Below are 54,868 nucleotides of genomic sequence, written 5' to 3'. Positions count from 1 at the left end.
ACGATCCCGACCAAGCGCTCGGAGATCTTCTCCACCGCGGACGACAACCAGCCGTCGGTGCAGATCCAGGTGTTCCAGGGTGAGCGCGAGATCGCCGCGCACAACAAGAAGCTCGGCATGTTCGAGCTGACCGGCCTCCCGCCCGCTCCGCGTGGCGTGCCGCAGATCGAGGTCACGTTCGACATCGACGCTAACGGCATCGTGCACGTGACCGCGAAGGACCTCGGCACGAACAAGGAGCAGTCGATGACCATCACCGGTGGCTCCGCGCTGCCGAAGGAGGACATCGACCGCATGGTCAAGGACGCCGAGGCGCACGCCGAGGAGGACAAGAAGCGCCGCGAGGAGGCCGAGACCCGCAACCAGGCCGAGACGCTGGTCTACCAGACCGAGAAGTTCGTCAAGGACAACGACGACAAGCTGCCCGAGGAGCTCAAGGGCAAGGTCAAGACCGCGATCGACGAGGCCAACGAGTCGCTCAAGGGCACCGACACGGCCAAGATCCGCGAGTCGATCGAGAAGCTGAACTCGGCCTCGCAGGAGCTGGCCACCGCCCTGTACGCCAACACCGGCGCACAGGCCCAGGGCAACCCTGGCGACGCGGGCACCGGCGCCGCGGGCGACGCGGGCACCGGTTCGTCGGCCAAGGCCGACGACGTCGTTGACGCCGAGATCGTCGATGAGGACGACAAGAAGTGACCGAACGCTACGACGAAACCGACCGACAGGAGTACCAGGAGCCAGTGGTCGTGCGGGATCGCCGGAAGATCGACCCGGAGACCGGTGAGCTTCGGCAGCCGGTGACCGAGCAGCCGCCGGAGGCGCCCGCCGAGCCGGGCGCCGCCGGCCCCGCTGCGGGTGAGGCGACCGTCGACGACGCTGTCGCGCCCGTGTCGGACCTCGAGAAGCAGCTCGAGGAACGCACGGCGGACCTCCAGCGGGTGCAGGCCGAGTACGCCAACTACCGCAGGCGGGTCGACCGCGACCGCGAGGCCGTGGTCGCCAGCGGCAAGGCGTCGCTCGTCAACGACCTGCTGCCGCTGCTCGACGATCTGGAGCGGGCCGAGCAGCACGGCGACCTCACGGGTGCGTTCAAGGCGGTGGCCGACAAACTCGTCGGCGCGCTGGAGCGGGCCGGGCTCGAGTCGTTCGGCAAGGAGGGCGAGCCCTTCGACCCGAGCGTGCACGAGGCCGTGCAGCACGACACCTCGCCCGACGTGACCGAGCCGACGGTGACGATGGTGCTGCGCCGTGGCTACCGGTTCTCCGACCGGGTGCTGCGGGCGGCGCTCGTCGGCGTCACCGACCACGAGCCGGGCGGCGCCCCCTCGGCAGAGCCGATCGACCCGCCGGTCGGCGGCGAGCTGCCCGTCGACGTCGATGAGAACGCACGCTGACCACGACCAGGAGGAAGGAGGAGACGCCGTATGAGCGCGCGCGAGTGGATCGGTAAGGACTTCTACCGTGAGCTCGGCGTCTCCTCCGACGCCTCTCAGGACGAGATCAAGAAGGCGTACCGGAAGCTGGCCAGGGAGAACCACCCCGACGCCAACCCCGGCAACACCGAGGCCGAGACGAAGTTCAAGGCGGTCTCGGAGGCGTACGGGGTGCTCTCCGACACGGCGAAGCGCAAGGAGTACGACGAGGCCAGGAGGCTGTTCGGCTCCGGAGGTCCCGGCGGCTTCGGCTTCCCGGGCGGGGGCGGCACCGGTACCGGCGGCTTCGACATCAACGACCTCTTCGGCCAGTCCGCGGCAGGCGGCGGCGGGTTCGGGGGGCTCGGCGACATGCTGGGCAACCTGTTCGGCCGCCGCGGCGGCGGTGGTGCCACGGCCGCTCGCGGGCAGCGTGGCGCCGACGTGGAGACCGATGTCCGGATCGACTTCGCCGAGGCGGTCAAGGGCGCGACCCTGCCGTTGCGGTTGTCGAGCCCCGCGACGTGCGGCACCTGTGGCGGCAACGGCGCCCGGCCGGGCACCAGGCCGAGGACGTGCCCGACGTGTGCGGGCTCGGGCCTGGTGAGCAGGAGCCAGGGCGCGTTCGCCTTCTCCGAGCCGTGCCGCGACTGCCGCGGCCGCGGCACGCTGATCGACGACCCGTGCCCCGAGTGCGCCGGTGAGGGCATCAGCACCAGGACCAGGACGCTGACCGTGCGGATCCCCGCGGGGGTCGACGACAACCAGCGGATCCGCCTCGCGGGCCAGGGCGAGCCGGGCAGGGGCGGTGCCTCGGCCGGTGACCTGTACGTGCGCGTGCACGTCAACCCGCACCCGGTGTTCGGCCGGTCGGGCAACGACCTGACGATCACGATGCCGGTGGAGTTCTCCGAACTCGTGCTCGGCACCACGCTCACCGTGCCCACGCTGGAGTCGAAGGTCTCGGTCAAGGTGCCGGCCGGCACCGCGAGCGGCCGCGTGCTCCGCGTGCGCGGCAAGGGCATCGCCAAGCGGGACGGCACCCAGGGCGACCTGCTGGTCACCCTTCAGGTCGTGATCCCGGGCAAGCTCGACGGCAAGGCGAAGGCCGCGCTGGAGTCCTACGCCGAGGCGGTCGCGAAGCACGATCCGCGACCGGAGATCACCGCGCTGTTGCGAGACAGGGGGGCATGATGTTCGGTTCCGGTTTCCCGGGCGGGCTGCCGCACGGCGCCGACGAGGACACGCCGGTCTTCGTCATCTCGGTCGCCGCGCAGCTGTCCGGGCTGCACGCGCAGACGTTGCGCTCGTACGACCGGCTGGGGCTCGTGAGCCCCGGCCGGACGTCCGGCGGCGGCAGGCGCTACTCCATGCGGGACATCGCGCTGCTGCGTGAGGTGCAGCGGCTGTCCCAGGAGGAGGGCGTCAACCTCGCCGGGATCAAGCGCATCATCGAGCTGGAGAACCAGGTCGAGGCGCTGCAGCACCGGGTACGGGAACTGACCGAGGAACTGGCGACCGCCTACGCCGCGGCCGAGCAGGCCGCGGCCGCCGTCCACGCTTCCTATCGCAAGGACCTGGTGCCGGTTCGCACCCAGAACGCGCTCGTGGTGTGGAAACCCCGCCGCCGAGGCTGACCCACGCACCCATCCGCCACCCACCCATCCAGCCAGCCAGCTGCAGTGAAGGCCACCTTGCCTGCGTTGAACGCAGTGATGGTGGCCTTCACTGCAGTTGGTTCGAAAAAGTTCGCGGGTTCGTGTCGAGAAGCCGCAAACGGCTCCGTCCTCGGGGTGAACGTGACCAGAATGGGTCACCAGCACCGAGGAGAGACATCATGGCGAAGTACCTGCTGCTGAAGCACTACCGCGGCGCCCCGGCAGCCGTCAACGACGTTCCCATGGAGAAGTGGACGCCGGAGGAGATCTCGGCGCACATCCAGTACATGCGCGACTTCGCGACCCGGCTGGAGCAGACCGGCGAGTTCGTCGACGGCCAGGCGCTCGCCCCTGAGGGGACGTTCGTGCGGTACGACGGCGAGGGGCGCCCGCCCGTCACCGACGGGCCGTTCGCCGAGACCAAGGACCTCATCGCCGGCTGGATGGTGATCGACGTCGACAGCTACGAGCGTGCCGTCGAACTGGCCGGAGAGCTGTCGGCGGCCCCCGGCGCCGGCGGGAAGCCGATCCACGAGTGGCTCGAACTGCGCCCGTTTCTGACCGAGCCGCCCACCGTCACGGAGTGACGTCCGAGATGGACGAGGCCCTGCTCAGGAGCCTCACCCCGAACGTGCTCGGGATCCTCGTCCGCCGTGGAGCCGACTTCGCGGCGGCCGAGGATGCCGTGCAGGACGCCCTGGTGGAGGCGCTTCGCGCCTGGCCCGCCGAACCTCCCCGCGATCCCAAGGGCTGGCTGGTCACCGTGGCCTGGCGCAAGTTCCTCGACGCGACCAGGTCGGACACCGCTCGCCGCAGGCGCGAGGATCTCGTCGACGAGGAACCGGCGCCGGGCCCCGCGCAGTCGGTGGACGACACACTCCAGCTGTACTTCCTGTGCGCCCACCCGTCGCTGACGCCGTCGTCCGCTGTCGCGCTGACGCTGCGGGCGGTCGGTGGGCTGACGACCCGCCAGATCGCGCAGGCGTACCTGGTGCCCGAGGCGACGATGGCGCAGCGCATCAGCCGGGCCAAGCGCACCGTGAGCACCGCGCGCTTCGACCAGCCCGGCGACGTCGCCACCGTGCTGCGCGTTCTGTACCTGGTCTTCAACGAGGGCTACTCCGGGGACCTCGACCTGGCCGCCGAGGCCATCCGGCTCACCCGGCAGCTCGCCGCGGCGATCGACCACCCCGAGGTGGCGGGACTGCTCGCGCTCATGCTGCTCCACCACGCGCGACGGGCGAGCAGGACCGCGCCCGACGGAAGCCTGGTGCCGCTCGCCGAGCAGGACCGGGGCCGGTGGGACACCGCGTTGATCGCCGAGGGGGTCGAGATCCTGCAGGCGGCGCTGGCCCGCGACCGGCTCGGCGAGTTCCAGGCACAGGCCGCCATCGCGGCGCTCCACGCCGACGCGCAGACCGCCGAGGAGACCGACTGGGTGCAGATCGTCGAGTGGTACGACGAGCTCGTGCGCCTCACCGACAGTCCGGTCGTACGGCTCAACCGGGCGGTGGCCGTCGGCGAGGCCGACGGGCCGAGGGCCGGGCTCGCGGCGCTCGCGGAACTGGACGATTCGCTGCCCCGCCACACGGCGGTGGCGGCGTACCTCCACGAGCGCGACGGCGATGTGGAGAAGGCGGCCCTGCTGTACGCCGAGGCGGCCAGGAAGGCACTCAACCTCGCCGAGCGCGACTACCTGACCCGGCAGGCCGCCCGGCTCAACGCCCGCCCGTGACCGGTCGCTTCAGGTGCTCGGCGAAGAAGGCCAGCACTCGCCGCCACGCGTCCTCGCTCGACTCGTGGTGATAGCCGAAGCCGGTGACCTTGGCGAGCAGGTTGAGCGGGCCGAGCGGCAGCTGGTTGGCGAAGCTGTGCCCGGCGGCCGGGTACTCCTTGACGTCGTGCGGGATGTCGCGCGCGGTGAGCTCGGCCTTGAGTACCGCCGCCTTGCCCTTCAGCGACGGGTCCCGCTTGCCGAAGCTCGCCACGATCGGGCACGCGCCGTCGAGCACGGAGAGGTCCTTGGGCAGCTGGCCGTAGTACGGGGCGGAGGCGCCGAAGCCGCTGCTCGCGGCGGCGAGCGCGAAGCCACCGCCCATGCAGAAGCCGACGATGCCCACCTCGCCCGTGCAGTCCTCGCGGTCTGCCAGAGTCCGCCTGGCCGCGTCGAGGTCGTCGAACGCCTGCCCTTTCGCGGCCATGAGCGCGGAGAACACCGATCTGACGCAGCGGAGGCCGCCGCGCGAGTACAGGTCGGGCGCGAGTGCGGCGAAGCCCGCGGTCGCGAAGCGGTCGGCGATGCGGCGCGTGTCGCGGCCGAGCCCCAGCGCGTCGTGCACCACGACGACGCCCGGCCACGGCGGCGGCCCGGAGATCTCCCGCTGCGGCAGGGCGAGATAGCCCCTGACGGCGCCGTCGGCGACCGGGATCGACGTCTCCATCAGTCGATGGTGAACGGGTCGTAGCGGATCTGGTCGAGCGCCGTGCCCGCGACGAGCATCCGCGACACGGTGGCCCTGATCATCGCGGGCGAGCCGGACACGAGCACGTCGTGGTTCGGCCAGGCCCCGTGCCTGGTCACGGCGTCGGCGAGGGTGCCGTGCTCGAAGCCGGGCAGGCCCTCGGCGTGCTCCACCACGGGGCACACGGTCAGCCACGGGTTGGTGGAGGCCATCGCCCGCAGCTGTTCGAGGTCGTAGAGGTCCTCGTGGGTGGCGCCGCCGTAGAACAGCGTGACCTTCGGGTTGGTGCCCCACTGGGCGAGGTCGTCGAGCACGGCCCGCAGTGGGGCGAGGCCGGTGCCGCCCGCGATCATCAGCACGTCACGGCCGGACTCGCGGTTGACGGCGAGCCTGCCCATCGGCGGTCCGATGCGCCAGGTGTCGCCGCTCTGCGTGTGGCTGACGATCGCTCGGGAAACCCAGCCGCCCTCGACCGCGCGCACGTGGAACTCCAGCGAGCCGTCGGGGCGCGGCGCGTTGGCGGGTGAAAGGTAGCGCCAGAGCCGTGGCCGCTGCGGTACCTCGATGCTCAGGTACTGGCCGGCCTGGTACGGCACGTGCTGCTCGGGCTCGACGCGGATCAGAGCGAGGTCCCAGCTGAGCCTGCGGTGCTCGGCGACCGTGCCGATCCACGACGGCGGGTGCTCGCTGGCCGCGGCGGCGTCCTGCATGGAGCGGGCGATGATCGTGTACGCCTCCGCCCACGCGCGCTCGACCTGCGGCGTCCACGCTTCACCGAGGTGACGCTTGAGCGCGGCGAGCAGCGCGGTGCCCACGGCCTCGTAGTGCGTGGGGATGACGCCGAACTTGCGGTGGTCGCGGCCGAGCTGGCGCAGGAACGGTGCCAGGTCGTCGGGGCGATCGACCATCTGCACGATGTGCACCAGCGCGCGCACGAGCCTGCCGCGCTGCGCCTCCATGTTGATCGGGAAGAAGTCACGCGTCGCGGGGGCGAGCGTGAAGAGCATGCCGTAGAAGAACTGCGAGATCTCGGGGGTGTAGGGCTCGGCCTGGCGCCAGGTGTCCCGGATCAGTTCGACCATGGCGGTCACCGCGGGTGGTGGAGTTCTGGCCGGTGCCACCCGCGGTATTGGACTGATCGCGTCGGCTGTCATTCGTCTGCCCCAGTGGGTCCGCGTCGAGCGGGCTGATTGATACGCACAGTAATGAAAAGGCGGTCGCGATTATTCACGAACGGGTGACGGTGGATGGTGCGACTGCCCCAGCAGGTCAGTGACCCACGTCCAGTGCGGAGGCTCCATGAATAATCCACCTTTCTGAGCAAGCGCCGACCCAACATTAGGTTCCCGTGCAGCCGGGCGGTAGTCGCTGTGCGAGTTGTCCCCCTGTGGTTGCTCCGGATGGGTGGTACTAGAGTCCGCTTAGTGCCCTATTTCACCTGATACACGGTTTCGCGACGCCGCCGGCCGAGTAGAATTTGTATAGAGCAAGTAACTTACTGTGACCAGGTGAGGCCATGAACCCCTCGGACGAGGTCTGTGTCGATCTCATGCGGCAGATCCGCACGTCGTCTCAGTTGCACCAGGCGTGGGTCATGCAGCTCTGGCAGACCGGCGACGGCCCGCACCCCGCTGCCGTCATGCTCCTCTCGGAGATCGACCGGCATGGTGAACTGCGGCTCTCCGAGCTGGCGAAGCTGCGGATGGTCGACATCTCGGTGGTCAGCAGGCAGATCGGCCAGCTCGCGTCCTTCGGTCTGGTCGAGCGTCGGCCGTCGCCGGAGGACGGCAGGGTCACGCTCGTCACGGTCTCGGACAAGGGGCACCAGCACCTGGAGCGCTGGCGGCAGCTGCACGTCGACTTCGTGCGCAACGCACTCGCCGACTGGGACGAAGCGGAACTCGAGGACCTCGCCGGCAGGCTGCGGGCCGTGAACGACGATCTGCGCGCGATGGTCGGCGCGCAGGCTCCGAACCAGGAACGGCCCGCCACCCGGGGCAAGACCGGGTAGCGGGCCGTCGGCCAGGGCGGTGCTCAGCGGATCAGCTGCGCACCTTCTCGATCTTCTTCACCTCGCCGGAGCGCAGCTTGCCCGCGAAGTCGGCGACCTCACGCTTGACCACCGGCACCAGCAGGTACAGGCCGATGATGTTGAACAGCGCGAGCAGGAACAGCACGGCATCGGCGAAGCTGAGCACGCTGCCCAGCGTCAGCACGCAGCCCGCGATCGTGAGCAGGCAGAAGATCGCCTGGTAGACGCGCTCCGCGGTCCGCGACTTGCCGAACAGGAACGCCCACGCCTTCTGGCCGTAGTAGCCCCAGGTGATGATCGTCGACAGGGCGAAGAGCACCACCGCGATCGTCAGCACGTACGGGAACCACGGCAGCACCGTCTCGAACGACTCCGACGTCACGGTCACACCGTCCGGCGTCTCGCCGCCCGCGGCCACGGTCGCCTTCGCGTCGTTCCAGAACTGCGTGTTGGCGATGACGACGGTCAGCGCGGTCATCGTGCAGACGATCACCGTGTCGATGAACGGCTCCAGCAGCGCGACGTACCCCTCGGTGATCGGGTTCTTCGTCTTCACCGCCGAATGCGCGATGGGGGCGGAGCCCAGGCCTGCCTCGTTGGAGAACGCGGAACGCTGGAAGCCGACGATCAGTGCGCCGATGGCACCACCCGCGACACCCTCGCCCGTGAACGCGCCCGAGATGATCTCGCCGAACGCCGACGGAACGTCGCTGATGTTGACGCCGATGACGATGAGGCACGCGGAGATGTAGATGATCGCCATCGCGGGCACGAGGCGGCTGGTCACGGCGCCGATCGACTTGATGCCGCCGATGATCACCGCGCCGACGACGATCGCGAGCACGACGCCGAAGACGAACGCGGCGCCGTCGCTGGCGAGGAACCCGTCGTCGCCGCCGGTGACGTCGCGCAGCTGCGCGAAGGTCTGGTTGGCCTGGAACATGTTGCCGCCCGCGAAGGCGAAGAACAGCAGCATGATGGCCGCGAGCACGGCGAGCACCTTGCCGAGGCCGATGCCGAAGCCGTTGCGGAACCGGTCGGCGAGACCCTTGCGCAGGTAGTGCATGGGGCCGCCGGAGACCGTGCCGTCCTCGTGCACCTCGCGGTACTTCACGCCCAGGGTGCATTCGACGAACTTGGTGCACATGGCGAGCAGGCCGGCGACGATCATCCAGAACGTCGCGCCCGCACCGCCGATGGTCACGGCCACACCGACACCGGCGATGTTGCCGAGCCCGACCGTTCCCGACAGCGCGGAGGCCAGCGCCTGGAAGTGGTTGATCTCGCCCGGTTCGTCCGGGTTGGTGTACTTGCCCCTGACGAGCTCGGTGGCGAGCTTGAACCTGCGGAACTGGATGAAGCCGAAGTAGCAGGTGAAGATGGCCGCGGCGAGGATGAGCCACGCGACGATCCACGGGAACGAGATGCTGCCGATCGTCAGCTCGGCGAACACGAAGTTGGACAGGCCGTCCGAGATGGGAGTGAAGACTTCGTTGATCCACTCCTCGATCGAGGCAAGGGTGCCTCCCTCGGCGGCGAGGACATGGGTCTCGGGCGGTGAGCTCGTGGCCGGCGGCCCAAATGTGATGACAGACATGGTCCGGTAGTTCATCCCAATGGGTTGGTAAATGGCAAGCCACGGGCCACAGTCGTTACTTTGGGAAACATCGGGTTGAGCGGAACAGACTCAACTTTCCTGACGTTGTGCATAGCGACGGCCTCTGCGGGAGGCTTGGTGCAGGCAGCTTTCGACCAGAGGTGAGGGGATGGACTCTTTCAACCCGACCACGAAGACTCAGCAGGCGATCTCGTCCGCGGCACAGGCCGCCACGATGGCGGGCAACCCGGAGATCTCGCCCGCGCACCTGCTCGGTGCCCTGCTGTCCCAGGGTGACGGCCTTGCCGGGCCGCTGCTGACCGCGGTCGGGGCCGACGCGGACGTGGTGCACAAGGAGCTGGAGCCGATCATCGCCGGCCTGCCGTCGGCGACCGGCGCGACCGTGTCGACGCCGCAGTTCGACGGGCACGCCGTCAAGTCGCTGACGCACGCGCAGAAGCTGGCCACCGAGCTCGGGGACGAGTACGTCTCCACCGAGCACGTCCTCGTCGGTCTCGCGGCCGAGGGCGGTCCCGTCGCAGGGCTGCTCAAGCGGCACGGGGCGACGCCGGACGCGCTGCGCGAGGCGTTCACCAAGGTCCGCGGCTCCGCCCGCGTGACCAACCCGGACCCCGAGGGCACATACAAGGCGCTGGAGAAGTACGGCCTCGACCTCACCGCCGCGGCGCGGGCGGGCGAGCTGGACCCGGTGATCGGGCGCGACACCGAGATCCGCCGGGTCGTGCAGGTGCTGTCGCGCCGCACCAAGAACAACCCGGTGCTGATCGGTGAGCCCGGCGTCGGCAAGACCGCCATCGTCGAGGGCCTCGCCCAGCGCATCGTCGCGGGCGACGTGCCCGAGTCGCTGCGCGGCAAGCGCGTCGTGTCGCTCGACCTCGGCTCGATGGTCGCCGGTTCGAAGTACCGCGGCGAGTTCGAGGAGCGGCTGAAGGCCGTGCTCAAGGAGATCAAGGAGTCCAACGGCCAGGTCGTCACGTTCATCGACGAGCTGCACACCATCGTCGGTGCGGGCGGCACCGGCGAAGGCGGAGCCATGGACGCGGGCAACATGATCAAGCCGATGCTCGCGCGCGGCGAGCTGCGCATGGTCGGCGCCACCACGCTCGACGAGTACCGCAAGCACATCGAGAAGGACGCCGCGCTGGAGCGCCGCTTCCAGCAGGTGCTCGTCGGCGAGCCGTCGGTGGAGGACGCCATCGGCATCCTGCGGGGTCTCAAGGAGCGCTACGAGGTGCACCACGGTGTGCGCATCACCGACGCGGCGCTGGTGGCGGCCGCGACGCTGTCCGACCGCTACATCACCGCGCGCTTCCTGCCCGACAAGGCCATCGACCTCGTCGACGAGGCCGCGTCGCGGCTGCGCATGGAGATCGACTCCCGGCCCGTCGAGATCGACGAGGTCGAGCGCGCCGTGCGCCGCATGGAGATCGAGGAGATGGCGCTCGAGAAGGAGGATGACGCCGCCTCCCGGGAGCGCCTGACCGCACTGCGCGCCGAGCTGGCCGAGAAGCGCGAGGAGCTGTCGGCGCTGACCGCGCGCTGGCAGAACGAGAAGGGCTCGATCGAGAAGGTCCGCGAGCTCAAGGAGCAGCTGGAGCAGTTGCGTGGCGAGGCCGACCGCGCCGAGCGCGACGCTGACCTCGGGCGTGCCGCCGAGCTGCGCTACGGCCGCATCCCCGCACTCGAGAAGGAGCTGGCCGAGGCCACCGCGGTCACGGAGTCTCCCCAGGCCAAGGCGGACGTGATGCTCAAGGAGGAGGTCGGAGCTGACGACGTCGCCGACGTCGTGAGCGCGTGGACGGGTATCCCGGCGGGCCGCCTGCTGGAGGGCGAGACCGGCAAACTGCTGCGCATGGAGCAGGAGCTGACCAACCGGGTCGTCGGCCAGTCCGACGCCGTGAAGGTGGTCTCCGACGCGGTGCGCAGGGCCAGGGCGGGGGTCGCCGACCCCGACCGGCCGACGGGCTCGTTCCTGTTCCTCGGCCCGACCGGTGTCGGCAAGACGGAGCTGGCGAAGGCGCTCGCCGAGTTCCTCTTCGACGACGAGCGGGCGATGCTGCGCATCGACATGAGCGAGTACAGCGAGAAGCACAGCGTCGCGCGGCTGGTCGGCGCCCCGCCCGGCTACGTGGGCTATGACCAGGGTGGTCAGCTCACCGAGTCGGTGCGCAGGCGGCCGTACTCGGTGGTGCTGCTCGACGAGGTGGAGAAGGCCCACCCCGACGTGTTCGACGTGCTGCTGCAGGTGCTCGACGACGGCAGGCTTACCGACGGCCAGGGCCGCACGGTCGACTTCCGCAACACGATCCTGGTGCTGACGTCGAACCTCGGCTCGCAGGCGATCGCGGACGCGACGCTGGACGAGCGGCAGCGCACCGACGCCGTGCTGTCGGTGGTGCAGCGGCACTTCAAGCCGGAGTTCTTGAACCGGCTCGACGACATCGTGGTGTTCCACGCGCTCGACACCGAGCAGCTGGCGTCCATTGTGGACATCCAGGTGCGGCGGCTGGCGCAGCGGCTCTCGCAGCGCAGGCTCACGCTCGACGTCTCGCCCGCCGCCCGCGAGTGGCTCGCGCTCAACGGCTACGACCCCATCTACGGCGCGCGGCCGCTGCGGCGGCTCGTGCAGTCGGCGATCGGCGACGAGCTGGCCCGCAAGCTGCTGGCCGGTGACATCCGGGACGGCGACACCGTGAAGGTCGACGTGCCGGAACTCGACGCCGGCAACGGCTCCCTGTTGGTGACCCGGGCCGACTGAGCCCAAACGAGTACCCGCGACACGGCCCGCTGATCTTGGTCGGCGGGCCGTGAGGGATACCCTGGTCGCCGTGGGTATTCCAGCGTGGATCTGGTTCGTCATCGCGGCCGTCGCCGCGGTGGCCGGGCTCGCACTGCTCACCGCCGACAAGGCCAGGGAGAGCTCCCGCAATCGTGAGCGGGCGCGCTGGGCCGAGCTGCGCGGCTGGCAGTACGTCGAGGAGGACGAACGCCTCCCGCAGCAGTGGGCAGGCGGTGCCATCGGGTACTTCGGGGCCGAGGCGGCGGTCAACGTCGTCGCGGGCTCCACGTTCACCTCCGACGGCAGGCGCCCGGTGTTCGTCTTCGACATCGAGGCCGACGGGCTGATCCCCGCCGTGATCGTCGCCGTGCGCTGCAACCGGATCCACCCGGTGCTGCTGGAGCTGTGGCTCGCGAGCGTGCCGTTCCAGCGCGCCGAGATGCCGGAGCTGCTCGGCCCGGTCGGCCAGCGCTACGCGTTCGCCGACGAGGTGAACACGGCCCGCGCGATGATCACGCAGGAGCTGGTGGACGCCGCCGACGCGCTGGGCGGCGACGTCGGCGTGGCGTGGCTGGAGAACGAGTGGGTGCTCGCGAGCGTGGCGCCCAACGTCGGCCCGTCCCGGCTGGAGCGGCTGCTGCGCGACCTCGGCGAGATCGCCGACATCGTCGACCCTTTCGATGAGGAGGCGCTGCAGGCGCAGGCGCAGCGGGAGCAGGCGCCGCCGCCTTCGGCCGCGCAGCCCACGACCACCACCGAGGAGCGGGCGCGCCAGCAGGGCTTCTAGTCAGAGATCGAGCGTGCCCGAAAGGCGCTCGTCGGTGAACTCCCCGAAGCCGGACAGGTCGCCGAGGTCGAGCGTGCCGGTGAACCGGCCGTCGTCCCGCACCGACAGCTCCCGGTAGGTCACGGGGAACTCGCGGGTCCTCGCCACGGCGTAGCCCTCCGCGTACGACTCGGGGTCGAGGGCGCGACCGTTCGCCGGCGGCACGGTCGGTTCGTCACCGTCGGAGTTCTCGGGGTCGGTCGCCGCGAGGAAGCCTCGGACGAACGACAGGTAGTCGATGGCGCCGTCCTCCATCTGGAGCTCATCCTCGTCTGGGTGAGTGCGTACCCCTAATGGCGTCCCGAAGATACTTCCTGTGCTCTCCGTGATCCCACCAGGGCGGTACTTTGGGGCGCATGGCTACAGCTTTGATCACGGGCGCTACGGTCGGTATCGGCGCCGCGTTCGCCCGCAGGCTCGCCGCCGAGCGCTACGACCTCGTGCTCGTCGCCCGGAGCGAACCGAAGCTGCGCGCCAGGGCGAAGGAGCTCGCTTCCGCGCACGGCATCACCGCGGATGTGCTGCCCGCGGATCTGGCCACCGCCGAGGGCCGCGAGGCCGTGGAGCAGTGCCTGCGCGAGCAGCCCGTCGACCTGCTCGTCAACAACGCGGGCCTCGGCCTGGCGGGCGAGTTCTGGACCGCGTCGGCCGACGAGCTGCAGCACCAGCTCGACGTCAACGTCACCGCCGTGCTGCGCCTGACGAGGGCCGCCCTGCCCACGATGCTGGAACGCGGCAGCGGCGACGTGATCAACGTCTCCAGCGTCGCCGGTTTCTTCTCCGGCAGGGGCTCCACCTACACCGCCAGCAAGAGCTGGGTGACGTCGTTCTCCGACGGGCTCGCCTCGGCGCTGCACGGCTCCGGGGTGCGGGTGCTGGCACTGTGCCCGGGGTTCACCGAGACCGAGTTCCACGACCGCGCTGGCCTGGAGAAGACCGGGCCCAAGGCGTTCTGGCTGAGCGCCGACCGCGTGGTCGCCGACGCGCTCACCGACCTGCGCAAGGGCAAGGTCGTCTCCATCCCGAGCCCGCAGTACAAGGTCATCGCCACCGTGGGAAGGTTCCTGCCGCGCGGGCTCGTGCGCAGGCTCGGCGGCCGGTTCGCGGGTCGCGACCGGACCTGAGCGAAGCGCGTGTGTAAAACTGCGGGTCGTGGCGAACCCCTCGACTGACGAAGCGGCGAAGATCGAACTGGCCAGGCTGGTCACCGAACTGTGCGTGGTGCGCGGCAAGGTGACGCTCTCCTCCGGCAAGGAGGCCGACTACTACGTCGACCTGCGCCGGGCGACCCTGCATCACGCCGCCGCTCCGCTCATCGGCCGCCTGCTGCGCAGGCTCACCGCCGACTGGGACTACGTGGCCGTCGGCGGGCTCACCCTCGGTGCCGACCCGGTCGCCACGGCGATGCTGCACTCGGCCGCGGCCGACGGGATGGTGCTCGACGCGTTCGTGGTGCGCAAGGCCGTCAAGGAACACGGCATGCAGCGCCGCATCGAGGGGATGGAGGTCGCCGGGCAGCGGGTGCTCGCCGTCGAGGACACCTCCACCACCGGCGGCAGCGTGCTCACCGCGGTGGAGGCGCTGGGCGAGGCGGGAGCCACGGTGGTCGGCGTGGCCACGGTGGTCGATCGCGGCACGGGTGCCAAGGAGGCCATCGAGAAGGAGGGCCTGCCGTACCGGTACCTGCTCGATCTCGACGACCTCGGCCTCGCCTGATCAACGGCCGGTTACCCCGGCGAAAGTCGTTTCTCAGGCTTGCTAACGAGAACGACATCACCGTGTCACCCTGCTGAGTGCGCTGGTCGATCAAGCTCTGCTTCGCCTCGTGGCGAAGGGAGCTTGAATGGCATCCAACGTGACACGTCGAACCCTGCTCAGATCCATCGGCGTCGCGGGCGGGGCCGGGGTGATGTTCGAGTCGATGCGGGCGCTCGGCCTGATGGCCTCGCCCCAGGCGCTCGCCGTCCCCGGCTTCCGCCCGCCCCGCACCGGCGATCTCGACGGCCGCAAGCGCGGCAAGAAGGTGGTGGTGCTCGGCGCGGGCGTCGCCGGTCTCGCCGCCGCGTACGAACTGGGCAAGGCCGGGTACCGGTGCACGGTGCTCGAAGCCAAGGACCGCGTCGGCGGTCGTAACTGGACGGTCAGGGCCGGCACCACGGAGACCGATCTCGACGGGCACACCCAGACCGCCCGCTTCAGCCGGGACCCGAACATCTACCTCAACGCGGGACCGGCGCGACTGCCCCAGTCGCACATCACCCTCGACTACTGCCGCGAGCTGGGCGTCCCGCTGGAGACGTTCCTCAACGCCAACGCCAACGCGCTCATCTACAACGAGCGGACCGGCGTCGCGCCTCAGCAGTACCGCACCGCCAAGGCCGACATGTACGGCTACGTCTCAGAACTGCTGGCCAAGGCCGTCGACCAGGGTTCGCTCGACGCGAGCCTGACCGCCTCCGACAAGGACGCGCTGCTGACGTTCCTCTCCGGCTTCGGCGCGATCGGCAACAAGGCCGCCGGGTACGCCTACACCGGTACGAGCAGGCGCGGGTACTCCGTCGAGCCGGGTGCCGCCGACCAGGCAGGCACGGTGCTCGGCCCGCCGCCCCCGCTCCCCGCCGTGCTCGCCAGCCAGGTCGGCCGGTACTTCTCGTTCGAGTTCGGCTACGACCAGGCCATGACCATGCTCCAGCCCGTCGGCGGCATGGACGCCATCCCCAGGGCGCTCTATGACGCGGTGGGCAGGGACAAGGTCCGCCTCGGCGCCCGCGTCACCGGCGTCACCGACACCGACCGCGGCGTCGAGGTGACCTACACCGACCGGCGCGGCAAGGAGGTGCTCCTCACCGCGGACTTCTGCGTCGCCACACTGCCGCCGCACCTGATGGCGAAGGTCCCCACCAACCTCGACCCGGCCGTCACCGCGGCGCTGCGCTACCCCACCGTCACGTCGGCGGGCAAGATCGGCCTCGAGTACCGGAGCCGCTGGTGGGAGACCGACGAGCGGATCTACGGCGGCATCACCGAGACCGACATGGACCTCCAGCACATCTGGTACCCGTCGGCCGGTTTCCACGGCGAACGCGGGGTCGTGGTCGGCTACTACAACACGGGCGGCAGCGCGAACACCTACGGCGCCCTCGCCCCCTCGGCGCGAACGGAGCGGGCACTCGCGCAGGGCGTGAAGATCCACGGCGAGAAGTACCGCTCGGAGCTCGCGTCGGCGTTCTCCGTCGCGTGGCAGCGGACGCCGTTCCTCGAGGGCGCCTGGGTCGGCTGGCCCTCGCGCACGAGCGGGCAGTACGCGCTGCTCAACAAACCCGCCGGGCACGTCTACTTCGCGGGCGACTGGCTCAGCTACTTCATCGCGTGGCAGGCGGGTGCGTTCGACTCCGCCCGCCACGCCGTCACCGGCATCCACCAGCGCGTCATGGCGGAAGGGTAGGCACATGAGCAGGTTCTCCCGGCGCAGACTCGGCGCCGTCGCGGGCGGAACGGCGGTCGCGGCCGGACTCGGCGCCGGCACGGCCTCGGCGGGCGGCCACCGCGGCAAAGGCCCTCGCCCCACCGAGGTGCGCTTCAACATGCCAGGCGGCAACAACCCTTCGATCGCGAACGGCGTCGCCGTGGGCGGCGCGGTCGCGGTCTACACCAGCAGCGGCCTCGGCCCGGCCGCCGCGAACCCTTCGGCACCAGCGGGATCGCCCGAACAGTACGTCGACCTCTCGCTGTTTCCCGGCGGCACGTTGCCCGCCGGCGTCACGATCACCGAGGCGCAGGCGTGGAACACGCTCAAGCGCATCGTGGACAACCTCACGGCGATGGGCGCGAGGCCGCAGGACGTGATCACCATGAAGTGCTACCTCAAACGCACTCCAGGGGCGAGCGACGCCGACTACGCGGGCTGGAACCGGGCGTACCGGCATTTCTTCGCCAATGTGGACCTCGGCACCGGCAAGCCGATCCCGATGCCGATCGGCACCACCGCACCCGTGCGGCCCTCTGTGGTCAACCCGGCTCGGCCAGCCCGCGCGACCACCGAGGTGGCCGGGCTCGCGGTACCCGGATGGCTGATCGAGGTGGAGGTCCAGGCCACTTACTGACCGCGCCCGAGTGGACAGCGGCCCGTTACGAAGTCTCGGCTTCGTAACGGGCCGTTTGCGATTTCCGACAGATCATTTTGAAGACGACGGATGAGGTGATTGGGAGTACCGTTGTCAGTGATCAGGGGGTTGTTACCGGGGTAGGTGGGGCGATGCTGGGGTTGCTGACCGTTCTCACGACAGCAGTCCATTTCCTCGCGTTGATTTATATCGGACTCGGCGGATTTCTCGCGTGGATCTGGCCGAAGTCGATCTTCGTGCACATCTTCTTCGCGCTGTGGGGAATCGCCGTCAACGTCCTGCCGCTGCCCTGCCCGCTGACCGTTGCCGAGGACTACCTGCGCGAGCAACGGGGCCTCGGACCGTTGCCCGGCGGCTTCAACGAGTACTACCTCTACGACACCATCGTCCCGCGCGAGATCCTGCCGGTGATCGGCATCCTCGCGCTGCTGCTCGTGATCGGGTCCTACGTCGGCGCGTACGTGCTGTGGCGGCACCGCCAGCAGCAGACGGGCGGCGTCCCGGGGCGTCCGGTGAGGCTCGGCTGAGCAGGGCGACAATGGAGGCGTGATCGAGGAGTCGGAGGCCACCGGTCCGACCGAGTGGGTCGGGAGGCACGAGGTCGGCGTCGGCCCGTGGCAGGGGCCGTGGCCCGACGACGACCGGTACGACCCGGACCTGCTGGAACACGGCGACCGGCGCAACGTCGTCGACCCCTACCGGTACTGGCGGCGGGAGGCGATCGTGGCCGACGTCGACGCCCGCCGGTTCCCCTTCCACGTCGCGATCGAGAACTTCCAGCACGACCACAACATCGGCACCGTCGTGCGCACCGCCAACGCGTTCGCGGCCGCGGCCGTGCACATCGTGGGAAAGCGGCGGTGGAACCGGCGCGGCGCGATGGTGACCGACCGCTACCAGCACCTGCACCACCACGCGGGCGTCGCCGAGCTGACCGCGTTCGCCGCCGAGCACGGGCTCGCCGTCGTGGCCGTGGACAACACCCCCGGGGCGCGGCCGGTCGAGACGGCCGAGCTGCCGCGCGAGTGCGTGCTGCTGTTCGGCCAGGAAGGGCCGGGCCTCTCGCCGGAGGCGCAGGAGACCGCCGACCTGGTGGTGTCCATCGCGCAGTTCGGCACCACGCGCTCGATCAACGCGGGCGTCGCCGCCGGGATCGTCATGCACACGTGGATACGGCAGCACGCCGATCTGTCGAAGGCCTGGTAGCGCGCCTCGGCAACAACAGTGGGGTCGCGAGCAGGAGCACGCCGGCGATCGCGAGTGCGGCGCGTGTGCTCGTCACCGCGGCCAGCAGGCCCCAGAGCGCGGTGAGCGCGGCGACCGTGGCGTTGCTCGTGATCGTCCACGCCGACACCGTGCGGGCCACGCGATCGGCCGGGGTGTGGTCCAGCCGTAGGGTCGCGAACAGCGGGTTGAACACCCCGATGCACGTGATCATCACCAGCTGGAGCGTCAGCACGAGCGCGAGGCCCCCGAGCCCGGGGCCCACGAACGCGAGGCCGATGGGCCAGCACACGCGCAGTGTCCCCGCGGCGAGCAGAACGCGGCGCCGCCCGAACCGCTCGACCAGGCGCGGGGCCAGGCGCGAGCCGGCGAGCCCGCCGAGGCAGGGACCCGCGAGCGCGAGCGCGTACTGCCACGGCGGGAAACCCAGCTCCCCCAACATGAGCACGGCCAGCAATGGCGAGGTCGCCAGCAGCAGGCCGTTGAAGAGCACCGTGTGGCAGAACAGCGGGCGCAGCACGGGATGCCGGAAGATGTGCCGCCACCCCGCCAGCACCTCGCCGGCCCTCGGGCCGGACGCCGGGCGCTGGGGGCGGGCGGCCCGTCCGATCGCCCGGATCCCCGCCGCCGAGAGCAGGTAGCTGACCGCGTCGACCACCACGGTGGTGATCGGGCCGAACAGCCCGATCGAGGCGCCGCCGAGCGGAGGGCCGAGTGCGGTCGCGGTCCACGTCGTCGCCTCGAACCGCCCGTTCGCGACGAGCAGGTCCTCCGGCGGCAGCAGGGTCTTGAGGTAGGCGCCGCTCGCGGCCCGGAACGCGATGTCGGCCGTGGCGACCACCACGGAGACCACCACCAGCTGGGCGAAGGTGAGCACACCGAACGCGAAGGCGCCGACGACGCTCGACAGCGCCGCGAACCGGATCAGGTCCGCCGTCATCAGCACCGATCGCTGGCGGCGGAACTCCACGACCGGGCCGAGCGGCACCGCGAACACCGCACCGGCCGCCAGGCCCGCCGCCGCCAGCAGCGACACCTCCAGCGGCCCCGCGTCCAGCACCAGCACGGCGATCAGTGGGAACGCGTCGAACGCGAACCGCGTGCCGAACGTGCTCACCGCGTAGGCGGTCCACAGGAAACGGAACTGCCTGCCCAGTGATCCGCCAGCCACGCCCGTCAGCTAAGCGGGCGCCCGCGGGAAAAGCGAACAACCACACCGGCGGCGAGGTACAACCGCGCGTTGTGCGACTAGGGTCGGTCGGCGTGGATCTCGACGCGGTGCGCACGTTCGTCGCGGTCGCGGACGCCGGCCAGTTCCAGGAGGCCGCCGTCGAGCTGTCGATCACCCAGCAGGCCGTCTCCAAACGCGTCGCCGCGCTGGAGAAGGACCTCGGCGTGCGGCTGTTCGACCGCACCGCGCGCGGGGCGCGGCTCACCGTGGACGGGCAGGCGTTCCTGCCGCACGCCCGCGGTCTGCTCCACGCCGAGGAGCGGGCCGTCGCCTCGGTCAGGGCGGGTCGCCGCGCATTGCGCGTCGACGTGGTCGGCAGGCGGGTCGCGCCCGCCGGGCTGCTGCACGACTTCCACCGCGCGCACCCCGATGTCGCGCTCGACGTGGTGACCATGCCCCACGGCGACGCGGCGATCGCCGCCGTCGGCGCGGGCACCCTCGACGCGGCCTTCCGTGCCGTCACCGCCGCGCCACGCCGGTTGCCCGCCGGGATCGAGGCCACGCGGGTCTTCGACGAGCCGCTGGTGGCCGTCCTCGGACCCGCCCACGCGCTCGCCGGTGCCCGCGCGCTGAGGCCCGCCGACCTCGCCGGGTACCGGATCTGGATGCCCGGCAACGCCAACGGCACCGAATGGGCCGCCTACTACGAGGAGCTGGGCGCCGCGTTCGGGATCACCATCGACCCGTCGGGCCCGGATTTCGGCATCGAGCCGCTGCTCGACGCCGTCGCCGGCTCCGCCGAGCTCGTGACCTTCGTCGGCGAGCGGACCCCGTTGCAGTGGCCGGACCACTACGACCTTCGCCGCATCACCCTGCGCGACCCGACGCCGGTCTACCCGCATTCGCTGGTCTACCGGGCCGACAATCCGCACCCCGCCCTCGCCGCGCTGCGCGCGCACCTCGGCACAGCGCGGCACCGGGCGGGAACGTGGACGCCGAGCTGGGCCGGTCAGTCCACGCCCAGGTCGGCCAGCTCCTCGGCAGGGTGAGGCAGGACCGCCGCCGCCGGTTCCGAGGGAGCCTCCACGGTGCGCGGCGCGGGGTTGCGGTTGACCAGGAGCCGGAACACGTCCGGGCGGGAGTAGTGGCCCACCGGGTCCGCCGCGGACTTCGCGATCGCGATCAGGGTGGGGTCGAGGTCGGCGTAGAGGATGCCCTCCTCGGTTTCCGGGAGCGGTTCGGCCAGCGGGGTGCCCTCGGGGCCGAAGATCCGCGCGAAGCCGCCACCGAGCCGCAGCAGCTGCCGCTTGGCCTCGGTGTCGCAGAAGACCTCGTGGGCGGCCTCGCCGACCACCGAGCACGCCGCGAGCACGAACGCCTGACCCTCGACGGCGTACGTCAGGCTGGCCGCCGTGTTGACCTCCGGCCCGAGCGCGGTCGCCGCCCCGCGGTACACCGAGAAGCTCGGCCACGACGCCACGTGGATCTCCTCGCCGAGGCTGTACATCGCGTACTTGGTGAGCGGCTGGAAGTGCTCCCAGCAGTTCAGCCCGCCGAGTTTTCCGAGCGGGGTGTCGTGCACCTGCACGTCGCTGCCGTCGCCCTCGCCGTAGACCGAGCGCTCGACGTGGGTCGGCTTGAGCTTGCGGCGCACCGAGATCAGCTCCCCGGTGTCGCCGATGAACGCCTGCGCCATGTACAGGCTGCCGCCCGCCCTCTCACTGAAGCCGAGCACCACGTGCACGCCGTTGTCCGCCGCCGCTTGGCGGAGCCGCCGCATTTCGGCACCGTCGCGGGTCATCGAGTTGGCGGCGTACCTCGGCACGAACGCCATGCCCGCGGCGGGCGAGTCGAGCCAGATCCACCACGGGTATCCGGGAACGAACGTCTCGCCGAACGCCACGAGCTTCGCCCCGCCCCCCGCGGCCTCACCGATGAGCGCGACCGCCTTCTCGACGCTTCCGGCCAGGTCCAGCCACACCGGCTCCGCCTGCACCGCCGCGACCCGCACCACGCTTTCCATGACGTCTCCTCGAACCGAGTGGGATCAGTTGGAGGGCATCATGCGGCGGCCGCGGTCGCGCCGGACTGACCGCGTGTGCCGCTGTCACTGACCGCGTGTGCCGTCTCGGCACTCACGGGGCGTCATGCCGAACTCGGCGCGGAACGCGCGGTGGAAGCCGGACTCGCTGTCGTAGCCGCACAGGGTGGCGACGGTCGCGACCGGCCGGTCCTGGTGCTCCAGCAGCATCGCCCTGGCGCGGTCGAGCCGGGTGCGCCGGATCAGCGCGGCGATGCCGCCGTCCGGTGTGAAGACGCGGTAGAGGGTGCGCCGGGAGACCCGGCAGGCCGCGGCGACGAGGTCGACGTCGAGCGCCGGATCGGCGATGTTGCGCCGGATGAACGCCAGCGCCCGTTCCCGCACCAGTGCCTGTGCGGGGTCGGCCCGCGGTTCGACCCGCGCCGCGAAGGACGCAGCCGCCGACAGCAGGCCGAGTGCGTGCGGCAGCAACGGGATCGTGGTGTGCGGGCTTGCCTTCGCCGCGTCGGCCAGCGACGTGAAGAACGCCGGGACCACCTGCCCCGGCCCTCCGCTGCCGAGAGTGCGCGCGGTCAGCGTCCTGGTGTCGCGCACCGCGAGGTCCCGTTTGGGCACCTGGACCACGAGCTGGCGGAACCGCTCGTCGAAGTGCAGCGTGTAGGGCCGCGTGCTGTCGTAGAACGCCATGTCGCCCGGACGCAGCTCGGCTCGGCGCTCGTCCTGCTCGACCCTCCCGCGACCCTGCAGCTGGATGCTCGCCAGCAGGTACTCGTCGGCACCGCGGGCGATCAGGCTCCGCGTGCGCCGCACCACCTGTCCCGCGGCGGCCACAGTGGACAGTTCAAGGCGGCCGACCGGCACGTGCTCGATGCGTCCCGCGAACGCGCCCTCGGTGACGGGGGCGGCGTTGAGCTGGACGAACGTCTCGCAGATCAGCTCCCGCCAGTAGGCGAACGCCTCCTCGGCGGGCACCGCCGCCGTGCTCAGCTCCACCCGGGCCTGCCGGTCCATCCCGGGATTGTCACCCCGGCCGCCGTTCCTGTCGAGCCCCCGCTACGCGGGCACCACCTCGACCGGGATCCCGTTCAGCACGGCCGTTCCCGAGAGCGCGTCGAGCAGCAGCTCATCGGCGAGCACGTTGGAGTTGGCGCCCGCGTGTGCCCTCGCGACGGCCGCACGCACGCCCTCGACGTCGTGACCCCAGCCGTGCGGGATGCTCACCACGCCCGGCCGCACCTCGTCGGTGACCTCCACCGGCACCTCGATCGTCCCCGTGCGCGCGGTGACCTTCGCCTGCCCGCCGTCGCGAAGGCCGAGCCTGCCCGCGTCGTCGGGATGCACCTGCACGGTGCACCGGTTCTTCCCGCGCACCAGCGGTTCCAGGTTGTGCATCCACGAGTTGTTGGAGCTCAGCTGCCGCCTGCCGATGAGCACGAGCCGCCCGTTCGGCGGCCGGGTCAGCTCTGCGGCGAGCCTCGGCACGTCGCCCGTGATCGCCTCAGGGGCCAGCTCGATCCGCCCGCTCGGAGTGCTGAGCACCTCCGGGATCCGGGGCCGCAGGGGCCCGAGGTCCACGCCGTGTGGTGCCGCTTCGAGATCGGCCAGCGTCAGATCGTACGGGCCCGCGCGCAGCATCAGGTCCATGATCCGCTCGGGTCCGGTTCGCTCGCCCGCGACGGCGACGTCGAGCCCCGAGCGGCGGGCCACGTCGGCCGCGACGAACGCGTCGAGCGCCGCGACGTCGGCGTTGGGGCCCTGACCCGTCACGATCCCCGTGAGCCGCAGCAGCGTCTCCCATTCCTGCGGCACGGGCGAGGACAGTGCCGCCGGGGTCCAGTTGGCGACGTTGCGCACCGCGAGCTGGTACAGCGCGGTGTCGTAATGCGCCCGTTCCAGCGGTGTCGGCCCCGGCAGGATCACGTCGGCGTGCCGCGTGGTCTCGTTGAGGTAGATGTCGAGCGAGAGCATGAAGTCCAGCTGTGGCAACGCGTTCGCGAGCCTGCCCGCGTTCGGGGTGCTCAGGCAAGGGTTGCCCGCGATGGTCACGAGCGCGCGGACCTGGCCGTCGCCCGGTGTCTCGATCTCGTCGGCGAGCGTGGCGACGGGAACCTCGCCGAAGACCTCGGGCAGCCCGCGCACGCGGGTGCGCCAGCGGCCCGCCGTGAACGGGCGCTGCGCCCCGCTGCTGTTGAGCTGTCCCGCCGCCGCGAGCGGGAACATCGCGCCGCCCTCGGCATCGAGGTTGCCCGTCAGCACGTTCAGCACGTCCACGAGCCAGCTCGTGAGCGTCCCGAACGCCTGGGTCGTGGTGCCGATGCGGCCGTACACCACGGCGCGTTCGGCGGCGGCCAGTTCCCGTGCCATGCGGCGGATCTCGGCCGCGGCCACACCCGTCACCGGCGCCACGGCCTCGGGCGCGAACGGCTCCGCGAGCGTGCGCACCTCGGCGGCCCCGTTGACGTGGTCGGCGAGCCTGCCCAGGCTCACCAGGTCCTCGGCGAACAGGGTGTGGACCAGCGCGAAGAGCAGCAGCGCGTCGGTGCCGGGCCGGATCGCGTGGTGCTCGTCGGCGACCTCGGCCGTGCGGGTGCGGCGCGGATCCACCACCACGACCTTGCCGCCGCGCTGCCGGATCGCGCGCAGCCTGCCCCTGACGTCCGCCGCGGTCATCAGGCTTCCGTTGGACACCAACGGGTTCGCGCCGAGCATCAGCAGGTGGCCGGTGCGGTCGAGGTCGGGAACGGGGATCGTGAAGCCGCCGCCGAAGAGATAGCCGGAGGAGTAGTGCTTCGGCAGCTGGTCCACACTGCCGGCCGTGTAGAAGTTCCTGGTGCCGAGCGCCTTGAAGAAGGCCCGGCCGTAGAGGGCGACGGCGAGGTTGTGCGCCGCCGGGTTGCCCACGTACACGGCGACGGAGTCGCGGCCGTGCTCCGCCGCCACGGCGGGCAGGCGCGCGTCGATCTCGGCGAACGCCTCGTCCCACGAGACCTCGGTGAACGAGCCGCCGCGCTTCACCAGCGGCGTACGCAGCCGGTCGGGGTCGTTGTGCAGAGCGCCCAGCGAGGCACCCTTCGGACAGACGTAGCCGCGAGAGAAGACGTCCTCGGAATCACCTCGCACCGAGGTCACGCCCGCGCCGTCGAAGGTCACCTCCAGACCACAGGTCGCCTCGCAGAGCGGGCAAGTGACATGCGCCATTGCCATTTGTTCATCGTTCTACAAGCGCTGCGGTATGTCGAGGACGGCGTAAGGATGGGCATATGCCGTGGAGCGAGCGCGCCGCCGAGGCTGAAAGGGCCGTGTGCGCCCGGCATCTGGCGCGGGTGTGGGGACTGCCCGGTACCGTGCTGGGCCTGCCCGCCTGGCCACCGGCCGGCCGGCAGCGCCTGCACCGGCCCTGGCACTACTGGTGGAACGCGCACCTGCTCGACTGCCTCGCCGACGCGCAGCTGCGGGCACCCGGTCCGGAGCGGCCGGTGACGATCGCGCGGCTGGTGCGCTCCATCCGGCTGCGCAACCGCGGCCGGTGGACCAAGGACTACTACGACGACATGGCGTGGCTCGCGCTCGCGTTGCAGCGGATCGGCGAGCGCGAGCCCGTGCGGATCCTGCTCGGCGCCGTGTGGGAGGGCTGGTCGGTCGACGCCGGTGGCGGTATCCGTTGGCGCATCGGCGATTCCTTCAAGAACGCGCCGACCAACGGGCCCGCCGCTATCGCCTTCGCCAGAGCGGGAGAGCTGGAGAAGGCGCGGAAGCTGTTCGCGTGGCTGGAGAACCGGCTCGTCGACCCGGACACCGGGCTGGTGCACGACGGCGTGCGCGCCGACACCGGCGAGTGCGTGGAGGAGATCTTCACCTACTGTCAGGGCGTCTTCCTCGGATCGTGCCTCGAACTGTCCGAAGTGGAGGCGGCAGAGCGGACGGTGCGGGCGGTTGCCGCCCATCTGGCGCCGGGCGGGGTGCTGCGTGGTCAGGGTGGTGGCGACGGCGGGCTGTTCGCGGGCATCCTCGCGCGCTACCTGGCCTTGGCGGCCATCCGGCTGCCGAAGGGGCCCGCCGCCGACGTGGCCGCGGAGCTCGTACTCGACTCGGCGAGCGCGTGCTGGCGTGGCGCGGCTCCGGCCGAGCACGGCCCGCTGTTCGGTCCGGAGTGGACGGAGAAGGTGGAGCTGCCACCGAAGGGGCCGGCGCGGGATCTCTCCGTTCAGCTCGGCGCGTGGCTGCTGCTGGAGGCCGCCGCGGTGCTGGATCCCTGAGCAGGGCAGCCACAGGAGGACCGGTGCGCGAAGGACGGCGTGAGTCGCACGATCTTCGGCCGCCGCGCCGAATCGGCGATGCGCGACAGCAACAGCCGCACGGCCGTGTGCGCGAGATCGCCGAACGGCGGGGAAAGCGCGGACACCGGCGGCTCGGCCTCGCGGGCGCGGCCCACGTCACCGTGGCAGATCAGGCCGAGGTCCGTGCCGATGCGCAGCCCCCGCGACCGCGCCTCGGCCTGCACGGCCGCGAGCATGCCCTCCCCGGCGACGACGACGGCCGACGGCCGCTCGGCGAGCAGCACCCCTGCCGCCGACGGCGAGTCGCCGCGCACGGCGAGCGCGGCGTCCCAGCGCAGGCCCGCGCGGCCGAGGCCGAGCCGGTAGCCGAGCGACCGTTCGTCGGCGTCGCTGTCGCCGGGTGGGCCCGCGAGCAGCCCGATCCTGCGGTACCCCCGCGCGGCCAGGTGCTCGGTGAGATCGGAGGTGGACTCGATGTTCTCCGTGCCGACCTGGTCGACGTCGTCCCGCGCGGCGAGCCGGTCGACGAGCACGGTGGGCATGCCGATCCGCACGAGCTCGGTCACCACCGTGTCGTCCCCGCTCGCCGGGGCCAGCAGCACACCGTCCACTCCCTGCGCGCGCAGCGTGCGGGCAGCGGCGGCCTCGGAGGTGACGCTGCCGGTGGTCTCCGCGAAGGTCACCGCGCAGCCCTCGGCCGCGGCGGCCGACTCGATCGCGGCGGCCAGCTCGGCGCGGCCACCCGTGTCCGGCGCGAGCGCGATCCCGAACCGGTAGCACAGCGGCGCGAGCCTGCGAGGCGGTGCGCTCGACGGTGAGCTCATGGCGCTACTCCAAGAGGAGGGAGCTGATCGGGTGACGCTAGTCCGAGTGGGCTAACGCGCAACCGGTCACCCAGCGCGTCGCCGCAGAATCAGTCCTCCGGGTGAATCGCCACGCAGCCGCACGACTCCCGGTGCCGCAGCACGGGTAGGAGCCGCAGCGTCTCCGGCCTGCGGTCCGGGTCCTTGATCCGCGAGAGCAGCAGCCGGACGGCCTCGCGGCCGATGTCGGCGATGGGCTGCGCCATCGTGGTCAGCGGCGGGTCCACGAGATCGGCCCATTCGGTGTCGTCGAAGCCCACCACGGCGACGTCCTTGCCGACGTGCAGCTGCCGTCGCCGTGCCTCGTGCAGCACACCGGCCATCATCGCGTCGTTGCCGACCACGACCGCGCTCGGCGGCTCCGGCCGGTCCAGCAGCGCCGCGAGCGCGCGTGCGCCGCCCGCGCGCTCGGAGTTGCCCGGCACCACGAGGTCCGGGTTCCAGGCGAGCCCGCCGCGGCCGAGGCCGAGCCGGTAGCCGAGCGTGCGCTCCTCGCTCGTGGCGAGCCCGGGGGTCCCCGCGACGAATCCGATCCGGCGGTGGCCCAGCGAGGCGAGGTGCTCGGTGAGCGCGGACGTCGACTGGATGTTCTCCGCGCCGACCTGGTCCACGTCGCCCCTCGTGGCGAGCCGGTCGACCAGCACCGTGGGGATGCCGAGCGAGACGAGCTCGCTGATCACTGAGCCGTCGCCGGGCACGGACGTGAGCAGCAGGCCCTCGACGCGCCTCGAACGCAGCGCGCGCACGACGGCCTGCTCGGTGTCGACGGTGTCGTGCGTATCGGACAGCAGCACCGTGTAGCCTGCGGCCGCGGCTTCCCGCTCGATGGTCTGCATGAGCACGGCGAAGTACGGGTTGGCGAGCAGCGAGATCGCGACGCCGATCGACCGCGTGCCGCCGGTGACGAGCGAGCGGGCGATGACGTCGCCCGTGTAGCCGGTCTGCTCGATGGCCTCGAGCACCGCTGCTCTGGTCTCCGGGGCCACGGCCCTCGTGCCGTTGACGACGTGCGAGACGGTGGTGATCGAGACCCCGGCCAGCTCGGCGATGTCGCGCTGAGTGGGCCGGGTCGATCGCTGCGGGGGCATGGTTCGTCCTTCGCGGCTCGCGGCAAGCGTTTGCGCAAACGGTTGCCAGCGAGCATAACCTCTGCCTACGTTGCAGGCGTCCGGCGGTGTGCCTCGGAGCGGAGGAGGGTGCGAGCGTGAGGGTGCTCCTGGCGGGGCTGTGCACCGTCGACGTCGTTCAGCGCGTCGACGAGCTGCCGGAGCCGGGGCACAAGGTCCAGTCGCGCTCGGTCGAGACCGCCGCGGGCGGACCCGCCACCAACGCCGCCGTCACGGTCGCGGCGCTCGGCGGAGCGCCCACGCTGCTGACCGTCCTCGGTGCCCACCCGCTCGCGGAGCTGGCGCGCGCGGACCTCGCGGCGTGCGGCGTGGACGTGCTCGACGCGTTGCCCGCGCACCCGGACCCGCCAGCCGTGAGCGCCGTGGCCGTGCGCGAGCGCGACGGCGAGCGCACCGTGGTCTCGCACAACGCCGCGGCGGTGCCCGACGACCTCGGCTCCGCGCCGCTGCCGGCGACCGATGCGGTGCTGGTGGACGGCCACCACCCCGCGCTCGCGCTGGCCGCCGCCCGGTGGGGCCGGGAGAAGGGCGTGCCCGTGGTGGTGGACGCGGGCAGCTGGAAGCCCGTGTTCGCGGACGTCTTCCCGCTGGCCGACGTGGTCGCCTGCTCGGCGCACTTCCGCGCACCGGAGGGGGCGCTGCGGGACGTGCCGACGGTGATCACCACGGCGGGCCCCGAACCGGTGCGCTGGCGAAGCGGCGCCGAGTCGGGCGAGGTGGCGGTGCCCGCGGTCGAGGCGAAGGACACGCTCGGCGCGGGCGACGTGTGGCACGGCGCGCTCGTCGCAAGGGCAGGCGAGCTGCCGGTCCCCGAACTGATCGGGTTCGCCAACGAGGTGGCTGCCGAGCGGGTGCGCCACAGTGGACCGAGAAGCTGGCTGGGCCCGGTCAGGGTGAGGATGGGAGAGAGATGACGTCGTTCGACGAGTTGCTGGACAGGGCGCAGACGCTCGCCGCGAGGGACGGGCGCACGGTACTGGGCATCGCGGGAGCCCCCGCCTCCGGCAAGACGACCCTCGCGTGGCGCCTGGCCAACGCGCTCGGTGACCGTGCGACCGTGGTGGGCATGGACGGCTTCCACCTCGCGCAGGTGGAGCTCAACCGGCTCGGCCGCACCGACCGCAAGGGCGCACCGGACACCTTCGACGCCTACGGCTACGTGCACCTCATCCGCAGGCTCGCGAAGGGTGAGGAACTGGTCTACGCGCCGGAGTTCCGCCGCGAGATCGAGGAGCCGATCGCGTGCGCGGTGCCGGTGCCGCCGACCGTGCGGCTGGTGATCACCGAGGGCAACTACCTGCTGCTCGACAGCGAGCCGTGGGCGGATCTGCGGTCCCTGATCGACGACGTCTGGTACCTGCAGCCTGACGAGGACGAGCGCATCGAGCGGCTGGTGACGCGGCACCGCAAGTACGGACGGTCCCTTGTGGAGGCCCGCCAGCGCGCACTCGGCTCCGACCAGCGCAACGCGGACCTGATCGCCCCGAGCGCCGTGCGAGCCGACCTCGTGGTGCGGGACATGGAGCTACCCCACTTCGCCGTCTGAGCCCTGTGCCCCCGACGCAGTGAAGGCCACCATGCCTGCGTTCAACGCAGGCATGGTGGCCTTCACTGCAGAGCGGGAGTGCGCCCCAGCCAATTCGTCCACAGGTTGCCTGTGGACAACCGCGAGTTACCCACAGGGGTGTGGGGAAATTCCGGCCCGGCCGAGTACGACGGGGTCACGGCGACATCCCATTCCAGCCACCCGGCGAGCGGGTGCGCGGACCCCCGGCGAGAATCCTCGTGCGGGGGTGGAAGGACGACTGTGAGACATGACCAAGCTCGCGAGTGTGCACCATCTGGCTCTCACGGTCACCGACGTCGACCGCAGCGTGCCGTGGTACGTGCGGGTGCTGGAGTTCGAGGAGATCTCGCGCCGCGACGACCCCGAGAAGGGGTTGCGGAAGGTGTTGCTGCGCGCGCCCGGTGACGGCTTCTCCGTGATGCTCGTCCAGCACGCCCACGTCGAGCGGCCGCCCTTCGACGAGCGGCACACCGGGCTCGACCACGTCGCGTTCAAGGTCGGCTCGTTCGCCGAGCTGCAGCGCTGGCAGGAGCGGCTCGCCGAGTACGGCGTCACCCACACTCCCGCGACGCCGTCGCGCACCGTGCCCGGCTCGCTGGTCGTGGTGTTCCGCGACCCGGACGGCATCCAGCTGGAGGTGTGGGCGGAGCCGGAGTGACGGCTCAGGCGCTGGCCGCCTCCGTCTCGGTCTCGACCGGGCGGCGCATCTCCTGCCGGTAGCGGTACACGCCGTAGGCCGTGCCGAGCACGAAGAACGCGACACTGCCCCACACCAGTGCCGTCTTGAGCCACGGCACCACGTCGAGCAGCCCGGCGCCGTAGTAGCCCACCAGCACCAGCGTCGGCACCCACAGCACCGCACCCGCGGTGGTCGCCAGCAGGAAGCGCCGGGGGTCCATGCGCGCCGCGCCCGCGATCAGCGGGGCGAGCGTGCGCACCCACGGGATCCACCGCGCCGCGACGATCGCCAGGAAGCCCCTGCGGTTGAGGAAGGCGCGCGCCCGTTCGAGGTTGGCCTGGTTGAGCACCTTGCCGCCGCGCCGCGCGATGAACTTCGTGCCGGTCTGCCTGCCGATGTAGTAGCCGACCTGGTTGCCCACCACGGCGACCACCAGTGCCACCCCGGACAGTGCCCAGGCGTGGGCGTCCGCGTCGTGCTGCGCCAGCACCACGCCGGCCCCGAACAGCAGCGAGTCGCCGGGCAGGAAGAGGCCGACAATCAGCGCGCATTCGATGAACACGAAGCTGAGCACGATGACCCAGACGAGGAGCGGACCGGCCGTCGCGAGCCAGTCAAGCCCGACGCCCGCGGCTTCGGCGTGCACGATACCCACGCCCGGCAGCGTACGTGCCTTCTCGGTGTGCACCTAACCCGAACGGTGTCGTTCCGGTTTCCACCCGGTCACGAGCGACGTGTCGCCGGAACTCGTCAGAACTCCGGAAGCCGCTCGCCCTGCAGCGCCTGGATGTCGAGTTCCACCTTCACGGTCGTGCCGATCGCGGCCACGCCGGCCCGCACCATCGCGTTGTAGTTGATCGCGAAGTCGTCACGGCTCAGCTGCGTCTCGGCGTGGAACGCGGCCCGCACGCCGCCCCACGGGTCGGGCCCGTACCCGCCGTAGCGCAGGTCCAGCTCGATCTCGCGGCGCTGCCCGTGCAGCACCAGCTCACCGCGCAGCAGCCAGGTGTCGGCGCCGTTGCGAACCAGGTCGGTGCCCGCGAACTCGATCGCCGGGTACGTGGCCACGTCGAGGAAGTCCGCCGAACGCAGGTGGTCGTCGCGCATCTTGATGCCCGTGTCGATCGACGCGGCCTCGATCCGGGCACGCACCGACGAGCGCTCGACGGGCCGTTCCACCACGATCCGGCCCGAGAGCTCGGGAAAGCGTGCCTTGATGCTCGCGATCCCGAGGTGGCGGGCGGTCACCACCACCGACGAGTGCACGGGGTCGATCACCCACGGTCCCGGCGGCGGCAGCTCGACCGCGCCCTCCTCGGGGGCGAGTGTGACGTCGCCGATCGAGCCCGAGCCGTCGCCCGCTACCTGCGCGGTGCGGGCGACGGGCAGGTAGCCGGGTGCGGTCACCACGGCGGTGTAGACGCCGGGGGCGAGCGGCCCGGTGACCACCGCACCCTGCGCGTCCGCCGTGGCCCTCGCCGCCTGCCGCCCGCCGAGGTCGGTCACGGTCAGCACGGCGTGTGCCACCGCCCAGCCCTCGGCGGTCCGGACGGTTCCCGAGAGCCCCGCCATCAGCGACCGTGCCCCGTGAGGTCGTCGATCACCTGGTCGTAGCCGAGGCGCACGTCGTGCTCGGCCTCCCCGCCCGCGACGGTCACCCGGCTCGTCGCGGGCGGATACCCGCTCGCGACCACGGTGTAGTCGCCCTCGGGCAGGTCGCTCACCACGTAGCGGCCGGACTCGTCGGTCCTGGCCACCGCCGCGACGTTGCCGTCGGCGTCGAGCACGGTGATCCGCGCGTCGCGCACCGGCCGGTCGTCCTCGGCCAGCGCCGTGCCGCTCAACAGCACCGAGCCGGTGAGCTCGAGGTCGTGGTGCAGCACCCCGCTGTCGGGCACGGTCAGCGTCACGGCGGCGGGGCGCAGCCGCTCCCCGCTCGCGACGAGCGTGTAGGTGCCGGCGCTGACCCCGGTGAACGCGTAGGTTCCGTCGGCCTGCGTGCCGCACGCACCGGTGACCTCGCCGCGCGAGTCGGCGAGCGTCACGGTCGCGTTCGCCAGCGGCGTGCCGGTGCCCGCTGCCCGCACCACGCCGGTGACCTCACCGGAGCCGGTCAGCGTGATGTCGACGCGCGTCGGGGCTCCCGTGCCGCCGACGACGACGCTCGACGCCTGCGGCTGGTGGCCGCCCGCCGACACGATCAGCACGTAGGTGCCTGCGTCGGGAGCGCCGATGGTGTAGCCGCCGTCGGCCTGGCCGGTGCCCCGCGCGACCTGCCTGCCCCGCTGGTCGATCAGCGTGAGCGCGGCGCCCGCGACAGACGAGCCGTCCTGCCTGCGGATGTGCCCGGTGACGGGCAGCCCCGGCGTCTCCACCGCGCTGCCGAAGCCCGTCGACGCCACGATCGGCGCCGTGGCGCCGCGCAGCTCGGCGTGACCGTTCTCGTCGGCCCGCGAGTGCCTGCCTGCCGCGACCAGCTCGGGCTCGCGGTCGAGCGCCTCGTCGGCGTCGGCGAGCGCCGCCTCGCGCTGTGCCTCAGGGACGGCGGCGGCGTTGTCGGTGTCGAGCAGCGCCTCGCCGCCCTCCATCGCCGCGGCCTTCGGTGCGCTGTCGGCCAGCGGGATCTCCTTCATGAACAGCAGCACGAGGAACGCGAGCGCGGCCACGCCCGCGCCGATGTAGAACACCAGGTTGATCGAGTCGGTGAAGCCGATGAAGAACGGCCTCGCCTGCTCGATCGGGAGCTGCTGGAGGAACGACGAGTCGCTCATGATGTCGTTGCCGGCGGCGTTCATGGCCGACGGCGTGACGCCGGCCGCGCGGAAGGCGTCGGCGATGTTGTCGTTGAGGGTGCTGAACAGCACCGACAGGAACACCGCGACACCCAGCGTGCCGCCGATCTGGCGGAAGAACGTCGCCGAGGCGGTGGACACGCCCATGTCGCGGCGCGGGCCCGCGTTCTGCACGGCGATGATCAGGGTCTGCATGCAGCCACCGAGGCCGAGGCCGATCACGGCCATGTAGACCATCGGCTGCCAGATCGGGCTGTCCCACTCCACCTGCGCGAACAGCAGCATGCCCGCCGTCATCAGCGCGGTGCCGACGACCGGGAAGATCTTGTAGCGGCCCGTGCGCGAGGTCAGCTGGCCCGACGTGACCGAGCCCGTCATGACGCCGACCATCAGCGGCAGCGACAGCAGACCGGCCTCGGTCGGCGTGTAGCCCTGCACGATCTGCAGGTACTGCGGGATCAGCATGATCGAGCCGAACATGGCGACACCGACGATCACGCCGCCCGCGATCGCGACGGTGAACGTCGAGTTGCGGAACAGGCGCAGCGGGATCAGCGCCTCGTCCTTCATCACGTGCTCGACGAACAGAAACAGCACGAGCCCGACCGCGCCGATGCCGTAGCAGACCACGGCACGCGTGGAGCCCCAGCCCCATTCGCGGCCCTGCTCGGCGATGAGCAGCAGCGGCACGAGGCAGATCACCAGCGCGAGGCCGCCCCACCAGTCGATGCGGTGCTGCTGGCGCTGGTGCGGCACGTTCAGCACCTTCGCCACCACGAACAGCGCGATGATGCCCAGCGGCACGTTGACGAGGAACACCCAGCGCCAGCCCGTGATCCCGGCGAACGAGTCGAGCCCGGCGAGGAACCCGCCCAGCACGGGGCCGAGCACCGTCGACGTGCCGAACACCGCGAGGAAGAAGCCCTGGTAGCGGGCGCGCTGCCGGGGCGGCACGATGTCGCCGAGGATGGTCAGCGCGAGCGACATCAGACCACCGGCGCCGAGGCCCTGCACGGCGCGGAACGCCGCGAGCTGGTACATCGACTGCGCGAACGTCGCCGCCACCGAACCGATCACGAAGATCGAGATCGCCGCGAGGTAGAACGGCTTGCGGCCGTAGATGTCGGAGAGCTTGCCGTAGATCGGCGTGGCGATTGTCGCGGTGATCAGGTACGCCGTGGTGATCCAGGCCTGGAGGCTCAGGCCGTTCAGGTCGTCGGCGATCGTGCGGATGGACGTGCCGACGATGGTCTGGTCCAGTGCGGCCAGGAACATCCCGGTCATCAGTCCGATGAGGATGACGACGATCTGGCGGTGGGTCAGGTTGGGTCCGGCGTCCGGATCCGCGCCTGGCGCCGCTGTCTGCTGGGCGGCGGATGTCATGCGTTGTCCCCCTCGGTGGTGCTGAACTGCTGTGGATCGAAGTTCTCGATGCCCGTGTTGAGCCGGTCGATGAGCCGCGTGAGTGTGCGCCGCTCCTCGTCGGGCCAGTCGGCGAGCAGCGTGGCGAGCCAGTGGCCGCGGAGCCTGCGGTTCTCCTCGAACACCCGTAGCCCCTCGTCGGTGGGCGCCAGCAGGCAGGCGCGGCCGTCCTCGGGGTCGGCGGTGCGCTCGACGAGGCCGTGCTGGACGAGCGAGCTGCTCTGCCTGCTGATCGTGGAGATGTCGGAGTGCAACGACTCGGCGAGCCGGCTCGTGCGCTGCGGTCCGTCGTGGACGAGCGTGAACAGGATCGCGTAGGCGGCTCGCTCAATGCCGTCCGGGCCCCGCTTCGCGACCTGCGACTTCGCCCGTGCCATCGCCCGCATGAACCGGACCAGCTGTGCGCCCAGCTCGTCGGCGACGGCGAGTTCGGCCTCGGTCGGCTGGGCGGTGTCCTGGGATGCAGGAGCCATGAGCAGGTCTTTCGTCTCGGATGTCTTGTTTGCGTCGTGCAACTAGTTGCCTCAAGCAAGAATGTCCCCGCGGCGTGGCTTCGTGCAACCCGATTACCCGGGGCTGTGCTCCACGCCACCGGGCCTGTCACCCGCCCGTGTGAGCGGAATGCCGGGCGACCTGGTCGCGTTCCGCGGTCATGAGCCGAGATCCCCTGCGCGCGCTACTCACCGAGCGGCCCTTCGGCGTGCTGGTCACGCTCAAACGCGACGGACGCCCTCAGCTGTCCAACGTCAACCACCACTACGACCCCGAGCGGGACCTCCTGCGCGTCTCGATCACCGAAGGCAGGGCCAAGACCAAGAACCTCCGCCGCGACCCGAGGGCGAGCTACCACGTGTCGAGCGCCGACGGCTGGTCCTACGCCGTCGCCGAGGGCGTCGCCGAACTGTCGGCGGTGGCGAAGGACGAGCACGACGACGCCGTGGAGGAGCTGATCGACCTCTACCGCGCGATCAGGGGCGAGCACCCGGACTGGGCCGAGTACCGCACCGCGATGGTGGCCGACCAGCGCCTCGTCCTGCGGTTGCGGGTGGACCGCGTCTACGGGATGGCGCGCTAGCGTTGGCGGCATGACACTGCTGTCGACGTTGCGCGAGGAGCTCGGTGCCGACGCCGTGCTCACCGATCCGGACGTGACCGCCGCCTACTCCAGGGACGAGATGCCGCTGGCCCCCGCAGGGGTTCCGCTCGCGGTGGTGCTGCCGTCGGACGTCGCTGGGGTGCGGGCGACCGTGCGAGCCTGTGCGGAGGCGGGGGTTCCGATCGTGCCGCGCGGCGCGGGCAGCGGCATCTGCGGCGGCGCGAACGCGATCGAGGGCTGCGTGGTGCTCGTGACCACCAAGCTCGACGAGATACTGGAGATCGACGCCGACAACCGGCTCGCCGTGGTCCAGCCCGGCGTGGTGAACCTGCACCTGCGCGACGCCGTCGCCAAGCACGGCCTGTTCTACCCTCCCGATCCCTCCAGCTACGACTGGTGCACGATCGGCGGCAACCTCGCCACCAACGCGGGCGGGCTGTGCTGCGTGAAGTACGGCGTCACCGCCGACTCCGTGCTCGGGCTCGAGGTCGTGCTCGCCGACGGCTCGCTGCTGCGCACCGGCCGCCGCACGGTGAAGGGCGTCGCGGGCTACGACCTCACCAAGCTCTTCGTCGGCAGCGAGGGCACCCTCGGCGTCATCACGCAGGCCACCCTCGCCCTGCGGCCGCTACCGCAGGCGCCGGGCACGCTCGTCGCCGCGTTCTCCTCCACCAGGGACGCCGGTGCCGCGGTGAGCCGGATCGTGCGCGAGGGGCTCGTGCCCTCGCTCATGGAGATCATGGACGCCGCCACGATCGCGGCCGTCGAGAACCACCTCAACACCGACCTCGGCGCGGGCTCCCGCTCCGGAGCGCTGCTGCTGTGCCAGTCCGACGCCGGTGGAGAGGTGGCGCACCGGGAGCTGGCGGCGTTGCAGCAGGTGTGCGCCGACGCCGGCGCGGAGATGACGCACGCGACCGAGGACCTCGCCGAGGGCAACCTGCTGATGCAGGCCCGCCGTTCGGTGCACTACGCGCTGGCCGCGCTGGGCGCCAACATGACCGACGACGTGTGCGTGCCCCGCACGCGCATCGCCGACCTCATCGAGGGCTGCGAGCGAATCAGCGAGGAGGTGGGCCTGCGCATCGCCGTCTGCGGGCACGCCGGCGACGGGAACATGCACCCCACGGTGGTCTACGACGCGGCGGCCGAGGGCGAGTTCGACCGGGCGCGCAAGGCGTTCGACGCGATCCTCGACCTCGGCCTGGCGCTCGGCGGCACGGTGACCGGCGAGCACGGTGTCGGCAAGTTCAAGCAGGACTGGCTCGAACGCGAGATCGGCCCCGTCGGCCTGCGCGTGCACCGGCAGCTCAAGCGGGCACTCGACCCGGACGGCCTGTTCAACCCCGGGTCGATGTTCTCCCTGGAGTGAGCGTCAGTTCTCGGTCGGCGTGCGCTTCTCGCGGCGCGCCTTGAGGTACTCGAAGACGATCGGCAGCACCGACACCAGCACGATCAGCAGGAAGATCGCGTCGACGTTGTCGCGGATGAACGCGATGTTGCCCAGCAGCGAGCCGAGCACGATGAGCCCGGCGGCCCACAGGATGCCGCCGAGGACCGTGTAGGTGAAGTACTTCTTCGGGTCCATGCGGCCGATGCCGCCCAGCCACGTGATGAACGTGCGCACGAACGGCACGAACCGGGCCAGCACGATCGCCTTGGGGCCGTGCTTCTCCAGGAACGCGTGCGTCTTGTCGACGTACTCCTGTTTGAAGAACCGCGAGTCCGGCCGGTTGAACAGCTTCGGCCCGACCTTCCAGCCGATGCCGTAGCCGACGACGTTGCCGATGATCGCCGCGACGGTGGCGAGAACGCAGACCAGCCACAGCGGCACGTCGAGGCTGCCGTTCGCGACGAACAGACCGGCCGTGAACAGCAGCGAGTCGCCCGGCAGCACCGGGAAGACACTGCTCTCCGCGAACAGGATCAGGCACAGCACGGCGACCACCGCGGGCCCGATGCCCGAGAGCAGGTGCTCCGGATTGAGCCAGTCGGGCATGATCGACATCTGGGCCGGTGTCTGCGCGAGAATCACGCAGGACAAGGTACAGGGTCGCCGAGACCGCCCACATGAGCCTTAGTGCCCGCGTTCACAAGAGCGTGAGCAGGCCGATCACACATCCCGAGGCAAGGCCGAGCAACAACGTCAGTAGCAAGATCCAGTACAGCGACAGCGGTTCCGGCTGTCTCGCCCTCGGCGGTGCGGGGACGGGGGCGGGGTGCGCGAGCGCGTCCAGCGCGGCCCGTTCGCGTTCGAGCGACCCCTCACCGGCTCCGGAGAGCAGGCCGTACCCTCCGGGCGTCTCGACGACGGGAGGCGGCTCCCGCCGGGGAGTGCTCGGCTTCGCCGGCGGCGCGTTGCGCGCCTGCGCGCGCAGCGCCTCGGCGAGCAGGCGCTCGGGGTCGTCACTCATCACCGTTCAGGGTAGTGCTGCTGGAACAGCGGGCCGAAGCGTTCGGTGAGCCAGTCGCTGAGTGCGCGGCTCATCGACTTGGCGAGAAACGCCGTCACCACCGACTGCGCGAGCGGCCTCAGCCTGCTCGCCTGCTGGGTGAGCTGTGGCATCTCGTCGCCGCTGGGGGTCCAGCCCGTGTCGCGGCCCGGCACCACGTGCTCGTCGACCATCCGCAGGAACATCGCGGCGAGCTGGTCGGTGTGCCGCCGCACCTGCTCGGCGATCTCCAGCAGCGCCGTCAGCGGCACACCCGCGGCGAGCAGCTCCCTTCCCGCGTGCAGCAGCCGGGGGCTCCGCACGAGCACATGAGCGGCTCCGTCGTGGGTGAACAGGCCCAGCCGCACGAGCCTCGCGATCACCTCGGTGTCGACGCCGTGGTGGCTGAACTCGGCGAGCAGGTCGGCCAGCGCGATCCGCTCGGTCGGCTCGTCGCTCCACGGCAGCGACAGCACCTGTTCCAGGCCGAGGAGGTCCTCCAGGTCGCGGCCCGACTGCCACGTGGTGAGCAGCTCGCGGATCTGCGCGAACGTGTAGCCGCGCTTGAGCAGCCCGAGGATCACCCGCAGCCGGGCCAGGTGCGCGTCTGAGTAGAGCGCGACGCGGCCTCGTCGCTCGGGTGGAGGAAGCAGCTCGCGGTCCTGGTACACCCGTACGTTTCCGACTGTCGTGCCCGCGAGGCGGGCGAGCTCGTCGACGCGGTACTCCGCCACCCAGGAGAGTCTAGTGGTCGCTGGGAGTTACCCATTCGCCGCGGCGCAATACCCCCATTGGGCAAAGATCATCACCGAGAAGTACCAGGTCGGCCTGCAGGCCGCGACACAGCCGGCCGGTGCGGTCCGCGATGCCGAGCAGCTCGGCCGGTCTACTCGCGGTAGCACGCACCGCGTCGGTGACGCTCAGCCCCGCGCCGTGCACGAGGTTGCGGAAGGCGGCGTCCATCGTGAGCGTGCTGCCGGCGAGCGCGCCGTTGCCCGCGAGCGTCGCGACGCCGCCGCGCACGTCGACGGCGAGCCTGCCGAGCGAGTAGGTGCCGTCTGCGGCGTCCGTCGCCGACATCGCGTCGGTGACGAGCACGGTCCGGTCCCGGCCCGCGTGCCGCGCGGCCAGCCGCACCACCGTGGGATGCACGTGGACGAGGTCGCAGATGAGCTCCACGGTCACCCGCTCGTCGTCGAGCAGCACCCCGACCGGGCCGGGTTCCCGGTGGTGCAGCGGCCGCATACCGTTGAAGAGGTGGGTCGCCACCGTCGCACCGGCGTCCACGGCGGGCCGGATCTGCTCCTCGGTGCCGTCGGTGTGCCCGATCGCCGCGATCACGCCCGACTCGGCGAGCTGGCGCACTGCCTTGATGCCGCCGGTCAGCTCGGGTGCGAGCGTGACCATGCGGACGTGACCCCTGCCGGCGTCGAGCAGCGAGTCGACCGCGCTGGTGTCGGGCTCGCGCAGTGCGGCGGGGTCGTGCGCGCCGCAGCGGGCCTGCGCGATGAACGGACCCTCCAGGTGCACGCCTGCCAGTTCGCCGTCCTCGACCAGTTCCGACAGTGCCGCGAGCTGGTCGGTGAGCACGCCCAGCTGGTCGGAGACCAGGCTCGCCAGCATGGTCGTGGTGCCGTGCCGCCGGTGGGCCGCGATCGCCCTGGCCGCCTCGGCGGGGTCGGCGGTGGAGAACGACGCACCGCCACCACCGTGGCAGTGCGTGTCGACGAAGCCGGGCACGACGAGCGCTCCGCCGACGTCGACGTGCCTGCCTTCGGGAGGCGTGCCCGTGCCCAGCTCGGCGATCCGGCCTGCCGAGACGGCGAGCCAGCCGTCGTCGAGTACGCCGTCGGGGCAGGCCAGCCGCCCGCCGGTGAGCACGAAGTCGTCGGAGCCGTTCACGACCACATCATATTGGTCCAGACCAGAATGTCGGCAACTCACGAAATATCGAGGCTACCTTGTTATTCAGTTTCTACCGTCGTGCATCGCCCGCTGGAGAGCCTCCAGTGCCCGGCTCGCCGTGGACTTGACGGTGCCCTTGGAGATGCCCGCCGCCTCGGAGATCTCCGCTTCCGACAGTCCGCCGTAGTAGCGCAGCACCAGCACTTCCCGTTGGCGGGGCGGAAGCTTCGACAGCGCGTTGACGACGGCCTGGTGCTCGGTCGACAGCATCGCGAGGCTCTCGGCCGAGCGCGCGTTCACGGCGTGCGGGGGCACGTACTCGCGCGCGGTCTTGCGCCTGCGCAGCACGCTGCGCGACCCGTTCACCACGGCCGTGCGCAGGTAGCCGACGGCGGCCGCGGCGTCGCGGAGCTTGCCCCAGTTGCGGTGCAGACCGGTGAAGGCCTCCTGCACCACGTCCTCGGCGGTCGCGGGCTCGTCGACGAGCAGGATGGCGAGGCGCACCAGCCGCATCCGGTGCTGGCGGTAGAGGTCCTCGAGTGTCAGTGGGCCCGAGGGCTGGGCTTTGGGCAAGGGAGCGTCCAGCGTGCGCAGGTGACCGAGCGTCTGCTCGACACTGCTCTCGACGTTTCTCCCTGCTGCTGCGGCGTTGCGCTGGCGCATGGGCTCGGCGCTGCCCTGCATCGAAACCTGCCCATCCCTCGACGGCGTTCTCCAGCTCCGTGGAGCACGAAACTGACGCGCACTCAGCGTATCGGGTGGAACTGGCATTACCCAGCGTTCTCAGATGACCGTCAGGTACCGATACGGTGCGCAAGCTACGCACAACGCTAGATCATCGGGAGGACGCAGTGGCCTGGTTCCTGGTCGAAATCGAGTACGTGCCGGAGAAGTTCGCCGAGGTCCGGCCGCGGCACCGCGACTTCCTGGTGTCGCTCGCCGAGCAGGGGGTCGTCGCGATCGCGGGCCCGGTGGACGACGACAAGGGCGGGCTGGCCCTGTACCAGGCCGAGAACCGCGAGGAGCTGCAGAAGCTGATCGACCAGGACCCGTACCACCTCGAAGGCGCGATCGCGCAGCGTAAGGTCCGCGAGTTCAAACCGGTGATCGGCGCCTGGCTCCCGGCCTCCTGAACAGCCCCCAAGGCCACCTTTGTTGCGTTGAACGCAACAAAGGTGGCCTTGGGGAGCGTTGGGGTGGTTACTGGGCGTGAACGATGACGCCGCGGACGTTCTTGCCGTCACGCAGGTCCTGGTAGCCCTCGTTGACCTGCTCCAGGGTGTACTTCGTCGTCACGAGCTCGTCGAGCTTGAGCTTGCCCGCGTCGTAGAGGCGCAGGAGCTTGACGATGTCGTACTGCGGGTTGGCCGAGCCGAACAGCGTGCCCTTGATCGTCTTCTCGAACAGCGTCAGCACACCGCCCGAGACGTGCACGGTCAGCTTCTCCGGGTTCGCCAGCCCCGTGATCACCACGGTGCCGCCCTTGCCGACGGCGTTGAACGCGTCGGTCACCACCTGCTCGTCAACGGTGCCCACCGTGATCAGCGCCTGGTCGGCCATCTGGCCCCAGGTCAGCTCGGCGATCTTCTCGGCGGCCTCGCCCGCCGACGCGAACGCGTGGGTCGCGCCGAGCTTCAGCGCGCTCTCGCGCTTGAACTCCACCGGGTCCACCACCACGACGTTCTTGGCACCCGCGTGCGCCGCGCCCTGCACGGCGTTGATGCCGATGCCGCCGATGCCGTAGATGACCGTGGTGTCGCCCGCGCGTACCCCGCCCGCGTAGTTCGCGGTCGCCCATCCGGTCGGGACACCGCAGCCCACCAGCACCGCCGTCTCCAGCGGCAGCCACTCGTCGACCTTCACCACCGAGTGCTGCGAGATCGTCGCCCGCTCGGAGAACGTGCCGAGCATGCACATCGCGCCGAAGTCCTGGCCGCCGGAGTGGAAGCGGAACGACCCGTCCGGCATGTGCCCGTCGAGGATCGTCGCGCCCATGTCGCACAGGTTCGAGCGGCCCGTCGCACAGTAGCGGCACGTGCCACAGTTCGGGATGAAGCTGCACACCACGTGGTCGCCGGGCTGGACCTTGGTGACGCCGGGGCCGACCTCCTCGATGATGCCCGCGCCCTCGTGGCCGCCGATGATCGGGAACCGGGGCGCCAGGTCACCGTCGATCAGGTGCAGGTCGGAGTGGCACAGACCGGCGGCCGTGTACTTGATCAGCACCTCGCCCGGGCCGGGGCCGTCCAGGTCGAGTTCGAGGATCTCGAAGGGCTTGCCAGCGTCGAACAGTACCGCTGCCTTCGTCTTCACAGCTGTCTCCTCACGTGCGCCGTTGCTACGTCGTGCCGTGATTGTCGAACGGCTCGGCCACGCGCGAGTGTGCAAATCCTGCACACCTGGAGTGCTAGCCGCTGATGCGCAGCGCCCGCATCCGGTTGTAGAGGGTGGAGCGGCTGATGCCGAGCTGCTTCGCCGCGTGCACCTTGTTGCCGCCGACGGCGGCGAGCGCCTTGGTGATCGCGTCGTGCTCGGCCTGTTCCCAGCCGGTGAGCTGGGGCGATGCGGCGCTCACCTGGCAGCTCGGCGCGAGGTCCCTCGCCGTGATGTCGCCGGCGGAGCGGCTCTGGGCGGCCTCCTCCAGCACGGTCTCCAGCTCGCGGAGGTTGCCCGGCCACGGCTGCGCGGCGAGCAGTTCGAGTGCGCCCGCGGTGAGCCGCAGCGACGTGCCGCCGCGGACCCCGCCGAGCAGGGTCCTGGCGAGCGCGGGGATGTCGGCGCGCCGTTCGCGCAGCGGGGGCAGCTCGACCCGCCGGTGCACGCGTGCGGCGAGTGCGGCGTGCTCGTCGCGTAGTTCGGCGAGCGGTCCGCTGGTGAGCACGAACCACGCGGGCGAGGTGTCCAGCAGCCGGGCGAGCCGTGCCGCGAGGACGGCGGGCAGCAGATGCACGTCCTGTACCGCGACGAGTCCGGGATGCCCTGCCGCGAGCTCCTCCAGCCGGGTGCACCACGCCGCCTCGCCCAGCACGGGCACGTCGGCGGCGTCGAGCCTCGCCAGTGGTTCCGCGCCAGCGAGCACGGCGGTCGCCGCGGTGCGCCCGGTGCCCGGCTCGCCCGCCACGAGCACCCGGCGACGCGCGAGCGAGCTGCGGCGGAGCCGGTCCTCGGCGTCGGCGGGCAGCACGCCGCCGAGCGCGCGCCTGCGCACGTGGGCCGGGTATGTCGGCCGCAGCGGGGCCAGTTCGAACAGCATCCCGGCGTTGACCGAAACCGCCTCCATCCGCACCTCGACCTCGGTGCCGGAGGACAGCCGCAGCCTGCGCACGCCGCGCCGCGTCCGGCTGACCTCGCGCAGGAGCGCGTGGTCGCAGGCGTCGACGAGATCCACGGCCGTGCTGTTGGCGAGCACCACGTCCTCGCCGAGCGCGAGCACCGCCGACGAGCGGTGCTGGGCGGCCTGGAACGCGGCGAGCAGCCGCTGCTGGGCCTGGTTGGAGCCGTCGAGCAGGCGCTGCTCGATGTCGGCGACGGCGTGCGCGAGGAACGGACCGAGCAGCGGGTTGGTGTCCTCGACCAGGCCGGTGATGTCGAGCACGCCCTCCAGGCGCTTGGTGGCGGGGTGGACGATCGGGTGGCCGTAGCAGGTGAACTGCTTGAATGCCTCCAGGTAGTGCTCGTCGCCGTGCACGGCGACGCCCCTGCGCACCTCGTATGGGGTCGCGATCGAGTTGGTGCCGCTGGTCTCCTCGGTGAACTGGCAGCCGGGCACGGCGCTGACGCTGTCGAGCACCCGCTCCACGGAGCGCTTGCCGAAGCGTCTGGCCACGATGCGGGAGTCGCGGTCGGCGAGCACCACGCACAGCCGTGTGTCGTCGAGGTGCCTGGCGATCTCGTCGAGGACAGGAGTGGCCGCCCGCAGCAGTCTGCTGCTGGTGTCGATGTCGCGAACTTCCAGCCGGTCGGCGGGACTGCTCGGCTTCAGCCCGGAGAGCTCGGCCCGCCGCCACGACTGAGCGATCTCCAGTCGTAGCTCCACAGCGCACTCCTCGTCGAGTGATCCACGCCATCATCGCAGCCGGAGCGCGCGGGAACCAGGGCCGAAGAGGTCAGTACACCCCGCCGAGCTTCGTGTGGTCCCAGCTGACGACCTTGGTCGGCGTCAGCAGCAGGCCGACCCGCTTGGGAGCCTGCAGTGCGACGCCGGCCTTCAGCTCGGCGGAGGCCGGCGGCTCGTCGCTGTAGCGCAGCAGCAGCTCCGTGCCGATCGCCGCCACCGCGTCGGTGTCCTCGATCAGCTCCACGTCGCATTCCATCGAGACGCCGCGCAGCTTCTCGTAGGAGTCGCCGGACTCGACGAGCACCGTCGCCTGCGGCAGCCGCAGCAGGTTGGCGACCTTCTGCGACTTGCGGTAGGTCCAGGTGGCCACGGCCTCGCCCCTCGGGACGTACCAGAGCGGGGCGAGGTGCGGCCTGCCGTTCGGGCTCATCGTCGCGACGTTGATGACCTTCTGTTCGGCGAGGTAGGCGACTACCTCGTCCGTGGTCATCCTGATCTGTTCGCGCCGGGACATTCGTCTCGCTTCCTACTTCGTCGCGGCTCGGCCGCCGTGACCGGTGACGGCGGCCTCGCGGGCGCCGCGGCTGGCGATGTCCTCCAGCGCGGCCCGGTCGGCGGCGGGCACCCTGCTCCGGGCGCCGAGTTCCACGATCGGCGGCAGGAACGCGCGGATCAACTTCAGCCCGCCGACCCACCTCGGCACGTGGATGGTCCTGGCCCGCCGCTTCACGCCGGCCTCGATGCAGTCGAGCGCGACGTCGAGCGGGTAGGTCTTGCCGATCAGGCCGGGCATACCCGCCCGCAGCCTCCCGAACACGGGGTGGGAGTCGGCGCTCTCCACGAGGTCGGTCCTGATCCACGTCGGGTGTGCGACGCCGACCTTGACGCCGAGGTGGGCGACCTCGGCGCGCAGGCTGTTGCAGAACGCCTCGACACCGGCCTTGGCGGCGGCGTAGTTGGCCATGCCGGGCGCGTGCGTGATCGCGGCGAGCGACGAGATCGCCAGCAGGTAGCCCTTGCGCTCGATCACGTGCGGCATGGTGACGCGGAACGTGCGCCACACACCGAGCAGGTCGACCTCGATCACCTTCTCGAACGCGGCCGGGTCCACCGAGCGCACGAAGCCCGTCGTGGCGATGCCGGCGTTGGCGATGACGATGTCGATGCCGCCGAAGTGGTCGACGACCCCCTTGGTGGCCTGCTCCAGTGCGTCCCAGCTCGTGACGTCGGCTTCCCAGGACTTGGCGGCGGGGCCGATGCGGTCGGCGACCTTCTGCTGCTCGTCGGCCTCGAGGCCGACGAGGGCCACCTTCGCGCCGTCCGCGGCCAGCCGCTCGGCGAGCCCTGCGCCGATCCCGCGTGCGGCCCCGGTGATGAGCACGACTCTGTTCTTGACGGAGCGGGACAGGAACGCCATTGGTGCCTCCTCGGGTGGGTCTGAAGGCACGGTACCTCAACTTACTCGGAGTAGGCTACTGGTCGGTAGAAGCGCTGAGGGCCGCCAGCTCGCTCTCCGTGAGGCGCAGCCGCGTCGAGGCGAGCAGGTCGGCGAGCTGGGAAGTGTCGCGGGCACTCGCGATCGGCGCGGCGACGGTCGGTTGCGCGGCGAGCCAGGCCAGTGCGACGGCGGTGACCGACGTCGAGTGGGCCTCGGCCACCTCGTCGAGCGCGGCGAGTGCCCGCTCGCCGCGTGCGTCCAGATAGGCCAGCGCGCCGGTGCTGCGGGGGCTGTCCACCGACGCGTCGCGCGACCGGTACTTCCCGGTGAGGAAACCCTTGGCCAGCGCGTAGTACGGCAGTGTCGCCAGGCCCTCCTCCCGCACCAGCGGGGCGAGGTCGCGTTCGTAGCCGCGCTCCACGAGGTTGTAGTGCGGCTGCACCGCGACGAACCGCGCGAGGCCGTTCGCAGCCGAGACGGCCAGCGCCTCGCGCAGCCGCTCGGCGGTGAAGTTCGAGGCGCCCAGGTAACGCACCTTGCCCTCGCGCACCAGCGCGTCGAACGCCATGAGCGTCTCCTCCAGCGGCACGTCGGCGACATCGCGGTGGGCGTAGTAGAGGTCGAGGTGATCGGTGCCGAGGCGGCGCAGCGAGTCCTCGGCCGCCTCCTTGATGTTCTTCGCCGAGAGCCCGGGCCTGCGCTCCCAGCTGCCGACCTTGGTGGCGATCACGACGTCGTCGCGGCGGCCCCTGCGCGCGAGCCATCGGCCGATGATCGTCTCGGACTCGCCGCCCGAGTTGCCCTCGACCCTGGCCATGTAGACATCGGCGGTGTCGACGAAGTTGCCGCCCGCCGCGGTGTAGGCGTCGAGCACCTCGAACGACGTCGCCTCGTCCGCCGTCCAGCCGAACACGTTGCCGCCGAGGTTCAGCGGGAATACCTCGATCTCACCAATCTTGCCCATGATCGGAACATAACCGCCGCGATCGGGTGTTGGGTGGGTACATGGCTGTGAAACTGGGAAGGTACGGAATCTGGCGGGGCGCCGCGGGGCTCACTCCCGAGCTGGCCGCCGAGGTGGAGAAGCTCGGTTACGGCGCGATCTGGATCGGTGGGTCGCCGCCCGCTGACCTCGCACTCGCCGAGAGTCTGCTCGACGCGACCAGCACGATCGCCGTGGCCACCGGCATCGTCAACATGTGGACCGCCGACGCGAAGACCGTGGGCGCCTCCTACCACCGAATCGCCGCGAAGCACCCGGACCGGTTTCTCCTCGGCGTCGGCATCGGCCACCCCGAGGCGACCGCCGAGTACCAGAAGCCCTACGACAAGATCGTCTCCTACCTCGACGAGCTGGACGAGGCCGGAGTCCCGGTTGAAGGCCGCGCCCTCGCCGCGCTCGGCCCGAAGGTGCTCAAGCTCTCCGCCGAGCGCACGGCTGGCGCGCACCCGTACCTGACCACACCGGAGCACACGCGGCAGGCCCGCGAGCTCCTCGGCCCCGACGCGCTCCTGGCGCCCGAGCACAAGGTGGTGCTCGAGACCGACGCGGCGCGGGCCCGGGAGATCGCCCGCCCTCCGATCAACATGCCGTACCTCAACCTGCGCAACTACGTGAGCAACCTGCGCAGGCTCGGCTGGGAGGAGTCGGAGATCGCCGACGGCGGCAGCGACCGGCTCATCGACGCGCTCGGCCTGCACGGGGACGCGCAGACCATCGCGCGCGGGCTGAACGCGCACCTGGAGGCCGGCGCCGACCACGTCTGCCTCCACAACCTGCCCGACGACGCCAACCCGCTCCCGACGTACCGAGCTCTCGCCGAAGCCCTCTTCTGATCTGCAGTGAAGGCCACCTTCACTGCGTTGAACGCAGTGAAGGTGGCCTTCACTGCAGTCTGCCGCGCCTACCGGGGCGGGCTCGTAGGATGCGGGGCAAAAGGACACCGTCGAGGAGGACAACGATGCCCATCGCCACACCCGAGGTCTATGCCGAGATGCTGGACCGGGCCAAGGCGAACGAGTTCGCGTACCCGGCCATCAACGTGACCTCGTCGGAGACGTTGAACGCGGCCATCCGCGGCTTCGCGGAGGCGGAGAGCGACGGGATCATCCAGTTCTCCACCGGCGGCGCCGAGTTCGCGTCGGGCCAGGCCGTCAAGGACATGGTCACCGGAGCCACCGCGCTCGCCGAGTTCGCCCACGTCGTCGCCGCGAAGTACCCGATCAACGTCGCGCTGCACACCGACCACTGCCCCAAGGACAAGCTCGACGGCTTCGTCCGGCCGCTCATCGAGATCTCGCAGGAGCGCGTGAACCGGGGCGAGAACCCGCTCTTCCAGTCCCACATGTGGGACGGCTCCGCCATCGACCTCGACGAGAACCTGACCATCGCCGCGGAACTGCTGCGGAAGGCCGCCGCCGCGAAGATCATCCTCGAGGTCGAGATCGGCGTCGTCGGGGGCGAGGAGGACGGCGTCTCCAACGAGATCAACGAGAAGCTCTACACCGCCGAGGGCGACTTCGTGAAGACCGTCGACGCGCTGGGCTCCGGCGACAAGGGCCGCTACCTGCTCGCCGCGACGTTCGGCAACGTCCACGGCGCCTACAAGCCGGGTGCCGTGCAGCTGCGGCCCGACGTGCTCAAGCGCGGCCAGCAGGTCGCGGCCGAGAAGCTCGGCCTGCCCGAGGGCTCCAAGCCGTTCGAGCTGGTCTTCCACGGCGGCTCGGGCTCGCTGCTCGAGGAGATCCACGAGGCGGTGTCCTACGGCGTCGTGAAAATGAACGTCGACACCGACACCCAGTACGCGTTCTCCCGGCCCATCGCCGACCACTTCTTCAAGAACTACGACGGCGTGCTAAAGGTGGACGGCGAGGTCGGCAACAAGAAGACCTACGACCCGCGCAGCTACCTCAAGGCCGCCGAAGGCTCGATGGCCAAGCGCGTTGTCGAGGCCGCCGAGAACCTCAAGTCAGCGGGCAAGAAGCTCTGACCTTCCCCGCCGGGCCGCCGCGAACCAGATCGTGGCCACGCCCACCAGCACGATCGGCGCCGTCCAGTACGCACTGGGCGGCGCCGATTCCGTGAGCGCGTCGCCCAGCAGCCACGGCCGCAGCTGCGACTGCAGCCACAGCGCGCCGTAGCCGACCCCCGTCACGAGCAAGGCGCCCACGGCGAAACGTGCTCTCGCGGCGCGGAAAGCCAGGTCCACGGCCAAGCCCACGAACACCAGGTAGAACGGCACCGTCGAGGTCGGGAAGTCGCCGGCCAGCAGGAGCGGCCAGCTGATGGCCCGGTAGGCGACGTAGGCGCACGCGACGGTCGTCGCGGTCCACGCCCTGCCCACCGTGTGCCTTGCCGCGGCGAGGATCAGCGCCATCACGCCGATGCCCCACAGCGGGTACACCCAGTCCTCGATCGGCAGCGCGAAGTGGATCACGGCCTCGCGGTCGACGGAGCGGCCGATGTCCTCGGCGGCGAACTGCAGCAGGGTCGGCTCCGCGTACGGCTCGCCGCGTTCCCACGAACGCAGCTCGAGGATGCCGTACTCCTGCTGACCGTTGGGGAAGAACGTGTTCTCCAGGAAGAACGCCCACAGCGCGGTGAGCACCACGGCCCTGGTCCTGCCGGGAGGCGACACCCGCAGCCAGCCCGCGATCACGCCGGCGAGCATCACACCGGTGCCCAGGTAGAGCAGGCCGTGCGTCGCGCTCCACGCCGTGAGGTCGAGCCCGCTGACGCGGTGGTTGATCACGTCGAGCGGCGCCGCGATCAGGAACATCACCAGCCCCGCCTGCATCAGGCGCAGCGAGCGCCGGTCGCACGCGAGGCCGGTGTAGGTGTGGATCACCACGAGCACGCAGACGATCACTGTGCCCACGGTGTTGATCAGATGCGGCGGGGCCAGGTCGTCGCGCAGCCACTTGAAGTGCCACGACATGTCCCACGAGGCGCCGATGACCTTGAAGGCGAACGCCGTGAGCCACATGCCGTAGGAGAACCGGACGACCCATTCGGGGGTCGGCGTGCCGGGAGCACCCCGCTGCCAGTGCCGCTGGAAGAACAGCACGGTCTTGGCGATCGGGCTTCGTGGGAGGCCGGATTCGCGCTGGTCGGGCAGAGCCGCCGCGTTTGTCACCCGTGCATCATGCCGGGTGGTCTCTGCCACTGACAGCGCTACGCCCGAAATTCAGGTGTCACCCCTAAGGGGCAACACGATGTGGTGACGGCGGCATGCGGCAGAGTGGGGGCATGATGCCGAAACGACTCGTGGCCGCGGTGCTCGTCGCGGCACTGGTGCTGGCCGGGAGCGGCCTGGTGGTGAGCGTCTTCCTCTGACGGCAGGGTGATGCAGAATGGCCGCATGACACACGGCAACCTCCTCGAACCGCCCGCCACGAAGCTCCCGGAGCGTCCCGACGCGCAGGCGGCGCTGGACGCGGGAACGGACCCGGCGGAGGTCGCTGCGGAGCACCCGGACTTCAGCGAGGCGTGGGCCGCGCTGGCCGAGAAGGCGCTGGCCGACGGCGAGATCGTCGCCGCGTACGCCTATGCGCGCACCGGCTACCACCGTGGTCTCGACCAGCTCCGCCGCGCGGGCTGGAAGGGCTTCGGCCCGGTGCCGTGGGACCACCGTCCCAACCAGGGCTTCCTGCGTGCGCTCGCGGTGCTCGCGAAGGCCGCGGGCCGCATCGGCGAGACCGACGAGTACGACCGCTGCACGAAGTTCCTCGCCGATTCCGACCCGGCCGCCGCGAAAGCCACCGGCCTGGCCGACTGACCCCCCGACTGTCCCCCAAGGCCACCTTTGTTGCGTTGAGCGCAACAAAGGTGGCCTTGGGGGCCGATACGAAGGTGGGTCAGCAGGCGTCGAGCATTTCCGTGAGGGCTGCCTTTTCGGCATCGTCCACCGTCAGCTCCCATTTGTGCTTGACGGTGATCCACATGCTCGCGTAGGTGCACCAGTAGTCCTGTGCCGGCGGCTTCCACTCGTCCGGCGACTGGTCGCCCTTCTCCTGGTTGACGTTGTCGGTGACGGCGATCAGCTGTGGCGCCGAGAGGTCGTTGGCGAACTGCTCGCGCCGGTCCGTCGTCCAGTCGGCGGCACCGCTGCGCCACGCCGCCGCGAGCGGTACCACGTGGTCGATGTCCACGTCGGCGGGCTCGCTCCAGGTCGCCCCGTCGTAGGGGCTTTCCCAGCTGCCCGATGTCGGGTAGCAGTCGGAGCCGGTTTCGACGCCGGTGCCGTCGCGCCTGAGCACGGCCTCGCGCGTGTTGCAGGAGTCGCCCTGGTCGCTCCAGTGCGGGAACAGCTCGCGGTCGTAGCCGTCCATCGGGCCGTCGGCCGCGACGGTCAGCTCGCCGAGCTGCGCGCGGGCGGTCGCCTCGTCGGGGATGCCGGGCGGCTCGGCGCCTGCGACACCCCCGCTCAGGGGCATCGTCAGCGCGAGGGCGGAACCCACTGCGATCAGGCCACGACGGAAAGTGCGGGGAACAGACACCTTCGCCACCTCACTGAGTAGTTGGATACTTTCCGACTGTGACCCAGAGAAGTGACGGGATCAACACTTTCGCGTTAACGCGCGACAATGACCAGACGTAAGTCGTGGGTATGCCGGTACCAGGTCCACCGCTCCATCGGCCTCGGGTACGGCACACCGTCCGACACCGGCACCGAGGGGGCGCCGCCCAGCTGGAACGCCCTCGCCGGAAATCGCTGCCTCCGCTTGAGGAGCCTGCCGCGCGTGACGGTGGCCACCAAGCCGGGCCCTTCGAGGTCGGGACGGACGACGATCGAGCCGGCCTCACCGCGAAGGGCGACCGTGTCGTCGCAGTACGCGACCCCGCGGGGGTTACGTACGACACCTTCGCCGAGCAACACGCCGCCTGCGTCGTCACGGATCAGCGGCACCGGCCGGTCGAAACCGGTCAGCGCGAGGTCGAGCGCGTGCCTGCGATCGGTCGGCAGCCCCCACCGCGCGGCCACCGCCGAGTCGGCGTCGGCGGGAACGTAGCCGACCGTGGTGGTGTCGAGCTTTTCCTTGCGCAGCAAGCGAAGGACGACAGCCGCGAGGTCGGCGTCCGAGCCGGCGACCACAAGCTCGGAGGCCAGCAGCGGGTCCACCTCCGCCTTGCCCGGCCGTGCCGGAAGTGCCTCGGTCCTGACCCCCTCCGGCGCGGTGAACCACTCCCCGGCTCGCCCGCAAACCAGCACCAGTCCCCGCACGTGAAACTCCTCGGTTAGGCTCATGCACCGGCATTTCCAGCGCCATCTTGTCCTGCCCTCGAATACCAGGAGTGTCACATGCCGGCCATCGTGCTCATCGGTGCCCAATGGGGCGACGAAGGCAAGGGCAAGGCCACCGACCTGCTCGGTGACCGGGTCCAGTGGGTGGTCCGCTACCAGGGCGGTAACAACGCGGGCCACACCGTCGTGCTCCCCGACGGGCAGGACTTCGCGCTCCACCTCATCCCGTCCGGCATCCTCACGCCGGGCGTCACCAACGTGATCGGCAACGGCGTGGTCGTCGACCCCGGCGTGCTGCTCGACGAGCTCGCGGGTCTGGAGGAGCGCGGCGTCGACACCGAGCGCCTGCTGATCTCCGCCGACGCGCACTTGATCATGCCGTACCACGTGGCAATCGATAAGGTCACCGAGCGTTACCTCGGCGCCAAGAAGATCGGCACCACCGGCCGCGGCATCGGGCCCTGCTACCAGGACAAGGTCGCCCGCGTCGGCGTGCGCGTGCAGGACCTGCTCGACGAGAAGATCCTGCGGCAGAAGGTCGAGGCCGCACTGGAGTTCAAGAACCAGGTGCTGGTCAAGGTCTACAACCGCAAGGCGCTCGACCCGGACGAGGTCACCGACCTGGTGCTCTCCCAGGGCGAGAAGTTCGCCCACCGCATCGCCGACGCCCGCCTGCAGCTCAACAAGGCGCTCGAGCGCGGGGAGACGGTGCTGCTGGAGGGCTCGCAGGGCACGCTGCTCGACGTCGACCACGGCACGTACCCGTTCGTCACGTCGTCCAACCCGACCTCGGGCGGCGCGAGCGCGGGCTCCGGCATCGGGCCCGGCCGCATCACCACCGTGCTCGGCATTCTCAAGGCGTACACGACGCGCGTCGGCTCCGGCCCGTTCCCGACCGAGTTGCACGACGAGGCCGGGGAGAACCTGCGCAAGGCGGGCGGCGAGTTCGGCGTCACCACGGGCCGCTCGCGGCGCACCGGCTGGTTCGACGCCGTGATCGGCCGCTACGCGGTGCGCGTCAACGGCATCACCGACTACTTCCTCACCAAGCTCGACGTGCTCTCCGGCCTGGAGAAGGTGCCGGTGTGCGTGGCCTACGAGGTGGACGGCTTCCGCACCGAGGACATGCCGATGACGCAGACCGACGTGCACCACGCCGTGCCGATCTACGAGGAGCTGCCCGGCTGGTGGGAGGACATCAGCCAGTGCCGCTCGTTCGAGGAGCTGCCCGCCAACGCGCGCGCGTACGTCGAGCGCATCGAGGAGCTCGTCGGCGCCCGCATCTCGGCGATCGGCGTCGGGCCCGGGCGTGAGCAGACGATCGTGCGGCACGAGTTCGTCTAGAAAACTCGGTTGACCTGGAGTGCGCTCCAGGAAGCACGCTGGTTCACGTGAACCAGGACACACGGCTGTCGCTGACGGTCAACGGTGAAGAACGCGAGATCGAGATCGATCCCCGCGCCACGCTGGTCGACGCACTGCGCGACCGGGTCGGGCTGACGGGGACGAAGAAGGGCTGCGACCGGGGCGAGTGCGGCGCCTGCACGGTGCTCGTCGACGGCCGCAGGGTGCTGTCGTGCCTGACGCTCGCGGTCACGGTGGGCGGTGCCGAGATCACCACCATCGAGGGGCTGGCGGGCGAGGACGGCGAGCCGCACCCGGTGCAGCGGGCGTTCCTCGAGAGCGACGCCTTCCAGTGCGGGTTCTGCACGCCGGGTCAGGTGTTGTCCGCGGTCGGCTGCATCGCCGAGGGGCACGCGGGCTCGCCGGACGAGATCCGGGAGTGGATGAGCGGCAACCTCTGCCGCTGCGCGGCGTACCCGCAGATCGTGGCCGCGGTGTCGAAGGCGGCGGTCCGATGAGGACGTTCGACTACACGCGGGTGAGGGGGCTGGAGGAGACGCTGGCCGCGCTCGGCGAGCCGGGCACGCAGCCGATCGCGGGCGGCACAGAGCTGGTCAACTGGCTCAAGGAGGGCATCGAGGAGCCCCGGCGGCTGGTGGACATCAACCGGCTGCCGCTGCGGGACGTCGGCTTCGCCGATGGGGTGTTGCGCATCGGGGCGCTCGCGCGGATGAGCGACGTCGCGGCCGACGAGATCGTGGCGGCGCGGTTCCCGGTGCTCGCGCAGTCGCTGCTGCTGGCGGCGTCGGCGCAGCTGCGCAACATGGCCTCGATCGGCGGGAACCTCATGCAGCGCACGCGCTGCCCGTACTTTCGCGCCGACACCGCGGTTCCGTGCAACAAGCGCGCGGAGGGCTCCGGGTGTTCGGCGCTGCACGGCGACACGGGCGCGGCGGCGATCTTCGGCTGGAGCGACCGGTGCGTCGCCACCCATCCCTCCGACCTGGCGGTGGCGCTCGCGGCGCTCGACGCCGTCGTGGTGGTGCGTGGCGAACGGAGTGAGCGGCGGATTCCCGCCTCGGAGTTCATCCGGCTGCCCGGCGACGAACCGTTGCGGCACAACGAGCTTCGAGCCGGGGAGCTGATCACCGCCGTGGAGGTGCCCGGCGGCGCCGAGCGTTCGTACTACCTCAAGGTGCGTGAGCGCGCGTCGTACGAGTTCGCCGTGGTGTCGGTGGCCGCCGTCGTGCGCGCCGAGGGCGGCACACTCACCGGTGTGCGCCTCGCGCTCGGCGGAGTCGCCCACCGGCCGTGGCGGCTGACGGCGGCGGAGTCGGCGCTCGTAGGCGTGGACCTCGGCGACACCACCGCGCTGCGGTCCGCGCTCGCCGCGTCGTTCACCGAGGCGAGGCCGCTGGCTGGCAACGAGTACAAGGTCACGCTCGCGCAGCGCGCGGCCGTGCGGGCGATCCAGGAGGCGGCGGCATGACGACTGAGGGACTCGTGCGGCCCGACGGGCCCGCGAAGCTCACCGGCGCCGCGCGGTACGCGGCCGACGTGCCCGCCGAGTCGGCGCTGGCCGCGGCGCTCGTCTCCGCGACCGTCCCGAATGGACGGTTGGCGGAGCTGGACGCCGCGGAGGCACGGGACTGTCCCGGGGTGGCGGCCGTGCTGACCCGCGCGGACCTGCCGACACTGGCCGAGCTGCCGTCGCCGCCGCTGGGTTACCCGGCGCTACCGCTGCAGGCCGAGGAGATCCACTACGAGGGCGAGCCGATCGCGATCGTGCTCGCCGAGACGCTGGAGCAGGCCCAGTACGCGGCGAGCCGGGTGCGCGCGACCTACACCGGCGTGCGGGAACCGATCGCGTTCGGCGAGGCCGAGGACGTGGTGCCGCACAGCGGGCACGTGCTCGGCGGCACCGACGAGGAGAAGGGCGACGCCGGCGCCGGGCTGGCCGAGGCCCACGTGACCGTCACCGCCACCTACACGACGGCCGACCGGCACCACAGCCCCATCGAGCCGTCGGCGACGCTCGCGTGGTGGGAGGGCGAGCAGCTCGTGCTGCACAGCTCGGTGCAGTCGGTGGCGGTGGCGCAGCAGACGATGGCGGCGCTGTTCTCCCTGCCGCCCGAGCACGTGCGCGTGGTGTGCCCGTTCACCGGTGGCGGTTTCGGCGCGAAGGGCTACGTGTGGCCGCACCTGCCGCTCGCCGCCGCGGCGGCGAAGGTCTCAGGCAGGCCGGTGCGGCTGGTGATGACGAGGGCGCAGATG

General features: G+C 70.9%; 57 protein-coding genes (2 of these 57 running past the window's edge). 30 read left to right on the top strand and 27 right to left on the bottom strand.

The window, feature by feature from the left end; all coding sequences use genetic code 11:
- The 6 genes from dnaK to BA062_RS01140 form a co-directional block, all read left to right on the top strand.
- On the top strand, positions 1–699 hold the end of the coding sequence (gene dnaK, locus BA062_RS01165) for a molecular chaperone DnaK (RefSeq protein ID WP_110334126.1). 1,170 nt of this gene lie to the left of the window's left edge; only the last 699 of its 1,869 coding nucleotides appear in the window; the start codon falls outside the window, past its left edge; the stop codon is at positions 697–699.
- Positions 696–1,397 (top strand): nucleotide exchange factor GrpE, encoded by a 702-nt coding sequence (gene grpE, locus BA062_RS01160; RefSeq protein WP_110334125.1) that lies wholly within the window; start codon positions 696–698, stop codon positions 1,395–1,397. The genes dnaK and grpE overlap by 4 nt, the downstream gene beginning before the upstream one ends.
- Positions 1,398–1,427: 30 nt before the next feature.
- Complete coding sequence (gene dnaJ / locus BA062_RS01155) at positions 1,428–2,609, top strand: molecular chaperone DnaJ (RefSeq protein WP_110334124.1); 1,182 nt, start codon at positions 1,428–1,430, stop codon at positions 2,607–2,609.
- Positions 2,609–3,052 (top strand): heat shock protein transcriptional repressor HspR, encoded by a 444-nt coding sequence (locus BA062_RS01150; RefSeq protein WP_110334123.1) that lies wholly within the window; start codon positions 2,609–2,611, stop codon positions 3,050–3,052. Before dnaJ ends, BA062_RS01150 begins: the two co-directional genes overlap by 1 nt.
- A gap of 200 nt (positions 3,053–3,252) precedes the next feature.
- Positions 3,253–3,660, top strand: a complete 408-nt coding sequence (locus BA062_RS01145) for a YciI family protein (RefSeq protein ID WP_110334122.1) — start codon at positions 3,253–3,255, stop codon at positions 3,658–3,660.
- Between the two features lie 8 nt (positions 3,661–3,668).
- The gene (locus BA062_RS01140; RefSeq protein WP_110334332.1) at positions 3,669–4,808 is read left to right on the top strand and encodes an RNA polymerase sigma factor; all 1,140 of its coding nucleotides are present in this window, start codon (positions 3,669–3,671) and stop codon (positions 4,806–4,808) included.
- Here BA062_RS01140 and BA062_RS01135 read toward each other — a convergent pair.
- Positions 4,792–5,514: a dienelactone hydrolase family protein gene (locus BA062_RS01135; RefSeq protein ID WP_110334121.1), complete on the bottom strand. Its 723-nt coding sequence runs from the start codon at positions 5,512–5,514 to the stop codon at positions 4,792–4,794. The two genes, BA062_RS01140 and BA062_RS01135, sit on opposite strands and share 17 nt — an antisense overlap.
- Entirely contained in the window at positions 5,514–6,689 is a 1,176-nt protein-coding gene (locus tag BA062_RS01130) for a globin domain-containing protein (protein ID WP_210406726.1), read from the bottom strand. The genes BA062_RS01135 and BA062_RS01130 overlap by 1 nt, the downstream gene beginning before the upstream one ends.
- Before the next feature lie 362 nt (positions 6,690–7,051).
- Here BA062_RS01130 and BA062_RS01125 point away from each other — a divergent pair, with 362 nt between their 5' ends.
- Positions 7,052–7,546 (top strand): MarR family winged helix-turn-helix transcriptional regulator, encoded by a 495-nt coding sequence (locus BA062_RS01125; protein ID WP_110334119.1) that lies wholly within the window; start codon positions 7,052–7,054, stop codon positions 7,544–7,546.
- 31 nt (positions 7,547–7,577) lie between these two features.
- Here the strand turns inward: BA062_RS01125 and BA062_RS01120 are convergent, their stop codons facing one another.
- Entirely contained in the window at positions 7,578–9,164 is a 1,587-nt protein-coding gene (locus BA062_RS01120) for an alanine/glycine:cation symporter family protein (RefSeq protein WP_110334331.1), read from the bottom strand.
- A gap of 169 nt (positions 9,165–9,333) precedes the next feature.
- Here BA062_RS01120 and clpB point away from each other — a divergent pair, with 169 nt between their 5' ends.
- Together clpB and BA062_RS01110 are read left to right on the top strand one after the other, a co-directional pair.
- Positions 9,334–11,943, top strand: a complete 2,610-nt coding sequence (gene clpB, locus BA062_RS01115) for an ATP-dependent chaperone ClpB (protein ID WP_110334118.1) — start codon at positions 9,334–9,336, stop codon at positions 11,941–11,943.
- A 70-nt stretch (positions 11,944–12,013) separates the two neighbouring features.
- The gene (locus BA062_RS01110; protein ID WP_245959619.1) at positions 12,014–12,751 is read left to right on the top strand and encodes a type III secretion system chaperone family protein; all 738 of its coding nucleotides are present in this window, start codon (positions 12,014–12,016) and stop codon (positions 12,749–12,751) included.
- Here the strand turns inward: BA062_RS01110 and BA062_RS01100 are convergent, their stop codons facing one another.
- Positions 12,752–13,045 carry a hypothetical protein gene (locus BA062_RS01100; RefSeq protein WP_110334117.1) on the bottom strand — a complete coding sequence of 98 codons (294 nt, stop codon included), beginning with the start codon at positions 13,043–13,045 and terminating at the stop codon, positions 12,752–12,754.
- A 101-nt stretch (positions 13,046–13,146) separates the two neighbouring features.
- Between BA062_RS01100 and BA062_RS01095 the strand changes: the two genes are divergently transcribed.
- The 6 genes from BA062_RS01095 to BA062_RS01070 all read left to right on the top strand — a co-directional run bounded on the left by BA062_RS01095 (position 13,147) and on the right by BA062_RS01070 (position 18,120).
- Complete coding sequence (locus BA062_RS01095; RefSeq protein WP_110334116.1) at positions 13,147–13,914, top strand: SDR family NAD(P)-dependent oxidoreductase; 768 nt, start codon at positions 13,147–13,149, stop codon at positions 13,912–13,914.
- Positions 13,915–13,942: 28 nt separating this feature from the next.
- Complete coding sequence (gene pyrE / locus BA062_RS01090) at positions 13,943–14,506, top strand: orotate phosphoribosyltransferase (RefSeq protein ID WP_210406725.1); 564 nt, start codon at positions 13,943–13,945, stop codon at positions 14,504–14,506.
- A gap of 127 nt (positions 14,507–14,633) precedes the next feature.
- Positions 14,634–16,235, top strand: a complete 1,602-nt coding sequence (locus tag BA062_RS01085) for a flavin monoamine oxidase family protein (protein WP_110334114.1) — start codon at positions 14,634–14,636, stop codon at positions 16,233–16,235.
- Between the two features lie 4 nt (positions 16,236–16,239).
- A complete protein-coding gene (locus BA062_RS01080) occupies positions 16,240–16,893 on the top strand; it encodes a Rid family hydrolase (RefSeq protein WP_110334113.1) in 654 nt (217 codons plus the stop codon).
- A 152-nt stretch (positions 16,894–17,045) separates the two neighbouring features.
- A complete protein-coding gene (locus tag BA062_RS01075; RefSeq protein ID WP_110334112.1) occupies positions 17,046–17,441 on the top strand; it encodes a DUF2784 domain-containing protein in 396 nt (131 codons plus the stop codon).
- 19 nt (positions 17,442–17,460) lie between these two features.
- The gene (locus tag BA062_RS01070) at positions 17,461–18,120 is read left to right on the top strand and encodes a TrmH family RNA methyltransferase (protein ID WP_425452828.1); all 660 of its coding nucleotides are present in this window, start codon (positions 17,461–17,463) and stop codon (positions 18,118–18,120) included.
- On the opposite strand, the gene BA062_RS01065 is transcribed toward BA062_RS01070, so the two are convergent.
- Complete coding sequence (locus BA062_RS01065; RefSeq protein WP_110334111.1) at positions 18,071–19,309, bottom strand: MFS transporter; 1,239 nt, start codon at positions 19,307–19,309, stop codon at positions 18,071–18,073. The genes BA062_RS01070 and BA062_RS01065 overlap by 50 nt on opposite strands.
- A 92-nt stretch (positions 19,310–19,401) precedes the next feature.
- Between BA062_RS01065 and BA062_RS01060 the strand changes: the two genes are divergently transcribed.
- Positions 19,402–20,358 carry a LysR family transcriptional regulator gene (locus tag BA062_RS01060; RefSeq protein ID WP_110334110.1) on the top strand — a complete coding sequence of 319 codons (957 nt, stop codon included), beginning with the start codon at positions 19,402–19,404 and terminating at the stop codon, positions 20,356–20,358.
- On the opposite strand, the gene BA062_RS01055 is transcribed toward BA062_RS01060, so the two are convergent.
- The 3 genes from BA062_RS01055 to BA062_RS01045 form a co-directional block, all read right to left on the bottom strand.
- Complete coding sequence (locus tag BA062_RS01055; protein ID WP_110334109.1) at positions 20,319–21,332, bottom strand: carbon-nitrogen hydrolase family protein; 1,014 nt, start codon at positions 21,330–21,332, stop codon at positions 20,319–20,321. The two genes, BA062_RS01060 and BA062_RS01055, sit on opposite strands and share 40 nt — an antisense overlap.
- An 84-nt stretch (positions 21,333–21,416) precedes the next feature.
- Positions 21,417–22,361: an AraC-like ligand-binding domain-containing protein gene (locus BA062_RS01050; RefSeq protein WP_110334108.1), complete on the bottom strand. Its 945-nt coding sequence runs from the start codon at positions 22,359–22,361 to the stop codon at positions 21,417–21,419.
- A gap of 42 nt (positions 22,362–22,403) precedes the next feature.
- Positions 22,404–24,554, bottom strand: a complete 2,151-nt coding sequence (locus BA062_RS01045; protein ID WP_110334107.1) for a molybdopterin-dependent oxidoreductase — start codon at positions 24,552–24,554, stop codon at positions 22,404–22,406.
- 56 nt (positions 24,555–24,610) lie between these two features.
- Here BA062_RS01045 and BA062_RS01040 point away from each other — a divergent pair, with 56 nt between their 5' ends.
- Positions 24,611–25,606, top strand: a complete 996-nt coding sequence (locus tag BA062_RS01040) for a glycoside hydrolase family 76 protein (protein ID WP_110334106.1) — start codon at positions 24,611–24,613, stop codon at positions 25,604–25,606.
- On the opposite strand, the gene BA062_RS01035 is transcribed toward BA062_RS01040, so the two are convergent.
- Entirely contained in the window at positions 25,555–26,451 is an 897-nt protein-coding gene (locus BA062_RS01035; RefSeq protein WP_110334105.1) for a LacI family DNA-binding transcriptional regulator, read from the bottom strand. The genes BA062_RS01040 and BA062_RS01035 overlap by 52 nt on opposite strands.
- 89 nt (positions 26,452–26,540) lie before the next feature.
- Positions 26,541–27,578: a LacI family DNA-binding transcriptional regulator gene (locus BA062_RS01030; protein ID WP_110334104.1), complete on the bottom strand. Its 1,038-nt coding sequence runs from the start codon at positions 27,576–27,578 to the stop codon at positions 26,541–26,543.
- Positions 27,579–27,694: 116 nt separating this feature from the next.
- Here BA062_RS01030 and BA062_RS01025 point away from each other — a divergent pair, with 116 nt between their 5' ends.
- The 3 genes from BA062_RS01025 (at position 27,695) to BA062_RS01015 (ending at position 29,842) form a co-directional block, all read left to right on the top strand.
- Positions 27,695–28,531 carry a PfkB family carbohydrate kinase gene (locus BA062_RS01025; RefSeq protein WP_110334103.1) on the top strand — a complete coding sequence of 279 codons (837 nt, stop codon included), beginning with the start codon at positions 27,695–27,697 and terminating at the stop codon, positions 28,529–28,531.
- Positions 28,528–29,163 (top strand): nucleoside/nucleotide kinase family protein, encoded by a 636-nt coding sequence (locus tag BA062_RS01020; protein WP_110334102.1) that lies wholly within the window; start codon positions 28,528–28,530, stop codon positions 29,161–29,163. The genes BA062_RS01025 and BA062_RS01020 overlap by 4 nt, the downstream gene beginning before the upstream one ends.
- 268 nt (positions 29,164–29,431) lie before the next feature.
- On the top strand, positions 29,432–29,842 hold the full coding sequence (locus tag BA062_RS01015) for a VOC family protein (protein WP_110334101.1): 411 nt from the start codon (positions 29,432–29,434) through the stop codon (positions 29,840–29,842).
- Between the two features lie 4 nt (positions 29,843–29,846).
- On the opposite strand, the gene BA062_RS01010 is transcribed toward BA062_RS01015, so the two are convergent.
- The 4 genes from BA062_RS01010 to BA062_RS00995 all read right to left on the bottom strand — a co-directional run bounded on the left by BA062_RS01010 (position 29,847) and on the right by BA062_RS00995 (position 34,550).
- Positions 29,847–30,518 (bottom strand): DedA family protein, encoded by a 672-nt coding sequence (locus tag BA062_RS01010; RefSeq protein WP_110334329.1) that lies wholly within the window; start codon positions 30,516–30,518, stop codon positions 29,847–29,849.
- Between the two features lie 95 nt (positions 30,519–30,613).
- The gene (locus tag BA062_RS01005) at positions 30,614–31,435 is read right to left on the bottom strand and encodes a YceI family protein (RefSeq protein WP_110334100.1); all 822 of its coding nucleotides are present in this window, start codon (positions 31,433–31,435) and stop codon (positions 30,614–30,616) included.
- Positions 31,435–34,038 (bottom strand): MFS transporter, encoded by a 2,604-nt coding sequence (locus tag BA062_RS01000; RefSeq protein ID WP_110334099.1) that lies wholly within the window; start codon positions 34,036–34,038, stop codon positions 31,435–31,437. Before BA062_RS01000 ends, BA062_RS01005 begins: the two co-directional genes overlap by 1 nt.
- Positions 34,035–34,550 carry a MarR family winged helix-turn-helix transcriptional regulator gene (locus BA062_RS00995; protein WP_110334098.1) on the bottom strand — a complete coding sequence of 172 codons (516 nt, stop codon included), beginning with the start codon at positions 34,548–34,550 and terminating at the stop codon, positions 34,035–34,037. The genes BA062_RS01000 and BA062_RS00995 overlap by 4 nt, the downstream gene beginning before the upstream one ends.
- 179 nt (positions 34,551–34,729) lie before the next feature.
- Here BA062_RS00995 and BA062_RS00990 point away from each other — a divergent pair, with 179 nt between their 5' ends.
- Both BA062_RS00990 and BA062_RS00985 read left to right on the top strand, forming a co-directional pair.
- Complete coding sequence (locus BA062_RS00990) at positions 34,730–35,152, top strand: PPOX class F420-dependent oxidoreductase (RefSeq protein ID WP_110334097.1); 423 nt, start codon at positions 34,730–34,732, stop codon at positions 35,150–35,152.
- 10 nt (positions 35,153–35,162) lie between these two features.
- Positions 35,163–36,545 carry an FAD-binding oxidoreductase gene (locus BA062_RS00985; RefSeq protein WP_110334096.1) on the top strand — a complete coding sequence of 461 codons (1,383 nt, stop codon included), beginning with the start codon at positions 35,163–35,165 and terminating at the stop codon, positions 36,543–36,545.
- A 3-nt stretch (positions 36,546–36,548) separates the two neighbouring features.
- On the opposite strand, the gene BA062_RS00980 is transcribed toward BA062_RS00985, so the two are convergent.
- The 5 genes from BA062_RS00980 to BA062_RS00960 form a co-directional block, all read right to left on the bottom strand.
- Positions 36,549–37,208: a DedA family protein gene (locus BA062_RS00980; RefSeq protein ID WP_110334095.1), complete on the bottom strand. Its 660-nt coding sequence runs from the start codon at positions 37,206–37,208 to the stop codon at positions 36,549–36,551.
- Positions 37,209–37,263: 55 nt separating this feature from the next.
- Positions 37,264–37,587, bottom strand: a complete 324-nt coding sequence (locus tag BA062_RS00975) for a hypothetical protein (RefSeq protein WP_110334094.1) — start codon at positions 37,585–37,587, stop codon at positions 37,264–37,266.
- Positions 37,587–38,339, bottom strand: a complete 753-nt coding sequence (locus tag BA062_RS00970) for a MerR family transcriptional regulator (protein ID WP_110334093.1) — start codon at positions 38,337–38,339, stop codon at positions 37,587–37,589. The genes BA062_RS00975 and BA062_RS00970 overlap by 1 nt, the downstream gene beginning before the upstream one ends.
- A 10-nt stretch (positions 38,340–38,349) precedes the next feature.
- Positions 38,350–39,486 carry an N-acetylglucosamine-6-phosphate deacetylase gene (gene nagA, locus BA062_RS00965; protein ID WP_110334328.1) on the bottom strand — a complete coding sequence of 379 codons (1,137 nt, stop codon included), beginning with the start codon at positions 39,484–39,486 and terminating at the stop codon, positions 38,350–38,352.
- 87 nt (positions 39,487–39,573) lie between these two features.
- Positions 39,574–40,194 carry a SigE family RNA polymerase sigma factor gene (locus BA062_RS00960; protein WP_110334092.1) on the bottom strand — a complete coding sequence of 207 codons (621 nt, stop codon included), beginning with the start codon at positions 40,192–40,194 and terminating at the stop codon, positions 39,574–39,576.
- 167 nt (positions 40,195–40,361) lie between these two features.
- Between BA062_RS00960 and BA062_RS00955 the strand changes: the two genes are divergently transcribed.
- The gene (locus tag BA062_RS00955; protein WP_110334091.1) at positions 40,362–40,643 is read left to right on the top strand and encodes a YciI family protein; all 282 of its coding nucleotides are present in this window, start codon (positions 40,362–40,364) and stop codon (positions 40,641–40,643) included.
- Between the two features lie 67 nt (positions 40,644–40,710).
- On the opposite strand, the gene BA062_RS00950 is transcribed toward BA062_RS00955, so the two are convergent.
- From BA062_RS00950 to BA062_RS00930, 5 genes are all read right to left on the bottom strand, one after another.
- Positions 40,711–41,823 (bottom strand): NDMA-dependent alcohol dehydrogenase, encoded by a 1,113-nt coding sequence (locus BA062_RS00950; RefSeq protein ID WP_110334090.1) that lies wholly within the window; start codon positions 41,821–41,823, stop codon positions 40,711–40,713.
- Positions 41,824–41,917: 94 nt separating this feature from the next.
- Complete coding sequence (locus BA062_RS00945) at positions 41,918–43,546, bottom strand: sigma-54-dependent Fis family transcriptional regulator (RefSeq protein ID WP_110334089.1); 1,629 nt, start codon at positions 43,544–43,546, stop codon at positions 41,918–41,920.
- Between the two features lie 70 nt (positions 43,547–43,616).
- Complete coding sequence (locus BA062_RS00940) at positions 43,617–44,081, bottom strand: pyridoxamine 5'-phosphate oxidase family protein (protein ID WP_110334088.1); 465 nt, start codon at positions 44,079–44,081, stop codon at positions 43,617–43,619.
- A 12-nt stretch (positions 44,082–44,093) separates the two neighbouring features.
- Positions 44,094–44,984, bottom strand: coding sequence for an SDR family oxidoreductase (locus BA062_RS00935; protein WP_110334087.1), 891 nt, complete (start codon positions 44,982–44,984; stop codon positions 44,094–44,096).
- A gap of 55 nt (positions 44,985–45,039) precedes the next feature.
- The gene (locus BA062_RS00930) at positions 45,040–45,969 is read right to left on the bottom strand and encodes an aldo/keto reductase (RefSeq protein ID WP_110334086.1); all 930 of its coding nucleotides are present in this window, start codon (positions 45,967–45,969) and stop codon (positions 45,040–45,042) included.
- A gap of 41 nt (positions 45,970–46,010) precedes the next feature.
- Here BA062_RS00930 and BA062_RS00925 point away from each other — a divergent pair, with 41 nt between their 5' ends.
- Complete coding sequence (locus tag BA062_RS00925; RefSeq protein ID WP_110334085.1) at positions 46,011–46,841, top strand: LLM class F420-dependent oxidoreductase; 831 nt, start codon at positions 46,011–46,013, stop codon at positions 46,839–46,841.
- Between the two features lie 125 nt (positions 46,842–46,966).
- Positions 46,967–47,995, top strand: a complete 1,029-nt coding sequence (gene fbaA / locus BA062_RS00920) for a class II fructose-bisphosphate aldolase (RefSeq protein WP_110334084.1) — start codon at positions 46,967–46,969, stop codon at positions 47,993–47,995.
- On the opposite strand, the gene BA062_RS00915 is transcribed toward fbaA, so the two are convergent.
- Positions 47,975–49,141 (bottom strand): hypothetical protein, encoded by a 1,167-nt coding sequence (locus BA062_RS00915; protein ID WP_245959618.1) that lies wholly within the window; start codon positions 49,139–49,141, stop codon positions 47,975–47,977. The genes fbaA and BA062_RS00915 overlap by 21 nt on opposite strands.
- Before the next feature lie 225 nt (positions 49,142–49,366).
- Between BA062_RS00915 and BA062_RS00910 the strand changes: the two genes are divergently transcribed.
- On the top strand, positions 49,367–49,783 hold the full coding sequence (locus BA062_RS00910) for a DUF3151 domain-containing protein (protein WP_110334083.1): 417 nt from the start codon (positions 49,367–49,369) through the stop codon (positions 49,781–49,783).
- Positions 49,784–49,862: 79 nt separating this feature from the next.
- Here the strand turns inward: BA062_RS00910 and BA062_RS00905 are convergent, their stop codons facing one another.
- Together BA062_RS00905 and BA062_RS00900 are read right to left on the bottom strand one after the other, a co-directional pair.
- Positions 49,863–50,441 carry an HNH endonuclease family protein gene (locus BA062_RS00905; RefSeq protein ID WP_110334326.1) on the bottom strand — a complete coding sequence of 193 codons (579 nt, stop codon included), beginning with the start codon at positions 50,439–50,441 and terminating at the stop codon, positions 49,863–49,865.
- Positions 50,442–50,578: 137 nt separating this feature from the next.
- The gene (locus tag BA062_RS00900; RefSeq protein ID WP_391360708.1) at positions 50,579–51,229 is read right to left on the bottom strand and encodes a hypothetical protein; all 651 of its coding nucleotides are present in this window, start codon (positions 51,227–51,229) and stop codon (positions 50,579–50,581) included.
- A 78-nt stretch (positions 51,230–51,307) separates the two neighbouring features.
- Between BA062_RS00900 and BA062_RS00895 the strand changes: the two genes are divergently transcribed.
- The 4 genes in view from BA062_RS00895 to BA062_RS00880 are tightly spaced (at most 47 nt apart) and all read left to right on the top strand, a layout consistent with a single transcriptional unit that may run on beyond the window.
- Complete coding sequence (locus BA062_RS00895; RefSeq protein WP_110334082.1) at positions 51,308–52,594, top strand: adenylosuccinate synthase; 1,287 nt, start codon at positions 51,308–51,310, stop codon at positions 52,592–52,594.
- Between the two features lie 47 nt (positions 52,595–52,641).
- Positions 52,642–53,112: a (2Fe-2S)-binding protein gene (locus BA062_RS00890; protein ID WP_210406724.1), complete on the top strand. Its 471-nt coding sequence runs from the start codon at positions 52,642–52,644 to the stop codon at positions 53,110–53,112.
- The gene (locus BA062_RS00885) at positions 53,109–54,083 is read left to right on the top strand and encodes an FAD binding domain-containing protein (RefSeq protein WP_110334081.1); all 975 of its coding nucleotides are present in this window, start codon (positions 53,109–53,111) and stop codon (positions 54,081–54,083) included. The genes BA062_RS00890 and BA062_RS00885 overlap by 4 nt, the downstream gene beginning before the upstream one ends.
- Positions 54,080–54,868, top strand: partial view of a xanthine dehydrogenase family protein molybdopterin-binding subunit gene (locus BA062_RS00880; RefSeq protein ID WP_110334080.1) — the 5' end (the start) only. Its footprint extends 1,332 nt past the window's final position; 789 of the gene's 2,121 nt are visible here — the first part of the coding sequence; its start codon is at positions 54,080–54,082; its stop codon lies beyond the right edge, outside the window. Before BA062_RS00885 ends, BA062_RS00880 begins: the two co-directional genes overlap by 4 nt.

The organism is Prauserella flavalba, from assembly GCF_003202235.1.
In the GTDB taxonomy this organism is placed as follows: domain Bacteria; phylum Actinomycetota; class Actinomycetes; order Mycobacteriales; family Pseudonocardiaceae; genus Prauserella_A; species Prauserella_A flavalba.
This window is presented reverse-complemented; position numbering and strand designations above follow the sequence as displayed.

What these genes read in the sequence shown, in the direction of transcription:
- dnaJ (WP_110334124.1), top strand. Translation starts at nt 1,428, where the DNA reads ATGAGCGCGCGCGAGTGGATCGGTAAGGACTTCTACCGTGAGCTCGGC.
- BA062_RS01150 (WP_110334123.1), top strand. Translation starts at nt 2,609, where the DNA reads ATGTTCGGTTCCGGTTTCCCGGGCGGGCTGCCGCACGGCGCCGACGAG.
- BA062_RS01145 (WP_110334122.1), top strand. Translation starts at nt 3,253, where the DNA reads ATGGCGAAGTACCTGCTGCTGAAGCACTACCGCGGCGCCCCGGCAGCC.
- BA062_RS01140 (WP_110334332.1), top strand. Translation starts at nt 3,669, where the DNA reads ATGGACGAGGCCCTGCTCAGGAGCCTCACCCCGAACGTGCTCGGGATC.
- BA062_RS01135 (WP_110334121.1), bottom strand. Translation starts at nt 5,514, where the DNA reads ATGGAGACGTCGATCCCGGTCGCCGACGGCGCCGTCAGGGGCTATCTC.
- BA062_RS01130 (WP_210406726.1), bottom strand. Translation starts at nt 6,689, where the DNA reads ATGACAGCCGACGCGATCAGTCCAATACCGCGGGTGGCACCGGCCAGA.
- BA062_RS01125 (WP_110334119.1), top strand. Translation starts at nt 7,052, where the DNA reads ATGAACCCCTCGGACGAGGTCTGTGTCGATCTCATGCGGCAGATCCGC.
- BA062_RS01120 (WP_110334331.1), bottom strand. Translation starts at nt 9,164, where the DNA reads ATGTCTGTCATCACATTTGGGCCGCCGGCCACGAGCTCACCGCCCGAG.
- clpB (WP_110334118.1), top strand. Translation starts at nt 9,334, where the DNA reads ATGGACTCTTTCAACCCGACCACGAAGACTCAGCAGGCGATCTCGTCC.
- BA062_RS01100 (WP_110334117.1), bottom strand. Translation starts at nt 13,045, where the DNA reads ATGGAGGACGGCGCCATCGACTACCTGTCGTTCGTCCGAGGCTTCCTC.
- BA062_RS01095 (WP_110334116.1), top strand. Translation starts at nt 13,147, where the DNA reads ATGGCTACAGCTTTGATCACGGGCGCTACGGTCGGTATCGGCGCCGCG.
- BA062_RS01085 (WP_110334114.1), top strand. Translation starts at nt 14,634, where the DNA reads ATGGCATCCAACGTGACACGTCGAACCCTGCTCAGATCCATCGGCGTC.
- BA062_RS01080 (WP_110334113.1), top strand. Translation starts at nt 16,240, where the DNA reads ATGAGCAGGTTCTCCCGGCGCAGACTCGGCGCCGTCGCGGGCGGAACG.
- BA062_RS01075 (WP_110334112.1), top strand. Translation starts at nt 17,046, where the DNA reads ATGCTGGGGTTGCTGACCGTTCTCACGACAGCAGTCCATTTCCTCGCG.
- BA062_RS01055 (WP_110334109.1), bottom strand. Translation starts at nt 21,332, where the DNA reads ATGGAAAGCGTGGTGCGGGTCGCGGCGGTGCAGGCGGAGCCGGTGTGG.
- BA062_RS01050 (WP_110334108.1), bottom strand. Translation starts at nt 22,361, where the DNA reads ATGGACCGGCAGGCCCGGGTGGAGCTGAGCACGGCGGCGGTGCCCGCC.
- BA062_RS01045 (WP_110334107.1), bottom strand. Translation starts at nt 24,554, where the DNA reads ATGGCAATGGCGCATGTCACTTGCCCGCTCTGCGAGGCGACCTGTGGT.
- BA062_RS01040 (WP_110334106.1), top strand. Translation starts at nt 24,611, where the DNA reads ATGCCGTGGAGCGAGCGCGCCGCCGAGGCTGAAAGGGCCGTGTGCGCC.
- BA062_RS01035 (WP_110334105.1), bottom strand. Translation starts at nt 26,451, where the DNA reads ATGAGCTCACCGTCGAGCGCACCGCCTCGCAGGCTCGCGCCGCTGTGC.
- BA062_RS01030 (WP_110334104.1), bottom strand. Translation starts at nt 27,578, where the DNA reads ATGCCCCCGCAGCGATCGACCCGGCCCACTCAGCGCGACATCGCCGAG.
- BA062_RS01020 (WP_110334102.1), top strand. Translation starts at nt 28,528, where the DNA reads ATGACGTCGTTCGACGAGTTGCTGGACAGGGCGCAGACGCTCGCCGCG.
- BA062_RS01015 (WP_110334101.1), top strand. Translation starts at nt 29,432, where the DNA reads ATGACCAAGCTCGCGAGTGTGCACCATCTGGCTCTCACGGTCACCGAC.
- BA062_RS01005 (WP_110334100.1), bottom strand. Translation starts at nt 31,435, where the DNA reads ATGGCGGGGCTCTCGGGAACCGTCCGGACCGCCGAGGGCTGGGCGGTG.
- BA062_RS01000 (WP_110334099.1), bottom strand. Translation starts at nt 34,038, where the DNA reads ATGACATCCGCCGCCCAGCAGACAGCGGCGCCAGGCGCGGATCCGGAC.
- BA062_RS00995 (WP_110334098.1), bottom strand. Translation starts at nt 34,550, where the DNA reads ATGGCTCCTGCATCCCAGGACACCGCCCAGCCGACCGAGGCCGAACTC.
- BA062_RS00990 (WP_110334097.1), top strand. Translation starts at nt 34,730, where the DNA reads ATGAGCCGAGATCCCCTGCGCGCGCTACTCACCGAGCGGCCCTTCGGC.
- BA062_RS00985 (WP_110334096.1), top strand. Translation starts at nt 35,163, where the DNA reads ATGACACTGCTGTCGACGTTGCGCGAGGAGCTCGGTGCCGACGCCGTG.
- BA062_RS00975 (WP_110334094.1), bottom strand. Translation starts at nt 37,587, where the DNA reads ATGAGTGACGACCCCGAGCGCCTGCTCGCCGAGGCGCTGCGCGCGCAG.
- BA062_RS00960 (WP_110334092.1), bottom strand. Translation starts at nt 40,194, where the DNA reads ATGCAGGGCAGCGCCGAGCCCATGCGCCAGCGCAACGCCGCAGCAGCA.
- BA062_RS00940 (WP_110334088.1), bottom strand. Translation starts at nt 44,081, where the DNA reads ATGTCCCGGCGCGAACAGATCAGGATGACCACGGACGAGGTAGTCGCC.
- BA062_RS00935 (WP_110334087.1), bottom strand. Translation starts at nt 44,984, where the DNA reads ATGGCGTTCCTGTCCCGCTCCGTCAAGAACAGAGTCGTGCTCATCACC.
- BA062_RS00930 (WP_110334086.1), bottom strand. Translation starts at nt 45,969, where the DNA reads ATGGGCAAGATTGGTGAGATCGAGGTATTCCCGCTGAACCTCGGCGGC.
- BA062_RS00925 (WP_110334085.1), top strand. Translation starts at nt 46,011, where the DNA reads ATGGCTGTGAAACTGGGAAGGTACGGAATCTGGCGGGGCGCCGCGGGG.
- fbaA (WP_110334084.1), top strand. Translation starts at nt 46,967, where the DNA reads ATGCCCATCGCCACACCCGAGGTCTATGCCGAGATGCTGGACCGGGCC.
- BA062_RS00910 (WP_110334083.1), top strand. Translation starts at nt 49,367, where the DNA reads ATGACACACGGCAACCTCCTCGAACCGCCCGCCACGAAGCTCCCGGAG.
- BA062_RS00905 (WP_110334326.1), bottom strand. Translation starts at nt 50,441, where the DNA reads ATGCCCCTGAGCGGGGGTGTCGCAGGCGCCGAGCCGCCCGGCATCCCC.
- BA062_RS00895 (WP_110334082.1), top strand. Translation starts at nt 51,308, where the DNA reads ATGCCGGCCATCGTGCTCATCGGTGCCCAATGGGGCGACGAAGGCAAG.
- BA062_RS00885 (WP_110334081.1), top strand. Translation starts at nt 53,109, where the DNA reads ATGAGGACGTTCGACTACACGCGGGTGAGGGGGCTGGAGGAGACGCTG.